Raw genomic sequence first — 57,671 nt, 5'->3', positions numbered from 1 at the left:
CTCTCCCGCTACGCCAGCGCCTTTTAGCTCAGTTTATTTCTGATGAATATGCTTACCATATTGATACTGAGCAGAGGAAAACCATTCAGGAACTTGAGCTGGATGTGGATAACAGCTACGTGCAAAACCTGCTGCTTGCAGCCGAGAACGTAGAGCCATTCAGAAAAGCGCCAGAGATTGATATCTGGAAAATTGTCAGCGCGCTAAAAACTATTTTGCCGGTTGATGGTAAACGAGTGGATCTGTCTACCGTAATTCAGTTCTTTAAGGCCTGGTTCAGTACTGAACACATTGACCGCGGGTTGCTGGTTAAAGAGTGGTGTAAGGGCAATCGTGTTTCACAGATTCAGCGCTCTGATGCCGGAACCAACGCTGGTGGCGGCAATAAGACCGATCGTAACCCGGAACTTGTCCACACGCTGGAAACTCTGGACATTGATATTGCGCTGGCCACACTTCCAATGGATTTCAACATCTACGATATCCCAGGCGGCGTTTTCCGTCGTGCAAAAGAGATCATTGCTAAAAACGAAAGCCCGTTCAAGGAGTGGTCCGCCGCCCTGCGCAAACGCGCTGGCATCCTGGATTATTCCCGTGCCGCAATTTTCGCGCTTATTCGCAGTGCAAAAGAAAACGCTCACCATTTCCCGGAACTGCTGAGCCGTCACATCAATAAGAACCTGACTGAAACCGACCACCAGCACCCAACTGAAGAAACCCTGGCGGCAGCCGGTCACGTGCCAGAAAAAAGCTGGGAAAACGAAATTAACGAGAAAGTCACAGCTGAACAGAACGCTGTAGTCGAACAACCAGCAATCGCCAACATGGGCAACGGAGTGTTCTCCATCGATGGCCTAATGGGGAGCCAGCCAGCGCCAGCGCTTTCTGTCGTAGACCAGGTACGCCAGCGCGCCGTCGAGGATAAAATACATCATGCCAATACAGAGGAAGCCACCAGCGATGTGCAGATGGAAGAAACTGACAACAACGAAATCAAAGCTAATCCGGAAGTGTCTCAGAGCGAAACAGCAGTTTTGCCAGTTAAAAGCGCTGATGCAACTGGTGACGCGTCAGCTTCCCTGAATAATGAACCCGTTCACCATATTAATACAGATCCCCTGAACGCTTTTTATACTCACCTGATGCTTGATATGGAAACTATGGGCAACAGCCCTGATGCCCCAATAGTCTCTATCGGCGCTGTATTTTTTGATCCTTCAACTGGTAACACTGGAGCCGAGTTTTACCAGATTGTCAGTCTAGAGTCATCGATGTCGTTTGGCATGAAACCGGATGCCTCGACAATTCAGTGGTGGTTAAAACAATCTTCGGAAGCCCGTTCTGCGATTCTTGTTGATGGAGCCATGGGGTTGCGCGAAGTCCTTGAGCTTCTGGCCGACTTTATTGCTGAAAATGCTGCTAACGGTAGTCACTCCGTTCAGGTATGGGGTAATGGCTGTTCGTTTGATAACGTCATTCTCCGCCGCGCGTATGTGTTAACAGAAACGCCCTTCGCTGTTCCGTTCTGGAATGACAGGGACGTAAGGACCATGGTTGAACTGGGTAAATCTGTCGGTATCAATCCGCGCTTCGACATCCCGTTTGAAGGTGATTTGCACAATGCACTTTCTGACGCCCGGCATCAGGTCAAATACGTCTCTGCAATCTGGAAACGTCTGACCGCAAACTGATTTTCTAATTTCACAATTTATGGTTCCTGCCTGGTATGTTTTTACAGGCAGGCCATCAGAGAGATGAGCTATGCACGAACTTACACTGTCTCCTCAGGAAATTGCAGAAATTACTGGCTATCAGCGCTACACCCACCAGCAGCGACAGCTGCGGTGTCACGGCATACCGTTCACCACTGATGGGCGGAACCGCCCAATTGTATTGCGCAGAAGTATTGGTCCCGGAGTTTCTGAATTACCTAAGGTCGATGAATATGTTGCACTTGAGCCAAATTACGACGCAATCAATGGGCAGACCAAGAAAAGATCCTAAAGACAAGCACCTCCCGCCACGCGTAACTAAAAACCGTTATAGCTATGTGTGGAAGCCAAAAGGAACAAAACAAAGCGTAACTCTTGCACCTATTACCGGGACAAGTATGTCCCGGCTATGGGCGCGTTATGAGGAAGAGAAAGCCAAGCGTTCAGACGTAATGACATTTTCTAAATTATGGAAGTTATTCACCAGTAGCCCAGCTTTTGCTGAACTGGCTCCACGGACGCAGACTGATTACAGATCGTATGAAAAAAACCTGGTCCCAGTGTTCGGGAATATGCGAGCAGATGACATAAAAATTGAGATGGTCAGGATCTATATGGATAAACGTGGCCAACGCAGCATTAACCAGGCAAACCAGGAACTCGGCGGGATGTCGCGTGTTTTCTCATGGGGATATGAACGAGGGTACGTGAAAGGAAATCCGTGCAAAGGAGTGCGCAAGTTCTCTTTAAAAGCCCGTGACGTGTACGTGACAGACGAAGAATATCAGGCAATTTATGAAGAGGCGGCACCAGCTCTCCGGGTTGGCATGGAGATATCTTACTTATGCGCAGCTCGCGTTTCCGATGTACTTTCTCTCAAATGGTCGCAAGTAAGCGAGGAAGGCATTTTTATCCAGCAGGGAAAGACCGGGACTAAACAAATAAAAGTCTGGACTGAACGGCTTCATAACGCCATCGAACTTGCAAAAACTCTGGGTGGGCGGGAAACGGTTATCTGTAGCAGCAAAAAAACTAAATACTCGAAAAGTGGGTTTAATGATCTGTGGGAAACGGCAAGGGAAGCAGCAGGAAAAAAACTAGATAGAAAACTGCCGTGTACTTTTCATGATCTCAAAGCCAAGGGAATATCTGATTACGAAGGCTCGAGTAAGGATAAACAACTATTCTCAGGTCACAAAACTGAAAGCCAGGTTGTGGTTTATGACAGAAAAGTGAAAATTTCTCCCACATTGGATCTTCCAGTCTTGGGCAAATCAGAAGATGATGATGGCGAGTTTTATACCAAGTGAATATACCAACACTATACCAAGTGTGACATGAGTCGTTGAAAGGAATTGAGCTAAGTGTTTGAATAGTGGCGGAGAGAGGGGGATTTGAACCCCCGGTAGAGTTGCCCCTACTCCGGTTTTCGAGACCGGTCCATTCAGCCGCTCTGGCATCTCTCCGTTCTGGTGGTTGCCATGATGCCAGGTAATTTGGCATTTTAACAGACCCAGTTCCGTCAATTTCGTTCAAGTGACGAGTTTGCGAGCAAAACGATGATTAAGTGGCCCTGGAAAGAGCAAGAAACAGCCCGGAATGATGACTGGCCCTGGGATGATGCCCTGGCAATTCCTCTTCTGGTGAATCTTACTGAACAAGAACAAGCCAGGCTTATTGCCCAGGCTGAGCGTTTTTTACAGCAAAAAAGATTGGTTGCGCTACAAGGATTTGAACTGGACGCACTGAAAAGTGCACGTATTGCTCTGCTTTTCTGTTTGCCTGTTCTGGAATTAGGCATCGAATGGCTCGATGGTTTTCATGAAGTCCTCATTTACCCTGCTCCGTTTGTTGTGGATGACGAATGGGAAGATGATATTGGGCTGGTGCACAATCAACGGATTATTCAGTCAGGCCAAAGCTGGCAACAGGGTCCGGTGATCCTGAACTGGCTTGATATCCAGGATTCCTTCGATGCTTCCGGCTTTAACCTGATTATTCACGAAGTGGCACATAAACTTGATATGCGTAATGGCGATCGCGCCAGCGGCGTTCCGGCTATCCCGCTGAGGGAAATTGCAAACTGGGAGCACGATCTCCATGCAGCTATGAACAACATCCAGGATGAAATCGATCTGGTGGGTGAAACAGCCTGCAGTATAGATGCCTACGCAGCAACCGATCCTGCAGAATGCTTTGCGGTATTATCCGAGTATTTCTTCAGCGCCCCCGAGTTATTTGCACCACGTTTTCCGGCATTGTGGCAACGTTTTTTCCAGTTCTATCGCCAGAATCCAATGCTTCGGTTGCGCGATAGCCAGGAAGAAGACCATTTTCGCTCATCAAATGTACATTAATACTGAATTTGAAGATTAATTAACCAATTGATATGACGTATTAATTTTACTATTGACACGTCATGATGAGGTCAGTAATATGCGCCTCGTTCACACGATTCCTCTGTAGTTCAGTCGGTAGAACGGCGGACTGTTAATCCGTATGTCACTGGTTCGAGTCCAGTCAGAGGAGCCAAATTTAAGAAGCCTGTTTAGGAAACTAAGCAGGCTTTTTGCTTTATATCTGATAATCAATCATCACTTCATCAGGCTCCATCGCCTGGCGTTTAATCTCTTCCACAGATAAACCTGCGTTGCATAGCTCGATGAATCGCCAGACGTAATTGCGCTGCAACTGACCGCGTTTGAGCCCCAGCCAAACGGTGTTCGCATCAAATAAATGCCGGGTATCAAGGCGGGTTAACGTCCCCTCCTCCTGCTCGCCACTGGATTGCTCCGCCACCAGCCCGATTCCCAGCCCCAGCGCTACATACGTTTTAATCACATCCGAGTCTTGTGCACTGAGGATAATATCCGGCACCAACCCTTTACGCGCAAATGCCTCATCAATACGTGAACGCCCCGTAATACCCTGCCGATAGGTAATGAGTGGCCAGTGAGCAATAGACTCAAGCGTAAGCGGGGAAGCCTTAACTAATGGATGATCGTGTGGAACAAGCAGGCTGTGCTGCCAACGAAACCATGGAAACGCCACCAACAGCGGATCGCTGCTGAGTCGTTCACTGGCAATACCAATGTCAGCGCCACCATTTTGCAGGAGAACGTCAATTTCTTGCGGCGTCCCCTGGATAAGCTCCAGGCGAACCTCCGGGAAGAGCTCACGAAATGCTTTGATCACCGCAGGCAGACTATAGCGTGCCTGCGTGTGTGTGGTCGCAATGGTCAGCACGCCAGACGTGTCATTGGTAAACAGGTCCGCCAGTCGGCGAACATTACTGGCTTCATTAAGAATACGCTCAGCGATCACCAGCAACGCCTTCCCCGGTTCGGTCATGCCAAGTAAACGTTTACCACGGCGAATAAAAATTTCGATGCCAAGTTCATCTTCAAGTTCGCGAATATGCCGGCTTACCCCCGACTGCGAGGTATAAAGAATATTCGCGACTTCCGTCAGGTTGTAATCCTGACGGGCCGCCTCGCGGATTATTTTAAGTTGCTGGAAATTCACTTTTCGCTCCGGGTACATCAAACATTACGCTATTGTTAAAGTCTGATGCCCGGCATAACAAATAATAAAAACCTGCATCTTATTCCTGGCTGGAATAAGGTCTAACTCACCAGCTGTAGCTCCCGGTTTTCCAGTGCCGGACGGCTAACCAGCGACAACAGGATCTCTTTCACCGCCTGAGCCTGTGGTGTCAAACTGCCCCTGGCTGACATGTTAAGCGAGAGGGGCAGATTCATGGAGGGCGTTGTAATCCGCGCCATCCAGCCATTCGCTGCATGACATAATGCCCGGGCTGCCGATTCAGGCAAAACCGTCACCCCCATACCACTGGCAATCGCGGCCGTTAGGGTGGAGATAGAATCAATTTCACCTATTACTTTGGCCGTTAAGCGGCGCAGTGAGAAGGCTTCGTCAACACGGAGGCGAACCGCACTGTAATCCCGTGGCAGAAACAAATTCATCTGCGCAACTGCCGTTAAATCGACACTTGGCCCTGGACATTCGCGCGTCCCCACCAGGAAAAGGTCCTCTTTGAGTAACGGTTGACTGGAAATACCCGCAATCGGCGAACGCTCGTAGAGCACCGCCATATCTAATTGACCACTGAGCAGTTTATCGTTCAGCACCGCCCCGCTGTTTTCATGCAAATAGACCAGTACATCGGGCAGCTCGGCGCGGACGGTCTGTAATAACGGCATGGTAATTGATGATGCCGCAGTGCCAGGTGCCAGGCCAATAGAGACGTGTCCACTCAGGGTCTGCCCTACATTATTAACCGCAAGCTGCGCCTGTTCACACTGACGTAATATTGTCCGGGCGTGCGTGTACAGTACTTTCCCAGCTTCCGTCGGCGTCACCCCGCGTTTGGTGCGGATCAACAACTGTTGATCCAATTCCCCCTCCAGCGTAGCAACCTGCTGGCTCAGCGCGGGTTGAGCGATATGCAATACTTCCGCTGCCTGGGTCAGGCTACCAATATCGACGATTTTTACGAAGTATTTCAGTCGTCTGAAGTTCATTTTGCCTCCTGTCGGAATACCAGAACCCATGCTGGCAGTCATGAAACTCAGGATTGCAAGATGCTTGCCAGTTTCATCTGTAGACGATTATTTAATGTTAAGCTCCCGTTAAGTAAGGGATGGCGCAGGAAAGTGATCGCTTCTATTGATTCCGCCTTTATCCGGGCTGCCCCACAAGAGGTAGACACGCACCAGAATGGGGCAAATGTCTAAAAAAGCATGAAAGATCGCCGCTTTGTTGAATTTGTCAGCAAACGAACACACAATTTCATTTCCCCCTTTGACAACCCCCATCGCCCCCGCTAATATGCGCCTCGTTCAAACGATTCCTCTGTAGTTCAGTCGGTAGAACGGCGGACTGTTAATCCGTATGTCACTGGTTCGAGTCCAGTCAGAGGAGCCAAATTTTAGTTTCAGGACATCCCAGCGAGTCCGGAAGCTTGTTAAAAAACAAGAACTTATCTTTACCCGGCCGTCCTGAGAAGGATTGCCGGGTTTCTTGACACCCATAGTTTTTTGGGGCTTAATCGGGTGCCTCACGGTTCGGTGAGAAAATAGAGCCGCCCGCTATGGCATTAACAGATACCGCTATCCGCAAGACTAAACCCACAGAAAAACCCTTCAAACTGGCAGACAGTTCAGGACTGTACCTGCTGATCAAACCTAACGGCTCGAAACTCTGGTATATGAAGTATCGCATCGACGGCAAAGAGAAAAAACTCGCCTTTGGCCCCTACCCGGATGTGTCCCTGTTTAAAGCGCGACAGTTACGTGATGCCGCGCGGGCGAAAATACGTGAGGGGGTCGATCCCTCCGCTGACAAGAAAATCGCGCAACAGAAAAATAAAAACGGTCATACATTCCGCCAGATCGCCATGAACTGGCACGGTGAACACAGGCGCTGGTCTGAACATTATGCGAACACCATCCAGCGCAGGCTGGAAATGTATGTTTTCCCGGATATCGGAGGACAGCCTCATCGATCATATCACCACGGAAACGCTGTTATTTACCCTGCACAAAGTGGAAAACAAGGGCTTTCTGGAGAAAGCCGCGCAGCTGAAAAACTACGTCACCGAGATCATGCGCTATGCGGTGAAAAGGAGTTAATCAAATCAAACCGGACGATGGCGTGCAGTGCGCTGAGTGAGTCGGGGTTGTGGAGCAAAGAAGCCATTGAAAAGCAGATGAGCCATCAGGAAAGAAACAGCGTGCGGGCGGCCTATATTCATAAGGCTGAATATCTGGAAGAACGGATCGCGATGATGCAGTGGTGGGCAGATTATCTTGATGCAAATACTGGCGGATATATTTCACCCTATCAGTTTGCCAGTAGGCTGAAAAAAGTGTCGTAATACAACGGGTTATTAAAGGGTAAACGGGTGTTTCCCCTTAAGTACGTTTCAATCCGTGAATTATTTCAGCAGATCAATCAACCGCAGCAGAGCCAGTAACAGCTCCAGTACGGCAATGAGCACAACCAGCTTACGCGTTAGTGTGTCCATTCGCTCTCCTTTTGAAAGGAGCGCAACGCCTGCATCTTACCCTTACACTGCCTGTCAGTGCAGGATTACATCTGCCAGGATTGTATTATCACGCAACGCCGCTCAGGTCGCCATCCGCAGCCTGAGAGCGAAAAATAGAGAACCCTGCCTCACCAGCAGGGTTTTTTATTTTCTGCGATCGGCCTTCCAGAGTGTCTCTTTATGTTGGCGGCTAATCGCGGTATCTTTTAGCTGTACCTGCATTACGCCAGAACAAATCTGGCCGTCCCGTTATCGTAAGCCGGAATATAGCCAGAGCTAAACCGACTCGCCCGATCTTCTGTCAGCTTTGCTGGCGGAAGATCGGGAAAAGACAAGCGAAGCGCGGCAGACTGTCATTCATAAAATTGCGAAAAAATCTACAAACAACTCAATTCCCGAAAAAAAGGTTTCCTCTTTTCATCCGTGTAAAACGGTTGTAATCACCCTCTTGCCCTATGCTGTCGTAGACAGCTCCCGTTGCTTCACAACCTGAAAGAAGCACCTGTTCCGTCAGGACGGTTGATCCCTTTACCGGTGCAGGCCTCTGCAAACACTGGGTCGCAGGACATCGCGGCGGAGGCTCGAAGTTCACACTCAATAGATTTTTTAACCGCGCCAGTTCACCAGCACTCATTTCACACAACTGAAAATTCTACGATTTTCCGGCAAGTTTATACCTGCTGAATTTCAACGCCTTTTACTTTATGGGCTGCGGCCTGCATTTACCGTAAGGCATTTGCTGCCGCGTGACCGTAAACCTGCACCAGAATCCGCGATCTTTCACACACAGCCCCTGCTTTCGGGGTTCCAGCACTCATTCCCGCATCTGACACGCCTTTTGAAGGATACGTTGCCCCTTCTCCCGCTTGCCCCTCTTATGCATTCCGTTAATAAATATAATCATCAATATAAATAACATAGAACTATCGTTTATCAAAAATCAATCGGTAAAGACTATTAATTGCATTCCGTGTGACATTAATCACAAAACTGGGGTACTCAATGTTTATTATTTACTGCATAGCAAAGCATATAGTTTTATTGCAAGAGAATGATCTCATCATGCGGTAAAATTTTTTACTTATGCAATCTTTGGAGGTAATTATTTTGCCATGGAAAGACCCATCATCAAATGCATTTTTTAGCTGGATTTACATAATATTATTCGGCGCGTGGGGAGGTTTTGTTAGATATATCCTTGACGTTAAATCTGGCCGGTCGGGAAGAAATTTATTTTCGGCGTTAGCACAAATTATAGTATCAGGATTTACCGGCGTGCTTTCTGGATTGATGTCACAAAGTCTTGGAACAGTATTTCATACTACGCTTGCAATCAGCGGTATATCAGGTGCAATGGGCGTTGTTGCCCTTAATTATTACTGGAAAAAAATTTCTGGAGATAGCAATGATAAATCATGAATTCAGTAAAACATCTGAAAAGAATCTTAAAGGCGTACATAAGGATCTTTCTGATGTGATGAGAAGAGCATTGAAGTTATCACCTATCGATTTTGGTATTTCAGAAGGGTTAAGAAACCAAAAGAGGCAGCTTGAGTTATTGGCATCAGGAAAATCATTAACGTCAAAAAGCAGGCATTTAACGGGACACGCCGTCGATATATTCGCAGTCATAAACGGTACAGCATCATGGGAGTTTAAGCATTACCAGACAATTGCAACGACTGTGTTTCAGGCAGCTAAAGAGCTAGCTATTGACGTTGAATGGGGGGGTAACTGGGCGGAAATTAAGGATGGCGTTCATTTTCAACTCTCACGAAAAATGTACCCAGAATAGCATCTACCGTGTTTAGCAGACCTACTCAAACGGATAATACGACATACCAACATTGGCAGGGTGATTAACCTCACTCCCGTTTAGACAGCTATTTTACAAAAGGAGGGTTATAATAAAAATCAGTTTTTAATTACCACAACACTAAGTTATAAATCAGGCATTTATTTTCTCGCTGTTTTTATTATCGACACATTTATGCCCTGATAGAAAATCGCATCTATATTTTATTGAACCAACCCAAAAGGAATAAAATCATGACAATTACTTATGTTAAAACTGAACTTGCACCAGCCGATAATCAGCTCGCTGCATATATTTATTTTACCTCAGATACACCAGTAAGCTATTCTTACACTGTATCAAAAAGGACAACCAGTTCAACCAGCGTAGATTTTACCTATACATCGGATCTGATTTATGGTGTCTCTCAAACCATAAAAATCCCTGTTATTGGCCTTTATGCACAATATGCAAACAACGTCCAGGTCGTGTTTAAAGATGAAACCGGAACTGAAGTTTTCAATCAGCCATTCTCTATTAGCACGGTAGATCAGGTTTATGATACATCGGTTATCTTCCACCTCGATATTGAACAAACAGATCCTTCGCTATTTACATCTGTATGGGGCAATAGTTGGTTAATGCAATCTACTGGCCGTGGTTACGACCAAAATGGTGACCTGCGTTTTAACTTTGTATCGGCTTATCATCTTCAGCCGTTGCGAATTCACAATGGTTAGATCTACACTGGTACTGATGAAGATATGTCGTGGTACGGTCGCCGCTTTTTCAAAATTGACATTCTTGGTAATGTCATCTTTGAATTCGATATGCGTGATTCTGATGGCAATCACTACTCAAACACTCACGATTTAGTCTGGGACTCCGCAGGCGATGTCTATATGTTTGGTAACGACATTCCTAATCGGATAACCAATACGCGGGGCCAGGATTCCCTAGTCATGAAATTCAACGATCAGACCGGGAAAATGATTTGGGCAAAAAATTATACTAGCGAGTATAGCGGCTCTCAAATCTTAAATAACAGCACCCCTAATGATATTCATTTAAACTCGCTGTCATGGATTACCAGTAGTCCAAATAATGAGGAAGCAGTTATTGTGCATTCCCGTTCAACGAGCACGACCTTTGGCATCTCTATTGTTGATGGTAGTATCTTGTGGGCGCTCGACACCGGTAATTTCAACCCTCAGTTTCCGGTAAATCCAGACACTATTCATATTGATAACTCCGGTATTACTCACTTTGAGAATGGTGCTCATACTGTGTGTATCACGAACAATAGTGCCTTTGCAGAATATATCGACCCTACCGTAGGTAAATTTGTTTTATCTGTCTTTGATAATAGATCTTGTCTTGATGCTGATGGAAATTCTGTTGTTCGCCCGATTAATGACAATGCAACAACCGATGCCTATTCAACGCCTCCGGCTCGTATTCTATTCTATGCTGTAGACATGGCGGCAAAAACAGCTTTGGAAATTCAAGCACCTATCGAACTACCAACAACCCCTATCGTCCAGTGGACTGATTTTATGGGTAATGTTTTTGACCATGATGATTACTTCTCTATTTTCACCAACCATGCCCGTTCATTCTTTATCTCCGATGTGAACGGCAATATGATTGCCAGTATCTACGATGTCATCGCGCTTCCTGATGGCGCACCTCAATTCCCAGGTGAGGGCTATCGTACAAGATTATTTAAAGATACGGAGCTATCTGAATTAATCACTACAGCATCAGTTACTGTTAATCTGTAAAATGATGTAATCATAAAAACAGAAGCAATTGAACATCATGTTTTAAAAACTATTTGTTCCAACTGCATATGTTAAAAGGGTTCATGTATCTACATGAACCCTTGACAATATATACAACACCTTTGCTATTGAAAACTGTCGATGATACTAATCGTCAGAAGGCGCTATTGTAAGTTTTCCGTTATAGTCATGCGCCAGGGAAAGAAGAATTTGCGTTACGCTCCCTGCAGATAATTTGGTGCTATGGGTAAAACTCGTTTGTTTGTATAGCCAGTGGATAAAGTGCCTACTAGCCGTTAAAGAGAGTATTTTCGCGTTGCTGCTATCCCCCCCCCGTCAATGGGCAAACCATCTTACGGTTTTTTCCCTGCACCCAAAGCTGCCACTGGTTTTGCCACCAGCCATGCTGTGTTGTTCTCTGAAAACTCCAGGGTACATAAATATCACTATCATTTATTTCCTCTTCTATAAACCAAAGCTCACCTTGCCGTTGGCGAAACAGTTCTGCCCAAACAGTAATGACGGCTCCCCGAAGAAAGCATTCGTGTGAAATAACATGCTTCTTTACCTTAGGAAAAAAGATGTTCAGTACTCGAAAATGCCCGTGAGCCGTGATAACAGGACGCAGAATAGCACCTCTGGCGTTGCGTTTGAGAATCGCACTTCCATATTGAATTTCATCAAACTGACTCCTACGTAGGAATTGCGTCTCGCGCATATCAACGCGATTTACGATATCACTATGATGTAAATCAGGCTCAGCATTCCCGTGCCAGCGATACCGTAAAGTCTCACCAACATAATGCTGAGTAAAATTTGTGGAGATATGCAGAACATTACCGCAGACGGCATCAAAACTGAGTAGAACATACAGTTTCTGTTCTGCACTGCCCCCCTGGAACGGCACAACTAGTGAAACAGTTTCAATTCGTTCTGGGGGGACTATTTTTCTTTGTTCTTGCTGTTTGGGCGTCCAGACTTTTCTGCAGACTCGGCATTGAACACGCTGTGTTCCCTGTGGGTTATGACCATAACAAATAATTTCTTTGCGATAACATTCAGGACAAAAATGACCGTTTTCTGAAGCATAGGCACTTAAGTGAACAGACAGCCATTCATTAAATTGCTGTTCATCAAACAGCGGGGGATAACTCCCGCATGCTCGACAGTGTAATGCAGGAAATCCCAGTCTGTAGTCTGGCCAACTGAAATCTGCACATGCCCATATGGGTTGCCCTAAATTGCGGCAACCATACGATTTACAGGTATTGATCGTAAACTGAGTCAATTTAAGTCACCAACGATTTAAACAGGTCGTTGATTTTAGCGAGTAACTCCAGACTACTTTTGTGAAAAAAATCACACATCATGTAAATATTTTCACATATAAAAACAATCCTAAACGTAATTTGATAATTTTTTAACTAACTAAAGGTGACTGATTGTGAAGGTGAAAGTAATTGCAGCAAGCATTCTGTTGACGCTACCGCTTTGGGCTTGCGCCAAGGATATAACCATCATTTATACCAATGATCTGCATGCTCATGTAGAACCTTATAAGATTCCCTATATTGCGGACGGAAAACGCGATATCAGTGGCTGGGCAAATATCACAACCCTGGTTAAACAGGAAAAAGCAAAAAGTAAAGCAACATGGTTTTTTGATGCTGGAGATTATTTTACCGGTCCATATATCAGTAGCCTGACGAAGGGAAAGGCAATAATTGATATTATGAATACAATGCCATTTGATGCAGTTACAATGGGAAATCACGAATTCGATCATGGCTGGGATAATACATTATTACAGCTTAGCCAGGCGAAATTCCCAATTGTACAGGGCAATATATTTTATCAGAACAGCGACAAAGCATTCTGGGATAAGCCTTATACCATCATCGAAAAAGATGGCGTGAAAATTGGCGTCATTGGTTTGCACGGCGTGTTTGCCTTCAATGATACCGTTTCTGCGGCGACGCGCGTAGGTATTGAAGCCAGGGATGAAATTAAGTGGTTGCAGCGCTATCTCGACGAACTGAAAGGTAAAGTCGATTTGACCGTGCTGCTTGTCCATGAGGGAACACCAGCCCGTCAGTCCAGTATAGGGGGCACCGATGTACGTCGTGCTCTGGATAAAGACATCAAGACCGCAAGCCAAGTTAAAGGACTGGACATTCTGATTACCGGACACGCACATGTCGGTACGCCGGAACCGATTAAAGTAGGTAATACACTTATCCTCTCGACCGATAGCGGCGGTATTGATGTGGGTAAACTTGTGCTGGATTACCAAAATAAGCCGCATAACTTCACGGTGAAAAATTTCGAGCTTAAAACCATTTACGCAGATGAATGGAAACCCGATCCACAAACGAAATCGGTGATCGACAACTGGAATAAGAAACTTGATGAAGTGGTGCAACAAACAGTGGGACAGTCGCCGGTTGAATTGACACGCGCCTATGGCGAATCGGCTCCGCTAGGGAATCTGGCTGCGGATGCGTTGCTGGCGGCAGCAGGTAAAAATACACAACTGGCTTTAACTAATTCAGGTGGCATCCGCACTGAGTTACCGGCGGGCGCGATTACTATGGGTGGAGTCATCAGTGTGTACCCGTTCCCCAACGAGCTGGCAACGATGGATCTCACCGGTAAACAATTGCGTAGCTTGATGGAACATGGCGCAAGTTTAACTAATGGCGTTTTGCAGGTATCTAAAGGCCTGGAAATGAAGTACGACAGTAGTAAACCAATCGGCCAACGGGTCGCCGAACTGACTCTTAATGGCAAACCAATTGAGGATGCGACGGTTTACCATATTGCCACCCAGAGCTTCCTTGCTGATGGTGGCGATGGTTTTACCACATTTACTGAGGGTAAATCGCGTAATACAACAGGCGGTTACTATGTTTCTAACGCGGTGATTGATTATTTCAAAGCAGGCAACACCATCACGGATGAACAGATCAAAGGTATGCGCGTTGCTGATGTGAAAAAATAATCTCCTTTTAGATTATTTAGTGAAACAGAATTATCTGGCTTAATCACAACGGCATCGATGCCTGTAAATTAACAAGCAAAGATCAAATAAAGCGCTAGAACATTAGTTATTTGAGCATTATTGATTCAACCGCAGATGAAAAAGGATTCATGTGTTCACATGAATCCTTTTGAAAGCACCACTAAATTTTATATAACCAAATGGAAACTAGTTATGCAAATAATAACAAAACTTAGTCTGATTACATTGTGCTTATCCGCAACGTTAGCTGCACCAATTAGTGCAAAGGATGTGACTATTTATTACACCAACGATTTACATGCCCATGTTTCCCCGGGAAAAATCCCCGCCGTTGATAAAAACCGAGCCGTAGGTGGTTTTGCTAACATTGCAACCATCGTTAATGATGCCAAGAAAAAAAGCAAAGATGTATTTTTCTTTGATGCGGGTGATTATTTTACTGGTCCATATATAAGCACCTTAACCAAAGGCGAAGCAATTATTGATATTATGAATACCATGCCTTTTGATGCTGTGTCGGTAGGGAACCATGAATTTGACCATGGCGTCGAAAATATGGTTAAGCAGCTATCAAAAGCGAACTTCCCAGTTTTACTGGGCAACGTTTTTTATACTGATAGTGATAAACCTGTCTGGAATAAACCCTGGACAATTGTCGAAAAAGACGGCATAAAAATTGGCGTAATCGGAGTACATGGAAAATTTGCGTTTTATGACACTATTGCAGCTAAGGCTTACGCTGGCTCAGAGGCTCGTGATGAAGTGCCTTACATTCAAAAAGGGCTTGATGCATTAAAGGGTAAAGTCGACATCATCGTGCTACTCATCCACGAAGGGACACCAGCGCGTCAGTCAAGCTATGGAAATAAAGATGTTGCCAGAATGCTGCAGGCCGATATCGATACCGCAAAGAAATTTAAAGGTATTGATGTACTTATCACCGGACATGCGCATGTGGGTACACCAGAGCCGATTAAAGTCAATGACACACTTGTTGTTTCAACAGATGCGTATGGTACCGATATTGGTAAGTTAGTCCTGGACTTTAACCCCAGGACTAAAAAAATTGATGGCTATAACGGCAAGTTAATCACTGTATTTGCTGATGAATATAAGCCCGATCCAAAGGTCCAGGCCAGGATTGATGTGTGGAATACTAAACTGAAAAGCATCACCGACCAGGTTATTGGATCGACAACGGCACCGTTCACCCGTGCTTACGGTGAATCCTCACCGATGGGTAATTTAGTTCTCGACGCCATGATGGCCAAAGCACCAGATGCCGTCCTGGGATTACAAAACAGCGGTGGGTTGCGTGCCGATTTTCCACAGGGAAAATTGAAATATGGTGATGTAATTACGACCTTCCCGTTTAATAACGATCTTGTCGAAATGGATCTTACCGGAAAGGATCTTATTAATTTAATGACCCACGCCACTAACCTTACCAACGGGGTTTTGCAGGTGTCAAAAAGTGTCCATGTTGTATATGACAGTAAAAAACCGTTGGGTGAGCGGGTTGTTAAATTCACCATTAATAACCAACCTGTAGAGCCTGCCAAAACATATCGGGTTGTTACACATTCTTTTTGTGCGACCGGTGGTGATGGGTTTGAAGCTTTCTTAAACGGCACGAATGTCAAAACTATTAACAGCACCAGTTCTTCAGAGTCAATCATTGATTACATTAAGTCCAGTAGCCCATTAAAACCGGATCTGGAAATGAGGGTGGTTGATATAAGCTCGGCTAAATAATCTCAATTAATTAGCGACAGATATATTTTTGCCCAACTGCATTTTAAATATATAAAACATATAATGCTATTTTTACACTGGGAATTATTTACATTTTCTCTTTAAAGATGGCATTTTAAAAAAACCTCAACAGAAGGATTCTGTTTATGTTAAAGAAGAATGAAGTATTTTTATTGGGAACACTTTTATCATTACCAATGGTAACACTTGCAGAGACAGGAAATGATGAATATCTGTCAGACTGGTGGCATCAAAGTATTAACCTGGTGGGAAGCAACTCTACACGCTTTGGGCCACAAAAACGAGCTGATTTATATCCAGAATATCGAGCATGGGCGCATAAGGATTGGTTCGATTTCTATGGTTATGCAGATTTACCTAAGTTTTTCGGTTTAGGAAATGTTAACGACAAAGGTATTTGGGATAATGGTTCTCCATTTTTTATGGAAATAGAACCTCGTTTTAGCATCGATAAATTAACAGGACTCGACTTAAGTTTTGGTCCATTTAAAGAATGGTATTTTGCCCACAACTATATCTATGATGCAGGTAGTAATGAAGGACAACGTCAGAGTACCTGGTACATGGGATTAGGTACTGATATTGACACTGGATTGCCGATGTCTTTATCTGCAGATATCTATGCGAAATATCAGGGAAATAATTATAACGCTGCCAATGAAAACGAGTGGGATGGATATCGTTTTAAATTAAAATATGTTATTCCAATTACTCAGTTTTGGGGCGGAAAGTTAAATTATGTAGGTTTTACTAATTTTGATTTCGGTTCGGATTTAAAAGAAAAATCAGGTGGCAAGCAACAATTTTACTCTCGAACCAATAGCTCGATAGTAACCACTAATGTATTGGCATTAGTTTATCCTCACTGGAGTTACAGTGCGAGCTTCCGTTATTTCTATCATGGTGGACAATTTGAAGAAGGTAGTAAAGCATTTAATACCAATGGAGGAGCAGTCTCTATAGATTCAACAGGATGGGCATATTATTTGTCCGTGGGTTACACGTTTTAATTAAGACAAATAAAGTGGTTGGTCATCGATTTTTTAAGAGATAGTTGATTCGACTGCAAATGGTAAAAGGTTCATGGGCATGCATGAACCTTTTATCTAAATGTCATACTTTATATACCTAAAAGGAACTAATTATGAAGATGAAAATAATTGCTGCGGGTATTCTATCGACACTCTCGCTCTGGGCGAATGCCAAAGATGTCACTATTATTTACACCAATGATCTCCATGCTCATGTTGATAGTTACAAACTCCCGTATATCGCAGATGGTAAACGAGATATCGGCGGCTGGGCAAATATCACTACCATGGTTAAACAGGAAAAAGCAAAAAATAAATCCACTTTTTATTTTGATGCTGGAGACTATTTTACCGGACCATATATCAGCAGTTTAACCAAGGGGGAGGCAATAATTGATATTATGAGGACTATGCCCTTTGATGCGGTATCCATCGGTAATCATGAGTTTGACCATGGCTGGGATAACCTCTTGCGCCAGTTAAGTAAGGCGAACTTCCCTGTTCTGTTAGGGAATGTGTTCCATAAAGACAGCGAGATACCTTTCTGGAACAAGCCCTATACTATACTGGAAAAAGATGGTGTCAAAATTGGTGTTATTGGGCTGCACGGTGTGTTTGCATTTAATGACACGATTTCAGAACTCTCAATACAGGGCCTCGATAACAATAATAACAATCGTTTTGATAAATCAGCCGCAGCCCTTAAAAACCAGGGGATAGAAGCGCGTGATGAGGTAAAATATCTGCAGCACTACCTGGATGAGTTACGTGATAAAGTTGATATCACCGTTGCTCTCGTTCACGAAGGTGTCCCGGCACGCCAGTCCAGTATTGGTAATACAGATGTCAGACGTGCGCTGGATAAGGATATTCAGACAGCAAGCCAAGTGAAAGGGCTTGATATCCTCATCACCGGACACGCTCACGTAGGGACACCAGAACCGATCAAAGTTGGGAACACGTTAATTCTTTCTACTGACAGTGGCGGTATTGACATTGGTAAACTGGTACTCGATGTTAACCCAGCAACCAATACTCATGAAGTAAAAAGCTTCGAACTGAAAACAATTTATGCTGATGAATGGGTACCTGATCCAACAACCCAGAAAGTTATCGATGGCTGGAATAAAAAACTTACAGATATCGTGCGCCAACCAGTAGGTGAGTCACCTATCATGTTAACCCGTGCCTATGGTGAATCCTCACAACTTGGTAACTTGTTTACGGATGCAATGCTGGTTGCTGCACCGAAAGCACAGATCGCACTGATTAATTCCGGCAGTTTACGCGCGGATATAAATGCTGGCTCGATTACCTTTGGCGACATTACCAGTACATTCCCCTTCAAGAATGAGCTTACAGAGATGGATCTCAGTGGCAAGGATTTACGTAATCTGATGGAACATGGAGCATCACTCACGAATGGCATACTACAAATGTCAAAGGGTGCTGAAATGCATTATATCCCGCAAAAACCAGTCGGCCAGCGAATAGCATCTCTCACTATCAATGGCAAAGCGATTGTGGACACGGAGACTTATCATGTAGCAACGACAACATTCCTTGCGCTGGGAGGGGATGGTTTTCTGGCCTTTAAAGAAGGTAAAAATGTGCAAGTTCGTGCCGGGCATAATATGTCCGATGTCGTGATTGACTATCTGAAATCAGGGCACAAAATCGTTCCTGCACAAGTTAATGAAATGCGAGTCGAAGTTATTAAGCAATAAAAGATAAATATTGATGATGCAATCCATTTTACGGATTGCATCACTTCCTTGCATATTACAAAACAAATAAAAATAAAGTGATGAAAACGATAATGAAAAATTGCCATGTGATGACACCCCCCACCAGTGCATCCTGCAATTCACGTTGTACGTACTGCTTCAAGGCGCAACCCTGCCCGAACGGTATGGATATAGATGATGTGACGCTTCAACTATTTATTCGCCAGCAAATTGATACCCAGGAAACTGGCGATGTGATTTTTACCTGGCAGGGAAATGAACCAACGCTTGACAGATTTAACTTTTTTAAACGAGTTATCGAGCTGCAACAGCAATTTGCACAAGGTAAAAACATTATCAACACATTGCTAATCGACGGCATTCTGCTGGATGATAGCTGGTGTGAGCTATTCAAGAAAAATCAGTTTCTGATTAGTATTGCAGTGGATGACGATATTTCGTTGCAAGACAGTGTCTGCAAAACGATTTCTGGTAAACCTCTATATCATCTGATTGAAGAGGCCGTGAGGTTGCTGCAAAAACACGATCTTGAATTTAGTACGCGGACTGTCATTAACGCCATGAATAGCCAGAACCCGTTGCGACTCTATCATTATCTGAAGAATCTTGGCAGTCGCCACATGCAGTTTATCCCCTTACTTGAACCTCTTACGCAAGGTGGTGTGGATGCACGAAGCCTTACGCCCGCGGCATTAGGGACTTTTTTAAAAACGCTTTTTTACAGCTGGGTACGTCTGGATATCGGAACAATTAAAATCCCCATTTTTGAGCACGCTTTCGCTGCGTGGTGTGGGTTGCCTGCACCGACCTGTGCTTTTGCGCTCTTTGGTGATAGCGTGTTCGCATCGAAAATAAACGATGATTTGTACGAGTGCGATTGCCTGGTTAATCCAAAAACTTTGCTGAGTAACAACCATCAACCTGTTATAACTACGATACTAAAAAGCACTGAAAATCAAATAATTGAGCAGAACAAGCCGCTACTGGTAGCAGAGTGTATGAGTTGCAAAGTGAAATTTGCCTGCCATGGCGGTTGCCCAAAAGATCGCGTTGTGCTTTCTGAACGCGGCATCCCGGAGCTCAATTATTTTTGCGAAAGCTATCAGGTTTTTTTCACTTATATTGAGCCCTATATGTTAATGATGAAAGCTTTGTGGGAACAAAACTATGCACCTTCCGATATTCGTCAGTATTTGTCCTGACATGATTCTCAATACGTGGTGATGGATGAAACAGCCGCACCGACAGTATTTTGCAATACCAGGGCTATTTTAGCGTCCGGGATTTGATTAATCCCGGAAGTAGGCGTTTTAGTGTTCGCGGAACTGCTAACATAAATCAATGTAATTCATCCGCTACTTCACAACACCCTGCATCCCCACAAACAAATGGTGGTCATTCTGATGGTCTTGACAAAACAAGATTTCTGATCTAGCTCCCAGTCAGTTAATGACTAAGGCGATCCCAGTCAGAGGATCCAAATTTAAGAGGCCCGTTTAAGGAAACTTAAGCGGGCTTTTTGCTTATTAATTTCTTCAATCGTCTTATTTTTCATCTTGCCCTCTTGTAAGGGATAAAATCGTTTTATCTTCTCGTCTGTCGCGGTAGTCTCATTACAGTCGTTTATATCTCGACTGCAATGTGCGTAACCTAACTCCAAGACTAATAATTAAAAAACAGTACAGACAGGATAACTATGGATTCCACCCTCACCTCCACGGGTCCCCAGCAGGACACCTCATCGCTTAACCGTGCCCGACGTGCCGCACTCGGCAGCTTCGCGGGTGCCGTGGTCGACTGGTATGATTTTCTGCTTTATGGCATCACCGCCGCGCTGGTTTTTAATCGCGAGTTCTTCCCGCAGGTCAGCCCGGCGATGGGTACACTTGCCGCATTTGCCACCTTTGGCGTCGGATTTTTGTTCCGTCCGTTAGGCGGGGTGATCTTCGGTCACTTCGGCGATCGCCTGGGTCGCAAACGAATGCTGATGCTCACCGTCTGGATGATGGGCATTGCCACAGCGTTGATTGGTATTATTCCCTCTTTTGACACCATCGGCTGGTGGGCCCCGGTTCTTCTGGTTACGCTGCGCGCCATTCAGGGATTCGCCGTTGGCGGTGAATGGGGCGGCGCGGCGCTACTCTCCGTCGAAAGCGCACCAAAAAACAAAAAAGCATTCTACAGCAGCGGCGTTCAGGTGGGTTATGGCGTCGGCCTGCTGCTCTCGACAGGACTGGTTTCGCTAATCAGTTCGCAAACGACCGATGAGCAGTTTCTGCGTTGGGGCTGGCGCATCCCGTTCCTGTTCAGCATTGTGCTGGTTCTGGGCGCATTATGGATGCGTAACCGAATGGAAGAGTCGGCAGAGTTTGAACAGCAAAAACAACAGCAGACGCAAACCAAAAAACGCCTGCCGGTTGTCGAAGCGCTGGCCCGGCACCCAGGGGCATTTTTGAAAATTATCGCCCTGCGCCTGTGTGAACTGTTGACCATGTACATCGTCACCGCGTTTGCCCTGAATTATTCCACGCAAAATCTGGGGCTACCGCGCGAACTTTTTCTCAATATCGGGCTGCTAGTCGGTGGATTGAGTTGCCTGACCATCCCCTGCTTCGCCTGGCTTGCCGACCGATTTGGCCGCCGCCGGGTCTACATTATCGGTGCCCTGGTCGGTACGCTGAGCGCCTTCCCGTTCTTCATGGCCCTGGAAGCGCAGTCCCTCTTCTGGATAGTGTTCTTCGCGATTATGCTGGCCAACATTGCGCACGATATGGTGGTCTGCGTACAGCAGCCTATGTTTACCGGCCTGTTTGGCGCAAGCTATCGCTACAGTGGCGCGGGCGTGGGTTATCAGGTTGCCAGCGTTGTCGGCGGTGGTTTTACGCCTTTTATTGCCGCTGCATTAGTGACTTTCTCCGGTGGCGACTGGCACAGCGTGGCCATTTACCTGATGGCCGGATGCCTTATTTCGGCCGTCACCGCAATGCTGATGAGAGATAAGCAACACGCGTAAACCTTTGTGCGAAGGCCATCGGGTCTTCGCATAATCTTCCTCAACGTCTGACTTTTGTTTCACATTCCTGTGACATACTATCGGGAGAGCAGTACATCTGTGGAACAAGGAGACAGACATGAACAATAAGGGCTCCAGCCTGACACCTGCTCAGGCACTGGATAAACTGGACGCGCTGTACGAACAGTCGGTGAAGGCTCTGCGTAGCGCCATTGGTAAGTATATTGAAACAGGGACGCTCCCTGACGACATCGCCCGCCAAAACGGTCTTTTTGTTTACCCATCGCTTTGTGTCACCTGGGATGGCAGTGCCACAAACCCACCGAAAACGCGCGCATATGGCCGTTTTACCCATGCAGGCTGCTATACCACGACCATCACCCGCCCGTCGCTTTTTCGCCCTTATCTTGAAGAACAACTGACGCTGCTGTATCAGGATTATGATGCGCATATTTCCGTCGAGCCGTCGCAACATGAAATTCCCTATCCGTATGTAATTGACGGTTCTGAACTCACGCTTGACCGCTCGATGAGTGCCGGATTGACGCGCCATTTCCCAACCACCGAGCTTTCACAGATTGGTGATGAAACAGCCGACGGTACCTATCATCCGGCGGAGTTCTCCCCGTTGTCGCACTTCGACGCGCGACGAGTCGATTTCTCGCTGGCGCGACTGCGTCACTACACGGGAACGCCGGTTGAACACTTCCAGCCGTTTGTGCTGTTCACTAACTACACCCGCTACGTCGATGAGTTCGTGCGCTGGGGCTGCAGCCAAATCCTTGACCCGGACAGCCCCTATATCGCACTGTCATGCGCGGGCGGGATCTGGATCACCGCGGAAACCGAAGCACCGGAAGAGGCCATCTCCGATCTGGCGTGGAAAAAACACCAGATGCCCGCCTGGCATTTAATCACCGCCGACGGTCAGGGGATCACGCTGGTTAATATCGGCGTCGGCCCCTCTAACGCCAAAACCATTTGCGACCATCTGGCCGTGCTGCGTCCTGACGTCTGGTTGATGATTGGTCACTGCGGAGGCCTGCGAGAAAGCCAGGCGATTGGCGACTATGTTCTGGCCCACGCTTATCTGCGTGACGACCATGTACTGGATGCCGTACTGCCGCCGGATATTCCGATTCCGAGCATTGCGGAAGTACAACGCGCCCTGTATGACGCGACCAAAGAAGTCAGCGGCATGCCGGGTGAAGAGGTTAAACAGCGGCTGCGTACCGGCACCGTCGTCACCACCGACGACCGTAACTGGGAATTACGCTATTCCGCTTCTGCACTGCGTTTTAACCTCAGTCGTGCCGTCGCTATTGATATGGAGAGTGCCACCATTGCAGCCCAGGGCTATCGTTTCCGCGTCCCTTATGGCACGCTGCTGTGTGTTTCCGATAAACCGCTCCACGGTGAGATCAAACTGCCTGGTCAGGCCAACCGTTTTTATGAAGGGGCCATTTCTGAGCACCTGCAAATTGGCATCCGGGCTATCGACCGGCTGCGTGCCGAAGGCGACCGGCTGCACTCCCGCAAATTACGTACATTCAACGAACCGCCGTTCCGGTAAGGCCTGAAGGTAACTATGCACAATTCAACTCCCCTTTCCGCCCTGCGCAGTCTGCTGTTAGCGCAGGGACTGGATGGCATGATTGTTCCCCGCGCCGATGCTCATCAGAGCGAAGATTGCACACCGCACGACAATAAACTAGCCTGGCTCACCGGTTTTAGCGGTTCCGCGGGTCTTGCATTGGTACTTCGCGATCGCGCGCTGATGTTTGTCGATGGGCGCTATCAGGTCCAGGTGCGTAACGAAGTCTCTCTCGATGATTTTGAAATCCATCATTTACACGATGAACCTCTGGCCGACTACTTGCAGGCTTACGTCACCTCTGGTGCGCGTATCGGCTTTGAACCTCTTCTGATGGTCAACAGCCAATTTGAAGCACTGTCGGCCACCCACTGCAAACTGGTTCCGATGGAACGCGATCCCTTCGACCAGATCTGGCTCGACCGTCCAGCCGCCCCCAGTGGTGTTATTCGTGAAATGCCCGTTGAGATAAGCGGCGAAAGCAGCACACATAAGCGCGAACGAATAGTAGAGCAACTGACTCAGTATCAGGCCGACGTGCTGGCGATTACGCTGCCGGATAACATCGCCTGGCTACTCAATGTCCGTGGAGCCGATCTTGCGATGGTTCCGGTTCCTTTTTCGTTTGCCCTGCTCCATCGCAGCGGCGAACTGGAGTGGTTTGTTGATAATAATAAGACGCAGCAACTGCCCGCATCATTGCTGGAGACGGTCACGCTGGCCCCGCAAGAGAGTTTCCTTGCGCGCTGCCAGCAGTTGGCGGAAGGAAAACGCTTCCTCGTTGATAAAGACTACGCCCCGGTCGCGCTGCGCTTTGCTATTGAAGGACACGGCGGTGACGTCTTATGGGCCCCTGACCCCATTACCTTAATGAAAGCGCATAAAAATGATGTTGAACTGGCAGGGTATCGGGAATGCCATGAACAGGATGGCGCCGCATGGGTAAACTTTCTGGCCTGGCTGGCGCATGAGGTCCCTCTGCGCGAGGCAGCAGGTAATCCTGTCACTGAACTGGAAGCACAAGCCAAACAGCTGGCGTTTCGCCAGCAGCAGCCAGGATTTATCGAGCAAAGTTTCAGCACGATTTCCGCCTCTGCCAGCAATGCGGCGATGTGTCATTACCATTCCAGCGAGAAAACAAACACGCCCATCACCACACAGGCAATGTACCTGAATGATTCCGGCGGCCAGTATCAAAATGGCACTACGGATACAACAAGAACACTCGCCTTTGGTCCACAGGAACCGCAGCGGCGACTGCATTACACCGCCGTGCTGAAAGGGTTTTTATCACTGATCTCATTGCAATTCCCCAGCGGCACGCAGGGTCATCAACTGGATGCGTTTAGCCGTCGGGCGCTTTGGGAGTTGGGTCTGGATTTTGACCACGGCACAGGACACGGCGTTGGCCACCAGCTACTGATCCATGAGCAGCCTCATCGTATTGCAAAAAAAGTAAATCCCTGGCCGCTGGTGGCAGGTAACATTATCACCATCGAACCGGGCTATTATCTGGCTGGACAATATGGCATCCGCATTGAGAATCAGGTGGAGATTATCAACAGTCGCCCTGGCTTCTGTCGTTTCTCAACGCTGACGCTGGTGCCGATTGATTTGAATCTGGTTGAGCGGCATCTGCTGAGTGAGGCTGAAAAGCAGTGGATTGATGATTACCATCAACAGGTCAGAGAAACGCTATCGCCACGCGTGGGCAGCGACGCGCGCCCGTGGCTGTTCGCGGCGACGGCGCCGATACGCGTTCAGGCCAATTAATGCAATAAAAAAGGCAGCCCGCAGGCTGCCTTAGTTCTCCCCAACGTCTTACTGCTTAGCTGTTACGGATGTACTCATCCATTTCAGTTTTCAGGTTATCGGACTTGGTACCGAAAATAGCCTGAACACCAGAACCCGCGACCACAACGCCCGCCGCACCCAGTTTCTTCAGGCCAGCCTGATCCACTTTGGCAACGTCAGCAACGCTGACGCGCAGACGTGTGATGCACGCATCGAGGTTAGTGATGTTTTCTTTACCGCCGAACGCGGCAACCAGGGCCGGTGCCATTTCGCCAGTCGCGCCCGCTTTGTTGTCTTCAGTCGCATCTTCACGACCCGGCGTTTTCAGGTCCAGCGCTTTGATCAACACACGGAAAATGGTGTAGTACACGATCGCATAACCGATACCGACAATCGGGAACAGCCACAGTTTGCTGCTGTTACCGGACAGAACGATAAAGTCGATCAGACCGTGGGAGAATGATGTACCGTCGCGCATACCCAGTAGAATACAGATTGGGAATGCCAGGCCAGCCAGAATCGCGTGGATGATGTACAGAATCGGTGCCACGAACATGAAGGAGAACTCGATCGGCTCGGTGATACCGGTCAGGAACGAGGTCAACGCCGCGGAGATCATGATACCGCCCACTTTCGCACGGTTTTCTGGTTTTGCAGAATGCCAGATAGCGATAGCGGCAGCCGGCAGACCGTACATTTTGAACAGGAAGCCACCGGACAGTTTGCCCGCAGTCGGGTCACCTGCCATATAGCGAGGGATGTCGCCGTGGAAAACCTGGCCTGCAGCGTTGGTGTATTCACCGATCTGCATCTGGAATGGAACGTTCCAGATATGGTGCAGACCAAACGGCACAAGGCAGCGTTCAATGAAGCCGTAGATACCGAACGCCACGACCGGGTTCTGGTATGCAGCCCACTGGGAGAACGTCTGAATAGCAGTACCGATCGGCGGCCAAATGAAGGACAGGACCACACCCGTGAAGATGGCAGCCAGACCAGAAATAATAGGAACGAAGCGCTTACCGGCAAAGAAGCCCAGATACTCAGGCAATTTGATACGGTAGAAGCGGTTGAACATATACGCTGCGATCGCACCGGAGATAATTCCCCCGAGAACACCCGTATCAGCAAGGTGTTTAGCGGCGATCTCTTCAGCAGGTAAATGCAGAACCAGCGGCGCAACAACAGCCATGGTCTTGACCATGATGCCGTAAGCAACAACGGATGCCAGAGCGGATACGCCGTCGTTGTTGGTGAAGCCTAACGCAACACCGATAGCGAAAATCAGCGGCATGTTCGCAAAAACAGAACCGCCTGCTTCTGCCATTACGTGCGATACAACGGCTGGCAGCCAGCTGAAGTTAGCGGAACCGACACCCAGCAGGATACCTGCGATCGGGAGTACGGATACCGGCAGCATCAGCGATTTACCGACCTTTTGCAGGTTAGCAAATGCATTCTTAAACATAATTAGGAGTGCTCCTGAGTATTTGTGCTTTTCTACGTTCTCACGCATTGGCGAGGGGGGAGAACCTCGCCGTGGACAGGGTATCTAAGTACCCTTTATTTATTACACAGAGTAAAATAATTCAGTTCGTTTTTGTTTGACGGCTATCACAATTCAGCTTTGGATGGCCGAAAAACTCGCACATTCCGATAAATTGAGTATCTGAATGTTTCCAACTGGTTATTCACCGCCCATTTAATGGCGGTGAACTTTACTCGCTTTATTTATTAATTACGAGCTTTAAAAAAACTCAGTTAGCGGACTGATTGCAGGCGAGAGGCGTCGATGTGAAACAGGCGGGCAAAGTTATCTGTGGTGATGTGCGCCAGTTCTTCAACGGCAACACCTTTCAATACGGCCATGTACTCTGCGACATCACGAACCATGGCTGGCTGATTCTCTTTTCCACGATGCGGTACGGGCGCAAGGTATGGGGAATCAGTCTCAACTAACAAACGATCCAGCGGAACATAACGCGCAGCATCACGAAGCTGTTCAGCATTACGGAACGTGACGATGCCAGAAAACGAGATATAAAATCCGAGATCCAGCAATTTACCCGCAGTTTCCCTGTCCTCTGTAAAACAGTGTAGTACGCCGCCACAATCCGTCACTTTTTCTTCGCGCAGAATCGACAGCGTATCAGTACGCGCATCGCGGGTATGTACGATAACAGGCTTGTGTAACTCACGGCCAATCTGAATGTGGTGGATGAATGATTCCTGCTGGCGCACCTTGGTTTCTGGCGTATAGAAATAGTCCAGTCCGGTCTCCCCCATCGCGACAACGCCTTCTTCAGCGGCATAACGGCGCAGGTCTTCAACGTCATAGGTTTCGTCCTGATTTAACGGATGCACCCCGCAGGAGAAAACCACATTGTCACGTTCACCAACCAGTTCACGCATACTGCGGTATCCCGGTAGCGTGGTGGCAACGGCAAGACAGAACTTCACATCGCGTGCGGCCGCTTTCGCCAGCACGTCATCCACGTCCTTATGCAGAGATTGATAATCCAGGCCATCAAGATGGCAGTGCGAGTCGACTAAAAACATAATGTCTCTCTCAAAGATGGGGAACAGGCAGCGTGGTGCCTGGTTGCAGATAATGCTCAGTACGGAGAATAAGATCGGTTAATACCAGTTCACGGTTTACGCCCGTCACGTTAAGCAATTGCTGACGACAGTGACAAACATCACCAAGTATCGCCTGTATCTGCGCGACGGATAACCGCTCAGCGATTGACGATATCAACGCCAGAGCATCAGGATTAGTTAAATGTGCCACACCATACGGGCGTTTGAGGGCATCTGTAAACAACGTTGCCAGCCAGTGTAAACGGGTCGCAGCTTGCTCATGATTGAGTGCCGCCAACAGGATATACCAGTCGTCGGACTGCAATGTGTTCGCCAGTGCCGCACAGAAGTCGGTCCGGTGCGCCCAGCTTTCGGCTTGTAGCAACGTTAATGCCGCACCGGGCGATCCGGCACTCAGCCGCAATGCGCTCAGTAGCGCCTCCTGAGATGCCGTCACTTCGCGGGCAAGCCAGGATATGGCATACGATTCTGCCGGAGGAGCAAGATGATGTAACCGACAGCGGCTACGTAGCGTCGCTAACAATCTTGCCGGCTCTGTGCTGGCGAGGAAAAACCAGGTCTGCGCGGGCGGTTCTTCCAGCGTTTTCAGCAAGGCATTGGCGGCGGCATCGGTTAACTGAGCGGCATCCGGGATCCACACCACTTTCGCACCGCCAAGGCGTGAATGCTCATACAGCTTCTCGCTGACTTCACGTACCGCATCAATACCCAGCGTGCTTTTGCCTTTTTCCGGCAGCAACGAATAGTAGTCCGGGTGTGTACCTGCCTGCATCAACTGACAGCCACGGCAGTGCCCGCAGCTTTTATGTCCTTCCGGCTGCTGGCACATTAAATAGCGGCTGAGCGCGTAAATCAACGCGTCGTCACCCATGCCGGGTAACGCCTGAATCAGTAACGCATGGTGACCACGACCCGCCTGGTAGCTGGCTACCAGTTTTTCAAAATCCGGTCGTAACCATGGATACCATTTCATGCGCCCTGCTCCTTCACCCACTCGGTGATGGTATTACGGATATCAGCCATTACAGCCTCCAGCGGCTGCGTAGCATCAATAGTACGAATGCTGGCGTCTTTAGCGGCGAGTTCGAGATAGCGTGCGCGGGTGCGATTAAAGAAATCAAAAGATTCCTGCTCGATACGATCCAGCTCGCCACGGGCACGGGCACGTTTTAAGCCGACTTCTGGAGTTACATCCAGATAGAGCGTCAGGTCCGGGCGAAAATCGCCGAGCACCGCATCGCGCAGGGTTGCCAGCATGTGTTGATCGATGCCACGGCCGCCGCCCTGATAGGCCTGGGTCGACAGATCGTGACGATCGCCAATAACCCAGCGGCCTTTTGCCAGCGCCGGCTTAATCACAGTTTCAACCAGTTGGACGCGCGCGGCATAAAACATCAGGACTTCGGCTTTGTCGGTAATCACCTCGTCGCCGACCGATTTAATGTCCAGCACCAGACTTCTTAATTTCTCCGCAAGCTGTGTCCCACCGGGCTCGCGGGTAAATACCATGTCGCGAACCCCGAGTTGCTCAAGTGTCTCAACCACCACATTACGCGCAGTAGTTTTTCCGGCGCCTTCCAGGCCCTCGATGACGATATAGTTACTGCCCATTTTTTTCCTTAAGCACTTTCAGATAATCCTGCACGGAGCGGTTGTGGCTGACAAGATTAGTGTTAAACGTGTGGCCGCCTTTACCGTCAGCGACGAAATAGAGATACGGCGTTTTGGCCGGATGCGCTGCGGCCTGTAACGAAGCCTCGCCAGGCATGGCAATCGGACCCGGCGGCAAACCTGTGATGGTATAAGTGTTATAGGCAGTCGGCATTTCCAGATCCGCACGCGATAATTTGCCATTATACCGTGTCCCCATCCCGTAAATCACCGTTGGATCGGTTTGCAAACGCATGCCAATACGCAAGCGGTTAATGAAGACTGAAGCCACCTGGTCGCGCTCACTGGCAACCGCGGTTTCTTTTTCAATGATAGAGGCCATGGTGACCAACTGATTTTTATCCTGATAAGGCAAGCCGTCAGCACGCCCTTCCCAGACGGTGTCCACCGCTTTAACCATTTTCTGATGCGCACGTTTTAGCAACGCCACGTCGGTGGTATTCGCGGTATACATCCAGGTATCTGGCCAGAACCAGCCTTCCACCCATTGCGGGTTTTCCAGCTTCAGCGCCTGGGCGACGGTCTCATAGTTATCATCACTCAGCGTATGTTTGATATACGGCGCATCGCGCAGCTGTTTCAGGTAATCGCTCAGGCGCATCCCTTCAACCAGGCGTAACGGGAACTGCGCCTCTTTACCGCTTTCCAGCAGTTGTAGCATGTCCCGCACCGTCATGTCGGGCGTAAAACGGTAGGTTCCGGCTTTAAAATGCGACAGGTCGGGTTCCACACGCAGCAGCCACTGGAACACGCGCGGGCGATTGATAACCTTGTCCGTATACAACTGTTCCCCTAGCGCCAGACGGCCCGTCCCCGCTTTCAGCGTAAAAATCGTCTCTTCTTTGATCAATAACTTACTGTCCGCCAGATGGCGAACTTTCCACATTCCCACTCCCGCGGCAATGCCCAGCACAACCAGCAATAACAGGACAACGAGTAACAGTTTTTTCATGACTAATTCGGGTGCTCACAAAGTGGGGCTAAAAAATCGAATAACAAACGTGAAGACAGCAGCGTGTTACCACAAGCACGCACGGGAATAACAGGCATTAACGCATTACAGACGACGATTTCATCGGCCCGCATAACCTCTTCCAATCCGGCATACTTTTCGACAATACTGAACGTCGATTGTGCCAGCATCCGGATACAGAATTGTCGCATAATGCCATTCACGCCGGCCTGATCCAGCCGCGGCGTATAAACCACGCTGTCTTTTCGCCAGAACAAATTAGCCGCACAGCATTCCGTAACCCATCCCTCGCTGTCAAGAACCAGCGCCTCATCGGCGTCCGTCTGCTCAAGATGAGAGCGAATCAACACCTGCTCAAGTCGATTCAGATGTTTAAGCCCGGCAAGCATCGGATTGCGCCCCAGGCGAACAGGACTTAACGTCAGCACGATACCTTGCTTTCGCCAGCTATCATAATGTGCAGGGTAAACAGAGACGGAGAGGATACGTGTCGGCTCATGACAGCTTGCCCCACTGTAACCACGACCGCCACTGCCACGACTGATAATCACTTTCAGTACGCCACGTGCATGCCCTGCAGCCAGTTTTTCCATTTCAGCTTGCAGTTCTGACCACTTATCGAAGGGGATAAACAATGTTTGGCATGCGTCCTGTAAACGCTGGAGATGCGCTGCAAAAAAGCAAATTTCGCCGTCGGTAATACGCGCGGTGGTAAAGCAGCCATCACCAAACTGCATCGCCCGATCGCTTGCAGCCAGCATATCCTGCTCACGGCCATTAATTAAGAACATAGTGGCTCCTTATTCGTGGTTCGCTAGTTTGGCAGGATGAGTCACCCAGGACAAGGACTGAAAACTGAATAAAAAAAGACCCGACAAGCGGGCCTTTTCTCTTAGAGCCTGGTAAGTCACCTGCTGGCGCTTAGATCTTTTTGAAGATCACAGAACCGTTGGTGCCACCGAAGCCGAAGGAGTTACACAGTGCGTATTCCATACCGCTAACCTGGCGCGCCTCGTGCGGAACGAAATCCAGGTCACAACCTTCATCCGGGTTGTCCAGGTTGATGGTTGGCGGAACAGCCTGATCGCGCAGCGCCAGAATAGAGAAAATAGACTCTACCGCACCCGCTGCACCCAACAGGTGACCGGTCATGGATTTGGTTGAACTGACCATCACACTACGTGCAGCATCCCCAAACACCGATTTCACGGCCTGGGTTTCTGCTTTATCACCTGCTGGTGTGGACGTACCATGCGCATTGACATAGCCAATACGACCAGGCTCAATCGCCGCATCACGCAGCGCATTGACCATCGCCAGTGCAGCACCTGCACCATTTTCCGGAGGTGATGTCATATGGTAAGCATCGCTGCTCATACCAAAACCAACCACTTCAGCATAGATTTTTGCGCCACGTGCTTTCGCATGCTCGTACTCTTCCAGTACCACCATACCTGCGCCGTCGCCCAGCACAAAACCGTCACGCTCTTTATCCCACGGACGACTTGCCGCTTGCGGGTTATCATTACGCGTAGACAGCGCACGTGCTGCGCCAAAACCACCCACACCCAGCGGTGTACTGGCTTTTTCTGCTCCACCCGCAACCATCGCATCCGCATCGCCGTATGCAATGATACGCGCAGCATGACCGATGTTGTGCACGCCTGAAGTACAGGCCGTGGCGATGGAGATGCTTGGCCCTTGCAGGCCGTACATGATGGTCAGATGACCCGCCACCATGTTAACAATCGTCGACGGAACGAAGAACGGGCTGATCTTACGCGGTCCACCATTTACCAGAGAGGTATGGTTTTCTTCGATAAGACCGAGACCGCCAATACCGGAGCCGATAGCGGCGCCAACACGGTGAGCGTTCTCTTCCGTAATTTCGAGGCCAGAATCCTGCATGGCCTGAACGCCAGCGACAATTCCATATTGAATGAAGGCATCCATCTTACGCTGTTCTTTGCGCGAGATAATGTCGTCACAGTTAAAATCCTTTACTAAGCCAGCAAATTTCGTTGCATAGGCGCTAGTATCGAAATGGTCGATCAGGCTGATGCCACTCTGACCGGCAAGGAGAGCTTTCCAGGTAGACTCTACGGTATTGCCGACAGGAGACAACATGCCCAGTCCGGTCACAACTACACGACGCTTAGACACGGTTGTCCTCCAGGGAGGGAAAAATAATTCAAGTGGGAAAAAAGATAAAACTCAGGCGGTCGAATGACCGCCTGGAGATGTTCACTTACGCCTGGTGGCCGTTGATGTAATCAATGGCAGCCTGAACGGTAGTGATTTTCTCAGCTTCTTCGTCCGGAATCTCAGTATCAAACTCTTCTTCCAGAGCCATTACCAGCTCAACGGTGTCAAGAGAATCTGCGCCCAGGTCTTCAACGAAGGAAGCATTGTTGGTTACTTCTTCCTGCTTAACGCCCAGCTGTTCGCCGATAATTTTCTTAACGCGTTCTTCGATAGTGCTCATACTCTTAAATTTCCTATCAAAACTCGCTTTCGCGATGGTTTTCGTAGTGTATAAAATGTTGAAAAATTTGCAACTAAATCCCGGCAGGTCTTACCACGATTTTGCGCTATTTTGAGGCCATTCACCCTAATAACGCAAATATTTTTCAATCGTGGTTAAACCATGTACATCCCGCCGTTGACGTGCAAAGTCTCACCTGTGATGTAACTTGCTTCGTCAGAAGCTAAAAATGCAACCGCACTGGCGATTTCCTGAGCGCCGCCAAGGCGACCCGCAGGAACCTGCGCCAGAATACCCGCACGCTGATCATCAGACAGCGCACGCGTCATGTCCGTTTCAATAAAGCCCGGAGCAACAACGTTTACAGTAATGCCACGAGACGCAACTTCGCGCGCCAGTGATTTACTGAAGCCGATCAGACCCGCTTTCGCCGCAGCGTAGTTAGCCTGACCCGCATTTCCCATGGTACCAACCACAGAACCGATAGTGATAATACGCCCATGACGCTTTTTCATCATAGCTCGCATTACCGCTTTTGACAGACGGAAAACAGATGACAGGTTGGTTTCGATGATATCGTTCCACTCGTCATCTTTCATGCGCATTAACAGGTTATCACGAGTAATCCCGGCATTATTGACCAGGATATCGACTTCACCAAATTCTGCACGAATATTTCCCAGAACTGATTCGATAGATGCAGGATCGGTCACATTCAACATCAGACCTTTGCCATTTGCACCTAAGTAATCGCTAATGGCCTGCGCGCCGCTTTCGCTGGTTGCAGTACCGATAACTTTCGCGCCACGGGCAACGAGTGTCTCAGCAATTGCGCGGCCAATGCCACGGCTTGCACCGGTAACCAGCGCGATTTTTCCTTCAAAACTCATGGTTTTCCTCTTTTATTGCTCTAGCGCCGCAGACATCGCCGCCGGCTCATTCAGTGCCGAAGCAGTCAGGGTGTCAACAATACGTTTCGTCAAACCGGTGAGGACTTTACCTGGACCGACTTCATACAGGTGCTCTACGCCCTGGGATGCCATAAATTCAACGGTCTTAGTCCACTGAACCGGGCTGTAAAGTTGACGAACCAGCGCATCGCGGATAGCATCGGCAGTGGTTTCGCACTTCACGTCAACGTTGTTCACAACGGAAACAATCGGCGTGTTAAAGGTAATTTTCTGCAGTTCAACAGCCAGTTTCTCGGCTGCTGGCTTCATTAGCGCACAGTGAGATGGAACGCTAACCGGTAACGGCAGAGCACGCTTAGCGCCAGCAGCTTTACAGGCTGCACCTGCACGCTCTACAGCTTCTTTGTGCCCGGCAATAACCACCTGACCCGGTGAGTTAAAGTTTACCGGTGAAACCACCTGACCTTCAGCAGATTCTTCGCACGCTTTCGCGATAGCAGCATCATCCAGACCAATGATAGCAGACATGCCACCAGTGCCTTCCGGAACCGCTTCCTGCATAAATTTGCCACGCAGTTCAACAAGGCGCACGGCATCAGCAAAACTGATAACACCTGCACACACCAGCGCAGAGTATTCACCCAGACTGTGACCTGCCATCAGCGCAGGTGTTTTACCACCCTGCTGCTGCCATACGCGATACAGCGCGACAGATGCCGTCAACAGCGCTGGCTGCGTCTGCCAGGTTTTATTCAGTTCTTCTGCCGGACCTTGCTGAGTCAGAACCCACAGATCATAGCCCAGCGCCGCTGAGGCTTCAGCAAAAGTTTCTTCAACAATTGGGTAGCTTGCTGCCATATCAGACAACATTCCAACGGTTTGAGAACCCTGACCGGGGAACACAAATGCAAATTGCGTCATGTTAAAATCCTTATACTAGAAACGAACCAGCGCGGAGCCCCAGGTGAATCCACCTCCGAAGGCTTCAAGCAATACCAACTGCCCTGCTTTAATTCGCCCGTCCCGGACGGCTTCGTCCAACGCGCACGGTACGGAGGCAGCGGACGTATTGCCGTGTCTGTCCAGCGTGACGACGACATTATCCATCGACATACCCAGCTTTTTCGCTGTTGCGCTGATAATGCGCAGGTTTGCCTGATGTGGCACCAGCCAGTCCAGCGCAGAACGGTCGAGATTATTTGCTTCCAGCGTTTCATCAACGATATGAGCAAGTTCGGTAACCGCAACTTTAAATACTTCGTTACCCGCCATCGTCAGGTGAATCGGGTTTTCCGGATTCACGCGATCGGCATTAGGCAGCGTCAGCAGTTCGCCATAGCTACCGTCAGCGTGCAAATGGGTGGAGATAATACCCGGCTCTTCTGATGCACTCAGTACAACCGCACCCGCGCCATCACCAAAAATAATGATCGTTCCACGGTCGGTTGGATCGCACGTGCGCGCCAGCACATCCGACCCGACAACCAACGCATGTTTGACGGCGCCGGATTTTACATACTGATCGGCAACGCTAAGTGCATAGGTAAAACCCGCACAGGCTGCAGCAACATCAAATGCCGGACAGCCTTTAATCCCCAGCATACTTTGGATCTGGCATGCCGCGCTTGGAAATGCGTGGGTTGATGACGTGGTAGCAACCACAATCAGACCAATTTGTTCTTTGTCGATACCGGCCATTTCAAGTGCACGGTTCGCGGCGGCAAAGCCCATCGTCGCAACGGTTTCATTTGGCCCAGCAATATGGCGTTCGCGGATACCTGTACGAGAGACGATCCACTCATCAGATGTCTCGACCATTTTTTCCAAATCGGCGTTAGTACGCACTTGTTCAGGCAGATAGCTGCCAGTACCAATAATCTTCGTATACATGTACGCTCAGTCACTTTTTGGTTATATACCGCCACGAGCAAATCACTGGTACGTTGACAGCACCCTCAGTCGCACTGTTACCTGTGCACTCGTGAGTTGATACTTTCGCCACCGTCCAGCAGTTCGAATCCAGCTGGGTATACAGATTCCAGGCGAGCGGCAATTCGCTGAGGAACTTGTCGCTGCACCGCCTGCACTGCCTGTTCAATCGCGACTTCAAATGCTCGCTGATTGGCAGCACCATGACTCTTAATCACCGTGCCGCGCAATCCTAACAGACAGGCGCCATTATACTGGTCGGGGTTGAGGTGACTAAATCGCCTTGTCAGGCTTTTTTGTAACCAACGTTTTAATAACAGCAGCCACCACGACCGTTTTTTGCCCTCACCCTGAGATTTCAGCAGTGAAAGGAACATTCTGACAACACCTTCCATCGTCTTTAATGTGACATTACCTGTAAAGCCGTCACAGACCAACACATCAGTTTTGCCAGTCAGCAACTCATTGGCTTCAAGATAGCCGATATAATTGATAGAAGGGATTGTTTTTAGCACAGCAGAAGCATCCCGAATACTGTCGAGACCCTTAGTTTCTTCTTCGCCGATATTGAGTAACGCAACGCGAGGCCTGGCAATGCCAACCACCTCTTCTGCCAGCACGGAACCCATGACGGCAAATTGCACCAACATCGTGCTATCACAATCCACGTTGGCGCCTAAATCCAGCACCACCGTTTTGCCCTTTTGCTGATGCGGTAAAACCGTGACCAGCGCAGGACGCTCAATACCCTCAAGGGGTTTGAGCAAGAGTTTCGCAAGCCCCATTAGTGCGCCCGTATTACCCGCGCTGACACAGGCTTGCGCTCGACCTTCTTTCACGAGCTCCAGGGCAACACGCATTGAGCTTCCACGACTGGCGCGAATAGCTTGCGAGGGCCGGGCATCACTGGCAATAACTGACTGAGCAGGGATAATCTGCAGACGTGAACGTTGTTCGAAGTCAGCTTTGGCAAGTAATGGCGCGATTGTATCGGGATCCCCGACTAAAAGAAGAGTGAGTTGCGAATTAGAATTCAGTGCCTGCAATGCTGCAGGCACTGTCACGGTAGGGCCAAAATCTCCCCCCATGACATCTAACGCCAGGGTTAGACGTGTCAAGGTATCGTCGCTGCCCGGTTAGGTATTTCCCCAGTTACCCGGGGAAAGCCTCACTAAGCTTCATCACGCTTGTACTCTCTGTGTTTCTCACCGAAGTGGGAAACCCATTGAGTCATGCGTGATTACTTAGCGATTACCTTACGGCCACGGTAGAAACCGTCGGCAGTGATGTGGTGACGCAGGTGTTGTTCACCAGAAGTTTTGTCTACAGACAGGCTGGTGACTGCGGTCAGAGCGTCATGAGAACGACGCATGCCACGTTTGGAACGGGTTGGTTTATTCTGTTGTACGGCCATGGACCTTACTCCTCAATTACTTACGCTTTAAGCTGGCTAATACGGCAAATGGGTTTGGTTTTTGCGCTTCATCAGGCAATTCGCCAAAGACCATGTCCGCCTCGGACACTTCACAGTGTTCAGAATCATGCACCGGAACTACCGGCAAGGAGAGGATAATCTCATCTTCAACCATTGCAAGCAGATCGATTTCACCGAATTCGTTAACCTCAATCGGCTCATACGCTTCCGGGAGTGCTTCAGCCTGCTCGTCAGAACGGACAGGACTAAAACAATATGTTGTGTGAACATGAAGTGGGAACGGTTTCCCGCAACGCTGACACTCGAGCGTAACCGAAACCTTTGCATCACCGGTTATAACGGCAAGGCGCTGGTTATCGATAGCGAACGACATGGAGCATTCCACATCACTGTCCACACTGACTACAGAATCGGCGACGCGCTCAACCAGATCAGAAGTATAGATACCTTCATAATCGAGGCGTTTTTGAGCCGTACGAACCGGATCAAGAGTCAGGGGTAATTTTACCTTTTGCATAGGGCGCGCATATTAACTTTGTAACGTCATATAGTCAAAGAAAAAGGCAGCCTGTGGTTGCCTTTTGCCAATAATTCGCACACATTGCGGGTCATCGACTTAAAATCGATCACGACAAGCCATCGCAGCCAGCTTGAAGGACGAAGTTCATAGTTTAAAATGGCTCTCATCATTACGCTATATGCGGGAGAAAAAATATGCCTCAACTTATTCTTGCGTCTACCTCTCCCTGGCGTCGCGCTTTGCTCGAAAAATTGGCCATCCCGTTTGAATGCGCAGCCCCAGAGGTTGATGAAACCCCCTTACCCGGCGAAACACCCCGGCATTTAGTGTTACGCCTGGCACAGGAAAAAGCGCAATCCCTTGCCCATCGGTTTCCATCACATTTGATAATTGGGTCTGATCAAATTTGTGTTCTTGATGGTGAAATAACCGGCAAGCCGTTAACGGAAGAAAACGCCAGACAACAATTAACCAAAGCCAGTGGAAATATTGTCACTTTTTACACCGGACTGGCGCTTTATAATTCAGCTAACGGTCATCTACAAACCGAAGTTGAACCGTTCGATGTCCATTTCCGCCATTTAAGTGAAATGGAGATTGAAGATTACGTGCGTAAAGAACGCCCGTTACACTGCGCAGGTAGTTTTAAAAGTGAAGGATTAGGTATCGCACTCTTCGAGCGTCTGGAGGGCCGCGATCCTAACACACTGATTGGCTTGCCGCTGATCGCCTTGTGTCAGATGCTGCGCCGGGAAGAGATGAACCCGCTGAACGCCTGATTAAAGAACGGCTGTACAGGCGTAATCAAGTAGGCCTGATAAGCGCAGCGCCATCAGGCGGAAAGATGCCGGATGGCGACGTAAACGTCTTATCCGGCCTACGGGTTTAACGCGATAAAATCGCAACGCGCATCAGGCTTTGCTGCGTAATACCTCAAGGCAGCGTTTCAGCTGATTATCCATCGGCGCTTCAACCCGCATAACCTCACCCGTACCAGGATGAGTAAACTTCAACGCAGCAGCGTGCAGAAACAGACGGTTCAACCCCGTACCCGTCAGTTGCTTATCGAACTCACGGTCGCCATAGCGGTCATCAAAAGCAATCGGATGTCCGGCAAATTGCGTATGCACACGGATCTGGTGAGTACGACCGGTTACCGGGCTACAACGTACCAGCGTGGCAAACGCATAGCGCTCCTCCACTTTAAAACGGGTTTCCGACGGTTTTCCTTCCTGATTTACCCGCACGATACGTTCGCCGCTTTGCAGAATGTTCTTTAACAAAGGTGCCTGCACAGCTTTGACATGCGATTGCCACTGACCTCTTACCAGTGCCAGATAGTCTTTTTGCATCCCTTTTTCACGCAATTGTTCATGCAGTGAACGCAGCGCCGAGCGCTTTTTGGCGACCAGCAACACACCGGATGTATCACGGTCCAGACGATGCACCAGTTCAAGGAAACGCGCTTCCGGACGTAAGGCACGTAAACCTTCGATCACGCCGAAGCTTAATCCGCTGCCACCATGGACGGCGGTGCCAGAAGGTTTGTTAAGCACCAGAATATGGTCATCTTCATACAAAATGACATCAGTCAGCGCAGCGACCTTCTGCAAATTCGGAGAAATCGCTTCTTCTTCACGCTCAGCGACACGCACTGGCGGAATACGCACAATATCCCCGTCTTCAAGTTTGTACTCGGGTTTGATGCGTTTTTTATTCACCCGCACTTCGCCTTTACGCAAAATGCGATAAATCATACTCTTCGGCACGCCTTTGAGCTGGGTGCGCAAAAAGTTGTCGATGCGTTGCCCTGCTTCATCGGCAGTAATGGCAACTATTTTTACGGCTGGAGTCTCTGTTTTCATGGGGGCCGATTTTAAATAGCCATCAAGATTCGCGCCACACATTTTTCTATGCTTATATTAACTGCTATACCCGATTACTTAAGTTTGACATAACCGATTTGGTGGTTATTAAAGCAATCACCAGGCGGAAGTGTAAAAACTGTGAGTAACCGGGTGATAAATGGCAAAAGTCATCTTGCTATAACAAGGTTAGCAGTGGAATAATGGTCTTGTTTCCGTGTTGAATCTTGTTAAAACAAGAACTTTTCCGGAATGACCCAATTTTGCCCGACCGATCATCAACGCAGCAATGGCGTAAGACGTATTGATCTTTCAGGCAGTTAGCGGGCTGCGGGTTGCAGTCCTTACCGGTAAGTGCTCTATGGATTTCGCGTTGTAGGAAGGCGGCAAGTCTGGGAACCACCAGAAGCTTACTCCTGTAAGTGTCTGGGGTGAGAAGATGAAGCCAACGCACCAACAGCGTGAAAGACGACAAGCACAATGGAAGCTTCTCTGGAGAGTAATACCCAGACTGTTCCCCTGATAATTGCGCTGTGTTTCCGTATGAAATACAGGCAACCGACACTCTGCGCCTCTTTGAGCTGACGATAACCGTGAGGTTGGCGACGCGAATAGACACGAGGCCATCGGTTCACACCCGGAAAGGCATTTCTCTGCCCGCAGCTTAGTCGTCAATGTAAGAATAATGAGTAAGTTACGATGAAAAGAATGTTAATTAACGCGACTCAGCAGGAAGAGTTGCGTGTCGCCCTTGTAGATGGGCAGCGTCTGTACGATCTGGATATCGAAAGTCCTGGACACGAGCAGAAAAAAGCCAACATCTATAAAGGTAAAATTACCCGTATTGAACCGAGTCTGGAAGCTGCTTTTGTTGATTACGGAGCTGAACGTCACGGTTTCCTCCCGTTAAAAGAAATCGCCCGCGAATATTTCCCCGCAAACTACAGTTCCCACGGCCGCCCCAACATTAAAGATGTGTTGCGTGAAGGTCAGGAAGTTATCGTTCAGATAGATAAAGAAGAGCGCGGAAATAAAGGCGCAGCACTGACAACCTTTATCAGTCTGGCAGGCAGCTATCTGGTTTTGATGCCGAACAATCCGCGTGCGGGCGGCATCTCTCGTCGCATTGAAGGCGATGACCGTACCGAATTAAAAGAAGCGCTGGCAAGCCTCGAACTGCCTGATGGCATGGGGCTTATCGTGCGTACCGCAGGTGTCGGCAAATCGGCCGAAGCACTGCAGTGGGACCTGAGCTTCCGTCTGAAACACTGGGAAGCCATTCAAAAAGCGGCTGAAAGCCGCCCTGCCCCGTTCCTGATCCACCAGGAAAGCAACGTCATCGTTCGTGCTTTCCGTGACTATTTACGTCAGGATATTGGTGAAATCCTTATCGATAACCCGAAAGTGATGGAGATGGCGCGTCAGCACATCGCTGCGCTGGGTCGTCCGGATTTCAGCAGCAAAATCAAACTGTACACCGGTGAAATCCCGCTGTTCAGCCACTACCAGATTGAATCCCAGATTGAATCCGCCTTCCAACGTGAAGTGCGTCTGCCTTCCGGCGGCTCAATCGTTATCGACAGCACTGAAGCGCTGACAGCTATCGATATCAACTCCGCACGCGCAACTCGCGGCGGCGATATTGAAGAAACGGCGTTTAACACTAACCTTGAAGCTGCCGATGAAATTGCGCGTCAGCTGCGTTTACGTGACCTTGGTGGCCTGATCGTCATCGATTTTATCGATATGACCCCGGTTCGCCACCAGCGAGCGGTAGAAAACCGTCTGCGTGAAGCCGTTCGTCAGGACAGAGCGCGTATTCAGATCAGCCATATTTCTCGCTTCGGTCTGCTGGAAATGTCCCGCCAGCGTCTGAGCCCGTCACTGGGTGAATCCAGTCACCACGTCTGCCCGCGTTGCTCCGGCACCGGTACCGTGCGTGACAACGAATCGCTGTCGCTCTCCATTCTGCGCCTGATCGAAGAAGAAGCGCTGAAAGAGAATACCCAGGAAGTTCACGCGATCGTCCCGGTACCCATTGCGTCTTATCTGCTCAACGAAAAACGTACTGCGGTCAATGCCATTGAGACGCGTCAGAACGGTGTGCGCTGTGTGATCGTGCCAAACGATCAGATGGAAACGCCGCACTATTCCGTACTGCGTGTACGCAAAGGGGAAGAGACGCCAACTCTGAGCTATCTGCTGCCGAAACTGCACGAAGAAGCGATGGCGTTGCCGACGGAAGAAGAATACGTCGAGCGTAAGCAACCTGAACAACCGGCACTCGCCACTTTCGCGATGCCTGATGTTCCGCCGGCTCCTGCACTGCAGGAGCCAGCAGTGAAAGCTGCCGCGCCTAAAGCTGCTGCCGCGACCGCACCTGTCGCCGCACAGCCGGGTTTGATTAGCCGTTTCTTCGGCGCGCTGAAGTCCATCTTTGGCAGCAGTGAAGAAGTGAAACCGGTTGAACAACCGGCCCCGAAAGCTGAAGAGAAAACGGAACGCCAGCAGGATCGTCGCAAACCGCGTCAGAACAATCGTCGCGATCGTAACGAGCGTCGTGATAATCGTGACAACCGTGGTGACCGTGACAACCGTAATGAGCGTTCAGAAAACGGCGAAAACCGTGAAGATAACCGCCGTAACCGTCGTCAGTCACAGCAGCAAAATGCGGAAGCACGCGATAACCGCCAGCAATCCACTGACGTCGCAGACAAAGCGAAATCTGGTGATGAGCAGCAGGCCCCGCGTCGCGAACGCAACCGTCGTCGCAACGATGACAAACGTCAGGCACAGCAGGAAGTTAAAGAACTGAACCTGGCTGAACAGCCTGCGCAGGATTCCGAGCAGGAAGAACGCGTGCGTCAGCCGCAAACTCGTCGTAAACAGCGTCAGTTGAATCAGAAAGTTCGATTCACCGACAGCGCGCCGGTTGAAGCCGAAGTGGCGACTGCAGCGATTGTTGCTGAAACCGCCGTTGCTCAATCGGTTGAACAGTCCGCCCCGGCTCAACGTACCGAACTGGCTAAAGTCGATTTACCCGTAGTCGTTGCACCAGAGCAAGAGGACAACAACGAAGCACGCGATAATAACGGTATGCCCCGTCGCTCGCGTCGTTCTCCTCGCCATCTGCGCGTAAGCGGGCAGCGTCGTCGTCGCTATCGGGACGAACGCTATCCGGTTCAGTCGCCGATGCCGTTAACGGTTGCCTGTGCTTCTCCGGAATTAGCGTCCGGCAAAGTCTGGATTAGCTACCCTGTTGCCCGCACTCAGGACATGCAGGTTGAAGAACAGCGCGAACAGAAACTGGATCAGGAACAAAACGCATCTGTGGCAGTAGAGCCTCAAGCCGCCGCCGCTGTCGTTGAGCACATTGCGGATATCCCTGTACAGGAAAACGTCGTGCAACCTGATGTTAGCGTAGCGGAAACGCAGGCCGTCGTTGTTGAAACCACGCATCCGGAAGTTATTGCTACTCCGGTCGAGCAGCAACCGCAAATTATCGCTGAGTCTGACGCACCGGTTGCCGAAGAGATCGCTGCGAAAGCCGAACCTGTGGCTGACGTTGTGACTGCGCCGGTTGTTGAAGAGCCTGCAGAGGTTGTTATTTCCCAGCCAGAAGTGGTTGAAGAGATTGCCGAAGTTGTGGAAACAGCGCCAGTTGTTGAAGAGATTGCTGCGCCGCAGGAAGTTGTTGCAGCGCCAATTGTAGAAGCGACTGTCGTTAAGCCTGAAGTTGTCGCAGCCAGTGTTGATGCTGAACACCTTCACAGCCATGCGACCGCACCGATGACCCGCGCTCCGGCTCCGGAATATGTGCCTGAAGCGCCGCGTCATAGCGAGTGGCAGCGCCCGGCATTCGCCTTTGAAGGCAAAGGTGCTGCAGGCGGACACAGCGCCACACACCAGGCGACCGCGCCTGCAACGCGCCCGCAGCCCGTTGAGTAAATCATAATCAACATCACAGCCGACCTTCGGGTCGGCTTTTTTATATCTGTTCTACGCCTTTCATCCCCGTCAGCTGCGGCATGACATCCTTCATTAAGGCTAAAAATTTGCGTAATCGGGTCGGATAGTAGCGCGCCCAGGGGTAGACCAAATGTACAGGCAACGATGCCGCATGCCACTCGGGTAGCAGCGCAACCAGGCGTCCGCTGGCAATATCTTCCTCGACCATCCAGCTCGACACAATCGTCACACCTAATCCTGCCAGGGCGGCATTTCTTGCAACATAAATACTGTCGGTGCTTAATCTGGGTGAAATATTCAGAGTGACCGGTTCATTACGCGATTGATTCAGTAACGAAACGCTGTGTTGGTAAAACGTGTTCACGGCAATCCACGGCAGCGCGGATAACTGCTCCGGATGCGAAGGCTCACCATACTGTTTCAGCAATGCGGGACTCACCACCATACTACGGGGAACTTCAGCCAGTAAAACCGAGACCGTAGCAGGATCAACCTCAGCCCCAACCCGGATAGCGCAGTCGATATTGTCGCTGAGAAAATCAACGGTCTTATCATTCAGCATCCACTCAACGGATAACTGTGGATAGCGGGAAAGGAACTGCAGAAGCGGTTCAAGGAGTTGTTGTTGGCCGAACGCATGTGGTGCCCGAACCCGCAACGTCCCCACCGGCTCATCCTCCGTGATGTTCAGTCCGTCCTCCAGCGCCAGCCAGGCATCAATGATGTGTTTGGCATGCTGATACCCTCGCTCACCATCATCAGTCAGCTTCATTGCATGGGTGGTACGCATAATCAGCTTAACGCCCAACAGCGTCTCAAGGGATTGTAACCGCCGACTGACGGTTGCCTGGGTGGTGCCCATTTGCTTTGCCGCCGCTGAAAGCGAACCGGCCTCGACGATGCGCACAAACGTGCGCATCAATTCCACCCTATCTATACGTTCAGTTTTTATCATTTATTCATTATTCATACGTGTAACGTATAACTGTTTTACCACTGCGCTCGCTACCGTGCTACCTGTTGAAGGATAAAAATAACCGCACATCCCGTGATTGAGGAATCATTTGTGAACACACACACCGCACTTTCCCGTTGGGTTATTTTTGTTCTGGCACTGGGCGCTGGGTTCAGCGTTGCCGCAATCTATTATGCCCAGCCTCTTTTACCTTTGATGGGTCAGGACCTGGCCTTAGACGTCACCGGCATGGGGCTGGTGCCAACGCTCACCCAGGCAGGATACGCGCTGGGCATTTTGTTTTTGTTGCCGCTGGGCGACCGTTATGACCGCCGGACATTGATCCTGCTAAAAAGCGTCTCTCTTGCCGCGCTGCTGTTGGCCTGCAGCTTTACCGGTCAGTTGCATTCGCTACTGCTGGTTAGCTTATTGATGGGGATGACAGCGACCATGGCTCAGGATATCGTGCCGGCCGCAGCCATCCTTGCGCCTGAAGGCAAGCAGGGAAAGACAGTGGGTACCGTCATGACCGGTCTTCTGCTGGGGATCTTACTCTCGCGGACCATCAGCGGGCTGGTAGGTGAAGCCTATGGCTGGCGGGAAATGTATCAACTTGCCGCTGTCAGTATTGCCGTGATTGCCGTACTGATGTGGAAAATGCTGCCCCGCTTTACGGTCCATTCCACGCTGAGTTATCCGGCATTAATGTTCTCCATGGCGCAACTGTGGCAGCGTTATCCTGCACTACGCCGGGCGGCGTTGGCACAGGGCTTCCTGTCCATTGCCTTTAGCGCCTTCTGGTCAACACTGGCGGTTATGCTCTCTGAGCATTACCACATGGGCAGTGCGATAGCGGGAGCATTTGGTATTGCAGGGGCAGCCGGGGCGCTGGCAGCCCCTATGGCAGGTCATCTGGCAGATAAAGTAGGTGCCGGACGGGTAACACAGTTGGGCGCGCTGTTAGTCACGCTTTCATTTGCACTGATGTTCTTGCTTCCGGCCCTGCCAGTACAGGGGCAGTGGCTGCTGATTGCCCTGTCAGCAATAGGCTTTGATCTCGGACTGCAATCCAGCCTGGTCGCCCACCAGAACCTGGTTTATAGCCTGGAGCCTCAGGCAAGAGGTCGTCTGAATGCGTTGCTATTTACCATGGTGTTTATCGGCATGGCGCTGGGTTCTGTACTCGGAAGTCAGGTCTATGCGCTGGCAAACTGGGAAGGCGTGGTGACACTGGCCACTTTCAGCGGCGTTGTTGCGCTGGTAATTAGACTGACCGGTAAATTACCTGTTAGCCAGACAACTGCAGCCTAAAAAAATGCCCGCTCCGGGGTGTATGTGGAGCGGGCAGACAAACATATCCAGTTTCATGATATGTTTCAAAAAGGATTGTTACCGGTTGAGCTGGAATAGTGACATTCCCTGCATATCGGTAAACGTTTTATACGATGCCTGTAGCGCAGCCTGCTGCATAACATACGAAGAAATCGCCGCATTCCAGTCAACATCAACCAGATTGCTCATCTGTTGCGTTTGACCCAACGCGCGATCGGCCCCCAACGAGTCCAGAGCGCTAAGTTCACTGAGTTGCGTACCGAGTTCAGCACGAACAGACAGCACATTATTCAGTGAGTTCTTCAGACCACGGTTGGATTTATCGATGGCGGCTTTGGCTGCCTCTTTAGCCGCATCATCGCCTTCAATCGGCTTATTCAGGGCTGCAATAGCGGTATCCAACATGACGAATAAGTTCGTTTCTGACTTGCTTCCATCTGGCTCTGGAACCGCGTTGCTGGTCACCGAGTCAAAAATCTTATCCCCGGTATGACCAATCACCATTGACCGAGCGGCATCGACCTGTTGGGTGATATTTTGAGTTCCACCACTATAGGTACCATCAGTCTGGGCAAATGGCGGGGCTTCCGTTTTGTAGCCGCCAAAGATATAACGACCATTACCGTCGGTACTGTTCGCCAGATTCATTAACTGATCGCGGATCCCTTGCAAATCAGTTGCCAACGATGCCCGGTTATCATCACTCAATGTACCGTTGCCAGCATTGACAATTTTTTCCTGTGCCGCGGTAATAGCGGTCGTCGCCCGGCTTAACACGTTCTCTTCCAGTGACACTTTTTGCGTCGCGAAAGTGCGCGCCAGCGTATATTGGCTGTTCTGCGCCTGGGCCTGTGAAAGTACCACGGCCTGTGATGCGGCAATCGGATCGTCAGACGGGTTGTTCACGCGTTTCCCCGTTGACATCTGCTCGCCAAATTTCAACCATTCAGCCTGAGAGTTGGTGATGCCGCGCATATTCTGCTGGTACATCATCTGAGTACTGATACGCATTGAATTCCTCTCCCTTAGCGAATATTCAGCAGTGCATCAAAGAGTGAATTCGCCGTTTGCAGTACCTGAGCGTTGGCCAGGTAATACTGCTGATAACGCTGCAAATTCCCGTACTCTTCGTCGAGGTTAACCCCGGAAATAGACTGTTGCTGATTTGAAAGCTGCGTGACCACGTTGTTTTGCGTGGTACTACTGGTTTTTAAGGTCGCCGTTTTGTTGCCGACATCGCTCACCAGCGTAGCGTAAGCATCGTTAAAGGTTTTATTCCCGATAGTTGCCTTGGTCTGCAGATCCAGCAATTTCTGACCGTTACGGTTATCGCTTTTTCCTTTATCAACATTGGGGGCAGTGTCATTTTTGGACACTTCAGCCATGGCGATTTTCGACTCGTCGGTCACCGCCACTTTCATATTAATAATGGCGTCACCCACGGGTTTCACCGTAAAGCTATCATTCGCCAGCGCACCATTTTTGACGGTGATTTCCAGCCCATCAAACGACATTTTTCCGTCAGTGACCGCCGGCTTAAAGCTGGTATTGTCAGCCAGACGGGTCACCTGCCAGTCAACGCCATCAAACGTAATTTTATAGTCTGTGGCCTGCACCGACGAGCTGTCGGTCATTTTAACGTCCAGCGCACCGGTCCCTTTATTTTTCGTATTGCTAAGGACTGCCGGGCCACCAATATCGAAAAAGTTTTTGCCCGGGTCGCCGTTGGCATCAAAACCTTTTTTGTGCTGCGTGTTAAACGCATCAGCAAAAGCGAGGGCCAACTGACCAAGGGTATTACGCGTCTGGTCGAGTTCCTGCGAACGGAACGTCAACAGCCCGCCCAGCGAACCGGTCGTGATCAGCTTTTCCGGGATGGCAACTTCTCCGGCCACGCCGTCAACATAAGCGACAGTCGTGCGAGAGGGATCATCGCTGGAAGGTACAGCGGCCAGTTGGCGAGCATTGCTGCCCTGCACCAGCGAATAGCCATTCGCCATAGTCACGTTATAGGTGCCGCCGTCCTGAATGCTGACTTCCACGCCGACAATCTTGTTCAGCTCACTCACCAGTTGATCGCGCTGATCGAGCAGATCGTTCGGTGATGCACCCGCGCCAACGCCGGTCAAACGGGAGATTTGGTCGTTAAGGCTGGCAATTTGCTTCGAATAGTTGTTGATTTGATCGACGCTGGCCTTAATCGCAATATTGACCTGCTTATCCTGATCGCGTAGATATTGGTCCGTCGTTCTGAACTGATTGACTAAGCCATCAGCTTTACCGATAAGTGCCTGACGCGCCGCCGGATCTTCTGCGTTACTCACCAACGTCTGCAGGCTGGTAAAAAAGCCCTGCATCGACGTTGAGATCGAACTGGTTTTGCTGGCGAGCAGGTTGTCGATTTTTGACATTTGCTCGTAACGTGTCGTCAGGCCGCTGCTCTGGTTCTGCGCCGCACGTAACTGATTAGTGATAAATGAGTCATACTCACGCTGTACGCCAGAAACATAGACACCATTGCCGACCCAGCCCCCCGCACCCAGCGTGCTGTTCGCTTGCGCCATAATTGTCGTTTGTCGGGTATAGCCGGCAACGTTATAGCTGGAGATGTTATTACTGGCAGTGTTCAACGCGGCCTGCGCTGCGCTGAGTCCACTCATCGCGTTATTAATCAAGCTGGACATGGAGGTTCCTTGTAATCCTTCAATACTCGGTATTATCGGCAGCAGGTCAGCAGACTTGAGCTATTTAAAAGAGATTATCGAGATTCGTGCTGTAGGTTTTACTCACCTTTTCGCTCATCGATTTTAGCTGCTGGATCATGCTGGTTAATTTGCGCGCATAGTTAGGGTCAGTGGCGTAACCAGCATTCTGCAATGCCTGGGCACCCTGCTCAGCGGTCGCGGCACCGGTCACCGCGGCGTAACGCGGATTGCGGGATATCAGACCGACATAATCCGACAGTGCTTCAAGATAGGAGCTATAAACACGGAATTTCGCTTTCACTTTTTTCGCCTCACCGTTTTCGTATTCGGTGGTGGTGATTTCAGTGGTCGGCCCTTTCCAGCTTCCCGAGGCTTTCACACCAAAAATGTTAAAGCTCGGCTCGCCATTCTCCCGTCGAATTTGTCGTTGCCCCCACCCGGACTCCAGCGCAGCCTGCGCCAGAATCAGATGATGAGGAACCCCACTCTGCTGACTGGCCAGTTTTGCCGGCAGCGAAAGTTGAGCCAGGAAGTCTTTGCTGTCACCCGACAGTGGCTCATCATTGCTTTCTGTGGTTCTGGGCATCGCTTTACGCACCAGTTGCGTCAGCGTCTGATTTTGATAGCTGGTCACCGTTTCCAGCGAGAATTTCATCGGTACCTGCGGCGCATCATCCGCAGGTTGCCCCTGTCCTTGCTTCATCTGCTTGACCATCATTTCTGCCAGCCCCAGACCTTTTCCTGCGGTCATCTGCTGGGCGATCTGTTGGTCATACATGCTGGTGTATAAACGCGTGGAGTCGCTGCTAAAGACACCGTCTTTTGGCAACGCCTCGCGCATACTTTTCAGCATCATCTGCACGAACATCCCTTCAACCTGGCGGGCGACCGGGCGGATATTTGCCGCCGGATCCTGACCCGCTTTCGCTTTCAGTTCGTTCAGTGATTGTGCATCCCAGGCTGCGCTGGTCAGCAGTTTGCTATCACCAATCATCAGATGATTTCCAGTTTGGCGCGCAGACAACCCGCACTTTGCATGGATTGCAGGATAGACATCAGGTCCATCGGTGTTGCCCCCAGCGCATTCAATGCACGTACGACGTTGTTCAGGTTGGCGCTGGAACGCACGCTCTGCAACGAACCACCGCTCTGGCGCAGATCGATCTGCGTTTGTGGCGTCACTACAGTTTGCCCACCGCCAAACGGTGTATCCGGCTGGCTAACATTCGCCTGGCGGTTAACCGTAATCGACAGGTTGCCTTGCGCCACGGCACAGCTGTCCAGCGTTACCTCGCGGTTCATGACCACCGATCCCGTACGCGAGTTAATAATTACCTTCGCGTCCTGCGGCGTGACGTTCACCTCCATATTCTGAATGTCGGCGAGGAAGCGCACCTGCGAACTGTTGCCGCTTGGCACCCGCACCTGGATCGTCCGGGCATCCAGCGCCGTTGCGCTGCCAAAACCGCGCGAGCGGTTAATGGTGTCGGTAATTTGCTGCGCCATGGTGAAATCTTCATTATTCAGCTGCAAATTAATGGTGTTACCGCCGCCGAACTGGCTGGGTAATTCGCGTTCGATGGTCGCGCCGTTGGTAATACGTCCGCCATTGAGCTGGTTTACCTGCACGCTGCTGCCACCCGCAGCCGCGCCTGCACCGCCAACCAGAATATTCCCCTGCGCCAACGCATATACCTGGCTATCGACCCCTTTCAGCGGAGTCATCAGCAGCGTACCGCCGCGCAGGCTTTTAGCGTTCCCCATGGAAGAGACCACCACGTCAATGGTTTGCCCCTGACGACCAAAGGCCGGGAACTGCGCGGTGACCATTACCGCTGCCACGTTTTTCAGCTGCATATTGGTGCCGGTGGGCACGGTGATCCCCAACTGCGACAGCATGTTGTTGAGCGTTTGTGTCGTAAATGGCGTCTGGGTAGTCTGGTCACCCGTACCATCCAGCCCGACCACCAGCCCATAACCAATCAGCGAGTTTTCCCGCACGCCCTGCACGCTGGTCAGGTCTCGAATACGGTCGGCATGCGCGAAGGCGGTTACCAACACCAGTACCATTCCAACAAAAGTTTTAAACACTGGAGACCTCGCTTACATCGGCGACAAGTTAAGGAAGAAACGCTGCAACCAGCCCATATTTTGCGCTTCATTGATGTAGCCGTTGCCGACATACTCAATCCGCGCGTCCGCAACCTGCGTTGACGGTACGGAGTTACTGCCACTGATGGTGCGCGGGTTAACCACCCCGGAGAAGCGAATGAATTCAGTGCCCTGATTAATGGCGATCTGTTTTTCACCCACGACATGTAAGTTGCCATTCACCAGTACCTGATCGACCGTTACGGTCAGCGTACCGCTGAAGGTATTTCTGGCGTTCGCGCCGCCTTTACCGTTAAACGAGTTGCCACCAGAAGCCTCTACGTCGGCACGCTCGTTGCCAAATAACCCCTGCAGATAACGTGGTACCGTGTCAAACCCAAAGTTAGTTTTGCCATCACGACTGGCATTCGCCGAGGAGCTTTTGCTCGCGCTGACGTTTTCCTGCAATACGATAGTCAACGTATCGCCAATATTGCGCGGACGGCGGTCTTCAAATAACGGCTGGTAGCCATAATTAATCGGCTGCGCAGACTGAAATATTGATCCATTCGCCACCGGCGTCGGGCCTGGAACTGGCTGGGCAGTCGTCGCGCCCTGCACGAGCGGAGTGGCCGGGATCCAGGCGCATCCTGTCAGTGAAACCACCAGCAGGGCCAAAATCGGGTATGGGTGAAGCGCGTATTTTCGCATTGCCTTCATCTTCAAAATCAGTACGCCGGTGAGGCTTTCACCCCACCGGACGTCACTTTAGAGTTGCGTCAGTTTCTGCAGCATCTGATCGGTGGTCGATACCGCTTTACTGTTGATTTCATAAGCACGTTGAACCTGGATCATGTTGACCAGTTCTTCCGCCACGTTGACGTTAGAGGTTTCCACATAACCCTGGTACAACAGGCCCGCACCGTTCAGCCCCGGCGTGCTTTCGTTCGGTGCACCGGACGATTGCGTTTCGGTGTACAGATTCTCACCAATACTTTCCAGACCGGTATCATTCATGAAGGTCGTCAGGTTGAGCTGCCCTACCTGAACTGGAGCAGCCTGACCCTGCTGGGTGACACTGACAATCCCGTCGCGCCCAATAGTGATACTGAGCGAGTTAGCCGGGATAGTGATTGCAGGCTGCACCTGAAAACCACCCGCCGTTACCAACTGACCGTTCTGATCCACCTGGAAAGAGCCATCACGGGTATAGGCTGACGTGCCATCTGGCAGCATGACCTGGAAAAACCCCTGGCCTTTAATCGCCACATCTTTACTGTTGTTGGTCTGCGACAGGTTACCCTGGCTATGTAAACGTTCGGTCGCAACCGGACGCACACCGGTACCAATCTGCAAACCAGACGGCAGCGTTGTCTGTTCAGAAGACTGAGCGCCAGGCTGGCGAATCGTCTGGTACAGCAGATCTTCAAACACCGCACGCTGGCGTTTAAAACCATTAGTACTGACGTTTGCCAGGTTGTTGGCAATCACATCCATGTTGGTTTGCTGCGCGTCCAGGCCGGTTTTGGCGATCCATAATGAATTGATCATAAAATGTCCTGTATTAACTCATCGACAGCAGTTGGTTGGCGCGGCCCGCGTTATCATCCACGCTACTGATAATCTTCATCTGCATTTCGAAACGGCGAGCGCTGGCGATCATATCGCTCATCGCCGCAACCGGTTTGACGTTACTGCCTTCCAGTACGCCCGACATCACGCGGATGCTGGGGTCGGCTTGCAGTGTCGGTCCCCGGGTAGCCTGCGCTGCCGCACTCAGACGGAACATACCGTCATCACCACGTTGCACTTCACTTCCCGTCGCTTTAACCAGCTTCAGACGTCCTACTGGCGCCACCGTATTCGCGGGATCGCCTGGGTTGAGCGCCGAAATCGTTCCGTCAGCGGCGATAGTCACTTCCGACCCTTCCGGTACCGCTATCGGCCCAGCTTCGCCAATCACCGGATGTCCCTGAATGGTCAGTTCACCGGTTGGACTCACCTGAATTGCGCCATTGCGGGTGTATCCTTCGCGGCCATCAGCGGTCTGCACAGCCAACCAGCCATCCTGCTGCAAAGCCACATCCAGCGGACGGGAGGTATAATCCATCTGGCCTGGCGTCATGTCAGCTCCAGGCGTGGAGGCGACCACCAGCGTACGCGTTGGCAGCGAAAGCCCTTCTACGGGAACCGCACGCAGCGCGTTGAGCTGAGCACGAAAACCCGGTGTGGAGGCATTTGCCAGGTTGCTGGCCGTCACCGCCTGTTGATTCAGCGTCTGACTGGCCGCGCCCATGGCGGTATATATTGCGTGATCCATTAAGCCATCCCGTCAGGCGCTTAGCGCAGGTTGACCAGTGTGTTAAGGATCTGATCCTGGGTTTTGATGGTCTGCGCATTCGACTGATAGTTACGCTGAGCGACGATCATATTCACCAGTTCTTTACTCAAATCCACGTTAGAGGCTTCCAACGCACCGTTGGTCAGTTTGCCGAAGTTCCCCGTACCCGCGGTACCCAGCAGTGCCACACCGGAGGCCTGCGTTGCCGCCCAGACGTTATCGCCCTGAGATGCCAGACCTTCGTTGTTGGCAAAGTTTGCCAGCACGATCTGTCCCAAAACCTGTTTCTGTTCGTTGGAGTAGTTACCGACTACGGTACCGTCATTGTTAATCTGGTAGCTCACCAGATCGCCTGGTTTGTAGCCGTCCTGGTTAGTGGCAACAATGTTGTTTGCACCGGTGTTCTGCTGCATGGAGTTCTGGAAACTCATTGCGAAGGTGACGGCAGGTGCGCCATTGAGCGCAGCTGTGGTGATATTGAATGTACCGCCGCCGGTTAGCGCCCCATTGGTATCAAATTCCAGCGTGGACGTTGGTGCGGTTGGTACAGCAGCCTTCGGATCGCTGCTATCAATGGTATAGACAGCCCATTTGTTATCAGGCTGTTTTACAAAATAGGCGTTAACTTCGTGGGCATTGCCCAGGCTGTCATAAACGGTAACAGGGCCTTTTTTGTTATAGCTGTCAGCATCTTTCGGATCGAACTTTGTCGTTGTCGGGATTTTATCCGATGAGTTCAGGTTGATCTGCATTGAGGCCTTGCTGGTTGCCTGTGCCGCCATCAATGTATTAGGGATCGTGATCGGCCCTGGGTTCGCACCTTGCTGAACTGTCGGCGGCGTACCGGTCGCTGGATAGCCCGTCAGTTTCAGTCCCTGCATGTTAACGATATTGCGGTTTTCATCGAGCTTGAACTGACCGTTACGGCTGAAGAAAACAGAACCATTGCTGTCAACCATACGGAAAAAACCGTTCTGGCTGATAGCCACATCCAGGCCACGTCCAGTGTTGGTGGTGGTACCATCGGTAAAGTCCTGGGTAATACCCGCAACTTTAACGCCCAGACCCACTTTAGAACCGGCGAACATGTCGGCAAAGGATGCCGTGCCGGATTTAAAACCGTAGGTGGCGGAGTTGGCGATGTTGTTACCAATGACATCGAGGTTGGTCGCTGCAGCGTTCAGACCGCTGACCGCTTGTGAAAAGGCCATGACTTACTCCTGATAAGTGTGAAGGCTTAAATTATCTGCCGTACTTCGTCGAGGGTGGTGGTTCCATAGGTGCCCAGGTCCAGCGTATTACCGCCGTTACTGCGGATAACACCCTGCACCAGCGCAAACTGTAGAGGCTGCGCCACAAGTTGCGTTCCGGCGTTGCTGGCCGCAATCGAAACGTTATACGAACCGCTCGGCGCATCCGTGCCGTCCGTCATGGTGCCATCCCAGGTAAAGGTGTGAACGCCCGCTTTCAACCCGCCAATATCAATGGTGCGTACCACCTTGCCGTCTTTATCGGTAATGGTTGCGGTAACCTTATCTGCCGGTTGCTGCAGCTCAACGCCAAACGGTGTCGTGGTCGTCGTTGCCCCTTCTTCCGCACCTTTACCGGTCAGAATGGTGGTTCCCGGGATCATGACGCCATGACCAATCAGAGTACTGGCCTGCAACGACTGGCTGCTATCGATCTGCCCGGAGATCGATCCCAGCGTGGTATTCAATTTTTCAATGCCGCTTACGGTACTGATTTGCGCTAACTGGGTAGTCAACTCATTGTTTTGCAGCGGGTTGGTCGGATCCTGGTTTTTCAACTGCGCGACCAGAAGCGTCAGAAAGCTGCTTTGCAGATCGGCCGCGTTGCTCCCTGTCAGCGAACTTTTGCCAGTGGCAGCATTAACACCCGACGTACTCGGGTCATTCATTTTTACAGCAACGGACATGTGCGCCTCCTTTACTGGCCCAGCGTCAGCGTTTTAAGCATCAAGCTTTTTACGGTATTGAGCACTTCAACGTTCGCCTGATAGCTGCGTGAAGCAGACATGGTGTTAACCATCTCGCCGACCACGTCGACATTCGGCATTTTTACGTAGCCATTCGCATCCGCCAGCGGATTGCCCGGCTCATAAACCAGCTTGTCCGGCGCCTGACTTTCAATGACGTCAGAAACTTTTACGCCACCGGTTGCTGCGCCTGGCGCTGCATCGACCTGAAAAACAACCTGCTTTGCGCGATACGGCTGACCATCAGGTCCGGTCACGCTATCGGCGTTCGCCATGTTGCTGGCAGCCACGTTCAGACGCTGAGACTGAGCCGTCAGCGCAGAACCTGCGATATCAAAAATATTGAGCAACGCCACGGGTTAGTTCCCTCCTTGCAGCACGTTCATCATGCCCTTGATTTGCCCACCTAACGCGGTAAGCCCCATCTGGTACTTCAGGCTGTTATCCGCAAACTGCGTACGCTCCCTGTCCATATCCACCGTGTTGCCATCCAGAGACGGCTGGTCAGGAATGCGATAGAGCAACTCCGTAGAAGGAGCCGAGACAGTCTGGGCAGGAATGTGTTGTGCAGAGGTCAGCGTCAACGAAACACCGCCCGTTTCTTCCCGCCCGCGCACCATGACTTTTTTTAATTCACTGGCGAAATCCAGGTCGCGCGCCTGATACCCTGGCGTGTCGGCATTGGCAATGTTGGCCGCTAATATTTCCTGGCGTTGGGCGCGCAAATTCAGCGCTTCCTGTTGAAAACGTAAGGCGGCGTCGAGCTTATCGAGCATATCTCCTCCGCAAATGACAAAATTCAGCCGACAGCTTAAATCCCATCACGCGCGCGTTATCGCCGGAATAAACGCAAAATGCGTCGCTATTTGTTGCGTTGATGACTGCGTCACACAGGTAGAATCCTGCCACTACCTGAAAAAGCGCGAGGTTTTGATGCAAACGTTTAAACGTGGAATAGTTGTGGCAGCACTGCTGTTCAGCCCTATGACGCTGGCACAAGACCTGAATTCGCAGTTAACCGCGTGGTTTTCCCAGCGCCTGGCCGGGTTTAGCGATGAGGTGGTCGTCACTGTCCGTACGCCGCCAAACTTGCAGCCCAGCTGTGACCAGCCTGCGCTGAGCGTGTCCGGCAGTGCGAAACTGTGGGGTAACGTGAACGTACTGGCTCGCTGCGCCAATGAAAAGCGCTACCTGCAGGTCACGGTGCAAGCCACCGGCAACTATGTTGTCGCAGCGGCCCCTGTTGCCCGAGGAAGCGCACTGAACGCGGCCAGCGTAACGCTAAAACGTGGTCGTTTGGATCAACTGCCGCCACGCGCCGTACTGGACGTTAATCAGGTTCAGGATGCCGTGAGCCTGCGCGACCTGGTTCCCGGTCAGCCAATCCAGCTCACAATGTTGCGCCAGGCGTGGCGGATAAAAGCGGGTCAACGCGTGATGGTTATCGCCAACGGAGACGGCTTTCGGGTCAATGCCGAAGGTAAAGCGCTCAACAATGCAGCCGTCGCGCAAAACGCACGGGTGCGGATGATTTCTGGTCAGGTGGTGAGTGGAATCGTCGATTCTGATGGGAATATTCTTATTAACCTATAATAGGTTAAAGATTTTTTAGCGAGTGCCGATAGATAATCAACCAATGATTAAAGCGGGTCGCTATAGCGTAACCCCTCGATGAGGATAGAAAAAATGAGTATTGATCGTACCTCACCATTGAAGCCAGTAAGCACTGTCCAGCCACGCGAAACCAGCGACTCGCCGGTACAAAAAGCGCGGAAGGAAAAAACAGCGACGACAAACAGCACCAGCGTAATGCTGAGTGACGCTCAGGCCAAACTGATGCAGCCCGGCACCAATGACATCAACATGGAACGTGTCGAAGCGCTGAAAACCGCGATCCGTAACGGCGAGCTGAAAATGGATACCGGAAAAATTGCCGACTCGCTGATCCGCGAGGCACAGAGCTACCTACAGAGTAAATAAAGTATGACTCGTTTGTCAGAAATACTTGATCAGATGACGGCCGTCCTCAATGACCTGAAAACGGTGATGGATGCTGAGCAGCATCAGCTTTCTGCAGGGCAGATCAACGGTAGCCAGCTACAGCGAATTACAGAAGAAAAAAGTTCTTTGCTGGCCACCCTCGATTATCTGGAACAGCAGCGCCGCCTGGAAAATGATGCCTCGCGCAGCGCCAATGATGAGATTGCCGAGCGCTGGCAGACAATCACGAAGAAGACACAGCATTTGCGCGATCTCAACCAACACAATGGTTGGCTGCTCGAAGGGCAGATCGAACGCAATCAACAGGCAATTCAAGTGCTGAAACCGCACCAGGAGCCGACGCTGTATGGCGCAAACGGCCAGACCTCTGCGGCACATCGCGGCGGGAAAAAATTCTCTATTTGATCATTGCCTGATGGCATTGTGCTTATCAGGCAACGCTATTCTGTTGGCCGGATGCGGCGTTGCGCCGCCATCCGGCATAGGATGTCCATTACGCCGTCCGGCGAACAAACTCTTTCACTTTAAAGCCCAGCACAGCAAGAGCGGCAA

Annotated in this window: 52 protein-coding genes, 3 tRNA genes and 2 pseudogenes (2 of these 57 cut by a window edge); 25 read left to right on the top strand and 32 right to left on the bottom strand. The window is 50.1% G+C overall.

The window, feature by feature from the left end:
• From I6L54_RS10510 to I6L54_RS10500, 3 genes are all read left to right on the top strand, one after another.
• Positions 1-1,691, top strand: partial view of a 3'-5' exonuclease gene (locus I6L54_RS10510; RefSeq protein WP_052463718.1) — the 3' portion only. It extends 781 nt beyond the left edge of the window; only the last 1,691 of its 2,472 coding nucleotides appear in the window; the start codon falls outside the window, past its left edge; its stop codon occupies positions 1,689-1,691.
• A 70-nt stretch (positions 1,692-1,761) separates the two neighbouring features.
• Positions 1,762-2,004 carry a DUF4224 domain-containing protein gene (locus I6L54_RS10505; protein WP_072041425.1) on the top strand — a complete coding sequence of 81 codons (243 nt, stop codon included), beginning with the start codon at positions 1,762-1,764 and terminating at the stop codon, positions 2,002-2,004.
• Positions 1,979-3,022, top strand: coding sequence for a tyrosine-type recombinase/integrase (locus I6L54_RS10500; protein WP_052463722.1), 1,044 nt, complete (start codon positions 1,979-1,981; stop codon positions 3,020-3,022). The genes I6L54_RS10505 and I6L54_RS10500 overlap by 26 nt, the downstream gene beginning before the upstream one ends.
• 66 nt (positions 3,023-3,088) lie before the next feature.
• Here I6L54_RS10500 and I6L54_RS10495 read toward each other — a convergent pair.
• Positions 3,089-3,178 (bottom strand) — tRNA-Ser (locus I6L54_RS10495).
• A gap of 93 nt (positions 3,179-3,271) precedes the next feature.
• Here I6L54_RS10495 and mtfA point away from each other — a divergent pair.
• Complete coding sequence (mtfA, locus tag I6L54_RS10490; RefSeq protein WP_005127779.1) at positions 3,272-4,069, top strand: DgsA anti-repressor MtfA; 798 nt, start codon at positions 3,272-3,274, stop codon at positions 4,067-4,069.
• Between the two features lie 99 nt (positions 4,070-4,168).
• Positions 4,169-4,244: transfer RNA gene (locus I6L54_RS10485), tRNA-Asn, on the top strand.
• Between the two features lie 42 nt (positions 4,245-4,286).
• Here I6L54_RS10485 and cbl read toward each other — a convergent pair.
• Together cbl and nac are read right to left on the bottom strand one after the other, a co-directional pair.
• A complete protein-coding gene (gene cbl / locus I6L54_RS10480; protein ID WP_005127780.1) occupies positions 4,287-5,237 on the bottom strand; it encodes an HTH-type transcriptional regulator Cbl in 951 nt (316 codons plus the stop codon).
• Positions 5,238-5,338: 101 nt separating this feature from the next.
• Positions 5,339-6,256: a nitrogen assimilation transcriptional regulator NAC gene (nac, locus tag I6L54_RS10475; RefSeq protein WP_005127781.1), complete on the bottom strand. Its 918-nt coding sequence runs from the start codon at positions 6,254-6,256 to the stop codon at positions 5,339-5,341.
• Positions 6,257-6,583: 327 nt separating this feature from the next.
• Here nac and I6L54_RS10470 point away from each other — a divergent pair.
• The 6 genes and pseudogenes from I6L54_RS10470 to I6L54_RS10450 all read left to right on the top strand — a co-directional run bounded on the left by I6L54_RS10470 (position 6,584) and on the right by I6L54_RS10450 (position 11,361).
• Positions 6,584-6,659: transfer RNA gene (locus tag I6L54_RS10470), tRNA-Asn, on the top strand.
• A gap of 166 nt (positions 6,660-6,825) precedes the next feature.
• Positions 6,826-7,611, top strand: a pseudogene (locus I6L54_RS10465) (tyrosine-type recombinase/integrase).
• 1,278 nt (positions 7,612-8,889) lie between these two features.
• Entirely contained in the window at positions 8,890-9,201 is a 312-nt protein-coding gene (locus I6L54_RS10460) for a phage holin family protein (protein WP_223236915.1), read from the top strand.
• On the top strand, positions 9,188-9,577 hold the full coding sequence (locus I6L54_RS10455) for a M15 family metallopeptidase (RefSeq protein ID WP_005127784.1): 390 nt from the start codon (positions 9,188-9,190) through the stop codon (positions 9,575-9,577). Before I6L54_RS10460 ends, I6L54_RS10455 begins: the two co-directional genes overlap by 14 nt.
• Positions 9,578-9,831: 254 nt before the next feature.
• Positions 9,832-10,317: an aryl-sulfate sulfotransferase N-terminal domain-containing protein gene (locus I6L54_RS24275; RefSeq protein ID WP_245163428.1), complete on the top strand. Its 486-nt coding sequence runs from the start codon at positions 9,832-9,834 to the stop codon at positions 10,315-10,317.
• A 24-nt stretch (positions 10,318-10,341) separates the two neighbouring features.
• Complete coding sequence (locus I6L54_RS10450) at positions 10,342-11,361, top strand: aryl-sulfate sulfotransferase (protein ID WP_245163427.1); 1,020 nt, start codon at positions 10,342-10,344, stop codon at positions 11,359-11,361.
• 147 nt (positions 11,362-11,508) lie between these two features.
• On the opposite strand, the pseudogene I6L54_RS10445 reads toward I6L54_RS10450, so the two are convergent.
• Positions 11,509-12,649, bottom strand: a pseudogene (locus I6L54_RS10445) (cytoplasmic protein).
• 156 nt (positions 12,650-12,805) lie between these two features.
• Between I6L54_RS10445 and I6L54_RS10440 the strand changes: the two are divergent.
• The 8 genes from I6L54_RS10440 to I6L54_RS10405 all read left to right on the top strand — a co-directional run bounded on the left by I6L54_RS10440 (position 12,806) and on the right by I6L54_RS10405 (position 25,318).
• Complete coding sequence (locus I6L54_RS10440) at positions 12,806-14,362, top strand: bifunctional metallophosphatase/5'-nucleotidase (protein WP_040230703.1); 1,557 nt, start codon at positions 12,806-12,808, stop codon at positions 14,360-14,362.
• 213 nt (positions 14,363-14,575) lie between these two features.
• Entirely contained in the window at positions 14,576-16,138 is a 1,563-nt protein-coding gene (locus I6L54_RS10435) for a bifunctional metallophosphatase/5'-nucleotidase (RefSeq protein WP_040230761.1), read from the top strand.
• 146 nt (positions 16,139-16,284) lie between these two features.
• Positions 16,285-17,169 carry a nucleoside-specific channel-forming protein Tsx gene (locus tag I6L54_RS10430; protein WP_040230701.1) on the top strand — a complete coding sequence of 295 codons (885 nt, stop codon included), beginning with the start codon at positions 16,285-16,287 and terminating at the stop codon, positions 17,167-17,169.
• Between the two features lie 134 nt (positions 17,170-17,303).
• Positions 17,304-18,917, top strand: coding sequence for a bifunctional metallophosphatase/5'-nucleotidase (locus I6L54_RS10425; RefSeq protein ID WP_005128983.1), 1,614 nt, complete (start codon positions 17,304-17,306; stop codon positions 18,915-18,917).
• A gap of 80 nt (positions 18,918-18,997) precedes the next feature.
• Complete coding sequence (locus tag I6L54_RS10420; protein WP_342446902.1) at positions 18,998-20,140, top strand: radical SAM/SPASM domain-containing protein; 1,143 nt, start codon at positions 18,998-19,000, stop codon at positions 20,138-20,140.
• A 494-nt stretch (positions 20,141-20,634) separates the two neighbouring features.
• Positions 20,635-21,951, top strand: a complete 1,317-nt coding sequence (gene shiA / locus I6L54_RS10415; protein WP_040230699.1) for a shikimate transporter — start codon at positions 20,635-20,637, stop codon at positions 21,949-21,951.
• A gap of 118 nt (positions 21,952-22,069) precedes the next feature.
• Positions 22,070-23,524 (top strand): AMP nucleosidase, encoded by a 1,455-nt coding sequence (locus I6L54_RS10410; protein WP_005128994.1) that lies wholly within the window; start codon positions 22,070-22,072, stop codon positions 23,522-23,524.
• A 15-nt stretch (positions 23,525-23,539) separates the two neighbouring features.
• Positions 23,540-25,318, top strand: a complete 1,779-nt coding sequence (locus I6L54_RS10405) for an aminopeptidase P family protein (RefSeq protein ID WP_040230698.1) — start codon at positions 23,540-23,542, stop codon at positions 25,316-25,318.
• A gap of 55 nt (positions 25,319-25,373) precedes the next feature.
• Here I6L54_RS10405 and ptsG read toward each other — a convergent pair whose 3' ends face one another.
• From ptsG to yceD, 14 genes are all read right to left on the bottom strand, one after another.
• On the bottom strand, positions 25,374-26,807 hold the full coding sequence (ptsG, locus tag I6L54_RS10400) for a PTS glucose transporter subunit IIBC (protein ID WP_005128998.1): 1,434 nt from the start codon (positions 26,805-26,807) through the stop codon (positions 25,374-25,376).
• A 293-nt stretch (positions 26,808-27,100) separates the two neighbouring features.
• Complete coding sequence (locus tag I6L54_RS10395; protein ID WP_040230696.1) at positions 27,101-27,898, bottom strand: metal-dependent hydrolase; 798 nt, start codon at positions 27,896-27,898, stop codon at positions 27,101-27,103.
• Between the two features lie 10 nt (positions 27,899-27,908).
• A complete protein-coding gene (holB, locus tag I6L54_RS10390) occupies positions 27,909-28,913 on the bottom strand; it encodes a DNA polymerase III subunit delta' (protein ID WP_005129007.1) in 1,005 nt (334 codons plus the stop codon).
• Positions 28,910-29,551: a dTMP kinase gene (gene tmk, locus I6L54_RS10385; RefSeq protein WP_040230694.1), complete on the bottom strand. Its 642-nt coding sequence runs from the start codon at positions 29,549-29,551 to the stop codon at positions 28,910-28,912. The genes holB and tmk overlap by 4 nt, the downstream gene beginning before the upstream one ends.
• On the bottom strand, positions 29,541-30,563 hold the full coding sequence (gene yceG, locus I6L54_RS10380; protein ID WP_040230692.1) for a cell division protein YceG: 1,023 nt from the start codon (positions 30,561-30,563) through the stop codon (positions 29,541-29,543). The genes tmk and yceG overlap by 11 nt, the downstream gene beginning before the upstream one ends.
• Positions 30,564-30,565: 2 nt before the next feature.
• Positions 30,566-31,375, bottom strand: coding sequence for an aminodeoxychorismate lyase (gene pabC, locus I6L54_RS10375; protein WP_005129012.1), 810 nt, complete (start codon positions 31,373-31,375; stop codon positions 30,566-30,568).
• A gap of 130 nt (positions 31,376-31,505) precedes the next feature.
• The gene (gene fabF, locus I6L54_RS10370) at positions 31,506-32,747 is read right to left on the bottom strand and encodes a beta-ketoacyl-ACP synthase II (RefSeq protein ID WP_005129014.1); all 1,242 of its coding nucleotides are present in this window, start codon (positions 32,745-32,747) and stop codon (positions 31,506-31,508) included.
• Between the two features lie 85 nt (positions 32,748-32,832).
• Positions 32,833-33,069, bottom strand: a complete 237-nt coding sequence (gene acpP / locus I6L54_RS10365) for an acyl carrier protein (RefSeq protein ID WP_000103754.1) — start codon at positions 33,067-33,069, stop codon at positions 32,833-32,835.
• A 155-nt stretch (positions 33,070-33,224) separates the two neighbouring features.
• Positions 33,225-33,959 (bottom strand): 3-oxoacyl-ACP reductase FabG, encoded by a 735-nt coding sequence (gene fabG / locus I6L54_RS10360; protein ID WP_005129017.1) that lies wholly within the window; start codon positions 33,957-33,959, stop codon positions 33,225-33,227.
• Positions 33,960-33,971: 12 nt separating this feature from the next.
• Positions 33,972-34,901 carry an ACP S-malonyltransferase gene (gene fabD, locus I6L54_RS10355; protein ID WP_005129018.1) on the bottom strand — a complete coding sequence of 310 codons (930 nt, stop codon included), beginning with the start codon at positions 34,899-34,901 and terminating at the stop codon, positions 33,972-33,974.
• 15 nt (positions 34,902-34,916) lie between these two features.
• Positions 34,917-35,870, bottom strand: coding sequence for a beta-ketoacyl-ACP synthase III (gene fabH, locus I6L54_RS10350; protein ID WP_005129019.1), 954 nt, complete (start codon positions 35,868-35,870; stop codon positions 34,917-34,919).
• A 77-nt stretch (positions 35,871-35,947) separates the two neighbouring features.
• On the bottom strand, positions 35,948-37,027 hold the full coding sequence (gene plsX / locus I6L54_RS10345) for a phosphate acyltransferase PlsX (protein WP_072041423.1): 1,080 nt from the start codon (positions 37,025-37,027) through the stop codon (positions 35,948-35,950).
• Between the two features lie 122 nt (positions 37,028-37,149).
• The gene (gene rpmF, locus I6L54_RS10340) at positions 37,150-37,323 is read right to left on the bottom strand and encodes a 50S ribosomal protein L32 (protein WP_003036242.1); all 174 of its coding nucleotides are present in this window, start codon (positions 37,321-37,323) and stop codon (positions 37,150-37,152) included.
• A 16-nt stretch (positions 37,324-37,339) separates the two neighbouring features.
• A complete protein-coding gene (gene yceD / locus I6L54_RS10335) occupies positions 37,340-37,861 on the bottom strand; it encodes a 23S rRNA accumulation protein YceD (protein WP_003036239.1) in 522 nt (173 codons plus the stop codon).
• A gap of 197 nt (positions 37,862-38,058) precedes the next feature.
• On the opposite strand from yceD, the gene I6L54_RS10330 reads away from it, so the two are divergent.
• Positions 38,059-38,643 carry a Maf family protein gene (locus I6L54_RS10330; protein WP_040230685.1) on the top strand — a complete coding sequence of 195 codons (585 nt, stop codon included), beginning with the start codon at positions 38,059-38,061 and terminating at the stop codon, positions 38,641-38,643.
• Positions 38,644-38,775: 132 nt separating this feature from the next.
• Here the strand turns inward: I6L54_RS10330 and rluC are convergent, their stop codons facing one another.
• The gene (gene rluC, locus I6L54_RS10325; RefSeq protein WP_005129028.1) at positions 38,776-39,729 is read right to left on the bottom strand and encodes a 23S rRNA pseudouridine(955/2504/2580) synthase RluC; all 954 of its coding nucleotides are present in this window, start codon (positions 39,727-39,729) and stop codon (positions 38,776-38,778) included.
• 699 nt (positions 39,730-40,428) lie between these two features.
• On the opposite strand from rluC, the gene rne reads away from it, so the two are divergent.
• Complete coding sequence (rne, locus tag I6L54_RS10320; protein WP_040230681.1) at positions 40,429-43,677, top strand: ribonuclease E; 3,249 nt, start codon at positions 40,429-40,431, stop codon at positions 43,675-43,677.
• 40 nt (positions 43,678-43,717) lie between these two features.
• On the opposite strand, the gene I6L54_RS10315 is transcribed toward rne, so the two are convergent.
• Positions 43,718-44,653: a LysR family transcriptional regulator gene (locus I6L54_RS10315; RefSeq protein ID WP_040230679.1), complete on the bottom strand. Its 936-nt coding sequence runs from the start codon at positions 44,651-44,653 to the stop codon at positions 43,718-43,720.
• Positions 44,654-44,764: 111 nt separating this feature from the next.
• Here I6L54_RS10315 and I6L54_RS10310 point away from each other — a divergent pair, with 111 nt between their 5' ends.
• Entirely contained in the window at positions 44,765-45,964 is a 1,200-nt protein-coding gene (locus I6L54_RS10310; RefSeq protein ID WP_040230678.1) for an MFS transporter, read from the top strand.
• A 78-nt stretch (positions 45,965-46,042) separates the two neighbouring features.
• Here the strand turns inward: I6L54_RS10310 and flgL are convergent, their stop codons facing one another.
• The 11 genes from flgL to flgB all read right to left on the bottom strand — a co-directional run bounded on the left by flgL (position 46,043) and on the right by flgB (position 55,894).
• Positions 46,043-46,996 (bottom strand): flagellar hook-associated protein FlgL, encoded by a 954-nt coding sequence (gene flgL, locus I6L54_RS10305; protein WP_005129037.1) that lies wholly within the window; start codon positions 46,994-46,996, stop codon positions 46,043-46,045.
• A 14-nt stretch (positions 46,997-47,010) separates the two neighbouring features.
• The gene (flgK, locus tag I6L54_RS10300; protein ID WP_040230676.1) at positions 47,011-48,669 is read right to left on the bottom strand and encodes a flagellar hook-associated protein FlgK; all 1,659 of its coding nucleotides are present in this window, start codon (positions 48,667-48,669) and stop codon (positions 47,011-47,013) included.
• A 64-nt stretch (positions 48,670-48,733) separates the two neighbouring features.
• Positions 48,734-49,684, bottom strand: coding sequence for a flagellar assembly peptidoglycan hydrolase FlgJ (gene flgJ, locus I6L54_RS10295; RefSeq protein WP_005129043.1), 951 nt, complete (start codon positions 49,682-49,684; stop codon positions 48,734-48,736).
• On the bottom strand, positions 49,684-50,760 hold the full coding sequence (locus tag I6L54_RS10290) for a flagellar basal body P-ring protein FlgI (protein ID WP_005129044.1): 1,077 nt from the start codon (positions 50,758-50,760) through the stop codon (positions 49,684-49,686). Before I6L54_RS10290 ends, flgJ begins: the two co-directional genes overlap by 1 nt.
• Positions 50,761-50,793: 33 nt before the next feature.
• The gene (gene flgH, locus I6L54_RS10285; protein ID WP_003836756.1) at positions 50,794-51,492 is read right to left on the bottom strand and encodes a flagellar basal body L-ring protein FlgH; all 699 of its coding nucleotides are present in this window, start codon (positions 51,490-51,492) and stop codon (positions 50,794-50,796) included.
• A 57-nt stretch (positions 51,493-51,549) separates the two neighbouring features.
• Positions 51,550-52,332, bottom strand: coding sequence for a flagellar basal-body rod protein FlgG (flgG, locus tag I6L54_RS10280; RefSeq protein WP_005129045.1), 783 nt, complete (start codon positions 52,330-52,332; stop codon positions 51,550-51,552).
• 13 nt (positions 52,333-52,345) lie between these two features.
• Positions 52,346-53,101 (bottom strand): flagellar basal body rod protein FlgF, encoded by a 756-nt coding sequence (locus tag I6L54_RS10275; RefSeq protein WP_005129046.1) that lies wholly within the window; start codon positions 53,099-53,101, stop codon positions 52,346-52,348.
• Positions 53,102-53,121: 20 nt separating this feature from the next.
• Positions 53,122-54,333 (bottom strand): flagellar hook protein FlgE, encoded by a 1,212-nt coding sequence (gene flgE / locus I6L54_RS10270; protein WP_040230673.1) that lies wholly within the window; start codon positions 54,331-54,333, stop codon positions 53,122-53,124.
• 26 nt (positions 54,334-54,359) lie between these two features.
• Positions 54,360-55,058, bottom strand: coding sequence for a flagellar hook assembly protein FlgD (gene flgD / locus I6L54_RS10265; RefSeq protein WP_040230672.1), 699 nt, complete (start codon positions 55,056-55,058; stop codon positions 54,360-54,362).
• An 11-nt stretch (positions 55,059-55,069) separates the two neighbouring features.
• Positions 55,070-55,474: a flagellar basal body rod protein FlgC gene (gene flgC / locus I6L54_RS10260; RefSeq protein ID WP_005129054.1), complete on the bottom strand. Its 405-nt coding sequence runs from the start codon at positions 55,472-55,474 to the stop codon at positions 55,070-55,072.
• A gap of 3 nt (positions 55,475-55,477) precedes the next feature.
• Positions 55,478-55,894, bottom strand: a complete 417-nt coding sequence (gene flgB / locus I6L54_RS10255; protein ID WP_003036189.1) for a flagellar basal body rod protein FlgB — start codon at positions 55,892-55,894, stop codon at positions 55,478-55,480.
• 157 nt (positions 55,895-56,051) lie between these two features.
• On the opposite strand from flgB, the gene flgA reads away from it, so the two are divergent.
• From flgA to flgN, 3 genes are all read left to right on the top strand, one after another.
• Complete coding sequence (gene flgA, locus I6L54_RS10250; RefSeq protein WP_005129055.1) at positions 56,052-56,711, top strand: flagellar basal body P-ring formation chaperone FlgA; 660 nt, start codon at positions 56,052-56,054, stop codon at positions 56,709-56,711.
• 93 nt (positions 56,712-56,804) lie between these two features.
• Positions 56,805-57,098 (top strand): flagellar biosynthesis anti-sigma factor FlgM, encoded by a 294-nt coding sequence (gene flgM, locus I6L54_RS10245; RefSeq protein ID WP_005129057.1) that lies wholly within the window; start codon positions 56,805-56,807, stop codon positions 57,096-57,098.
• 3 nt (positions 57,099-57,101) lie between these two features.
• Positions 57,102-57,524 carry a flagella biosynthesis chaperone FlgN gene (gene flgN / locus I6L54_RS10240; RefSeq protein ID WP_040230671.1) on the top strand — a complete coding sequence of 141 codons (423 nt, stop codon included), beginning with the start codon at positions 57,102-57,104 and terminating at the stop codon, positions 57,522-57,524.
• Between the two features lie 88 nt (positions 57,525-57,612).
• On the opposite strand, the gene murJ is transcribed toward flgN, so the two are convergent.
• Positions 57,613-57,671, bottom strand: partial view of a murein biosynthesis integral membrane protein MurJ gene (gene murJ, locus I6L54_RS10235; protein WP_005129059.1) — the final stretch only. The gene runs 1,477 nt beyond the window's last position; only the last 59 of its 1,536 coding nucleotides appear in the window; the start codon falls outside the window, past its right edge; its stop codon occupies positions 57,613-57,615.

The organism is Citrobacter pasteurii (assembly GCF_019047765.1).
Classification (GTDB): domain Bacteria; phylum Pseudomonadota; class Gammaproteobacteria; order Enterobacterales; family Enterobacteriaceae; genus Citrobacter; species Citrobacter pasteurii.
The sequence above is the reverse complement of the archived record's forward strand: the minus strand, read 5'-3'. Positions and strand labels throughout refer to the sequence as shown.

Bases quoted from the DNA above. Each gene is read 5' to 3' on its own strand.
- fabD (WP_005129018.1), bottom strand. From the start codon at position 34,901: ATGACGCAATTTGCATTTGTGTTCCCCGGTCAGGGTTCTCAAACCGTT.
- I6L54_RS10450 (WP_245163427.1), top strand. From the start codon at position 10,342: ATGTCGTGGTACGGTCGCCGCTTTTTCAAAATTGACATTCTTGGTAAT.
- I6L54_RS10275 (WP_005129046.1), bottom strand. From the start codon at position 53,101: ATGGATCACGCAATATATACCGCCATGGGCGCGGCCAGTCAGACGCTG.
- I6L54_RS10505 (WP_072041425.1), top strand. From the start codon at position 1,762: ATGCACGAACTTACACTGTCTCCTCAGGAAATTGCAGAAATTACTGGC.
- flgM (WP_005129057.1), top strand. From the start codon at position 56,805: ATGAGTATTGATCGTACCTCACCATTGAAGCCAGTAAGCACTGTCCAG.
- rne (WP_040230681.1), top strand. From the start codon at position 40,429: ATGAAAAGAATGTTAATTAACGCGACTCAGCAGGAAGAGTTGCGTGTC.
- acpP (WP_000103754.1), bottom strand. From the start codon at position 33,069: ATGAGCACTATCGAAGAACGCGTTAAGAAAATTATCGGCGAACAGCTG.
- shiA (WP_040230699.1), top strand. From the start codon at position 20,635: ATGGATTCCACCCTCACCTCCACGGGTCCCCAGCAGGACACCTCATCG.
- I6L54_RS10395 (WP_040230696.1), bottom strand. From the start codon at position 27,898: ATGTTTTTAGTCGACTCGCACTGCCATCTTGATGGCCTGGATTATCAA.
- flgK (WP_040230676.1), bottom strand. From the start codon at position 48,669: ATGTCCAGCTTGATTAATAACGCGATGAGTGGACTCAGCGCAGCGCAG.
- I6L54_RS10315 (WP_040230679.1), bottom strand. From the start codon at position 44,653: ATGATAAAAACTGAACGTATAGATAGGGTGGAATTGATGCGCACGTTT.
- I6L54_RS24275 (WP_245163428.1), top strand. From the start codon at position 9,832: ATGACAATTACTTATGTTAAAACTGAACTTGCACCAGCCGATAATCAG.
- I6L54_RS10425 (WP_005128983.1), top strand. From the start codon at position 17,304: ATGAAGATGAAAATAATTGCTGCGGGTATTCTATCGACACTCTCGCTC.
- flgG (WP_005129045.1), bottom strand. From the start codon at position 52,332: ATGATCAATTCATTATGGATCGCCAAAACCGGCCTGGACGCGCAGCAA.
- I6L54_RS10420 (WP_342446902.1), top strand. From the start codon at position 18,998: ATGAAAACGATAATGAAAAATTGCCATGTGATGACACCCCCCACCAGT.
- flgN (WP_040230671.1), top strand. From the start codon at position 57,102: ATGACTCGTTTGTCAGAAATACTTGATCAGATGACGGCCGTCCTCAAT.
- tmk (WP_040230694.1), bottom strand. From the start codon at position 29,551: ATGGGCAGTAACTATATCGTCATCGAGGGCCTGGAAGGCGCCGGAAAA.
- I6L54_RS10330 (WP_040230685.1), top strand. From the start codon at position 38,059: ATGCCTCAACTTATTCTTGCGTCTACCTCTCCCTGGCGTCGCGCTTTG.
- ptsG (WP_005128998.1), bottom strand. From the start codon at position 26,807: ATGTTTAAGAATGCATTTGCTAACCTGCAAAAGGTCGGTAAATCGCTG.
- nac (WP_005127781.1), bottom strand. From the start codon at position 6,256: ATGAACTTCAGACGACTGAAATACTTCGTAAAAATCGTCGATATTGGT.
- I6L54_RS10405 (WP_040230698.1), top strand. From the start codon at position 23,540: ATGCACAATTCAACTCCCCTTTCCGCCCTGCGCAGTCTGCTGTTAGCG.
- I6L54_RS10430 (WP_040230701.1), top strand. From the start codon at position 16,285: ATGTTAAAGAAGAATGAAGTATTTTTATTGGGAACACTTTTATCATTA.
- mtfA (WP_005127779.1), top strand. From the start codon at position 3,272: ATGATTAAGTGGCCCTGGAAAGAGCAAGAAACAGCCCGGAATGATGAC.
- flgE (WP_040230673.1), bottom strand. From the start codon at position 54,333: ATGGCCTTTTCACAAGCGGTCAGCGGTCTGAACGCTGCAGCGACCAAC.
- flgJ (WP_005129043.1), bottom strand. From the start codon at position 49,684: ATGATTGGTGATAGCAAACTGCTGACCAGCGCAGCCTGGGATGCACAA.
- I6L54_RS10435 (WP_040230761.1), top strand. From the start codon at position 14,576: ATGCAAATAATAACAAAACTTAGTCTGATTACATTGTGCTTATCCGCA.
- rluC (WP_005129028.1), bottom strand. From the start codon at position 39,729: ATGAAAACAGAGACTCCAGCCGTAAAAATAGTTGCCATTACTGCCGAT.
- flgH (WP_003836756.1), bottom strand. From the start codon at position 51,492: ATGCGAAAATACGCGCTTCACCCATACCCGATTTTGGCCCTGCTGGTG.
- pabC (WP_005129012.1), bottom strand. From the start codon at position 31,375: ATGTTCTTAATTAATGGCCGTGAGCAGGATATGCTGGCTGCAAGCGAT.
- yceG (WP_040230692.1), bottom strand. From the start codon at position 30,563: ATGAAAAAACTGTTACTCGTTGTCCTGTTATTGCTGGTTGTGCTGGGC.
- flgD (WP_040230672.1), bottom strand. From the start codon at position 55,058: ATGTCCGTTGCTGTAAAAATGAATGACCCGAGTACGTCGGGTGTTAAT.
- fabH (WP_005129019.1), bottom strand. From the start codon at position 35,870: ATGTATACGAAGATTATTGGTACTGGCAGCTATCTGCCTGAACAAGTG.
- I6L54_RS10500 (WP_052463722.1), top strand. From the start codon at position 1,979: ATGGGCAGACCAAGAAAAGATCCTAAAGACAAGCACCTCCCGCCACGC.
- flgA (WP_005129055.1), top strand. From the start codon at position 56,052: ATGCAAACGTTTAAACGTGGAATAGTTGTGGCAGCACTGCTGTTCAGC.
- I6L54_RS10290 (WP_005129044.1), bottom strand. From the start codon at position 50,760: ATGGTACTGGTGTTGGTAACCGCCTTCGCGCATGCCGACCGTATTCGA.
- holB (WP_005129007.1), bottom strand. From the start codon at position 28,913: ATGAAATGGTATCCATGGTTACGACCGGATTTTGAAAAACTGGTAGCC.
- flgB (WP_003036189.1), bottom strand. From the start codon at position 55,894: ATGCTCGATAAGCTCGACGCCGCCTTACGTTTTCAACAGGAAGCGCTG.
- I6L54_RS10455 (WP_005127784.1), top strand. From the start codon at position 9,188: ATGATAAATCATGAATTCAGTAAAACATCTGAAAAGAATCTTAAAGGC.
- I6L54_RS10410 (WP_005128994.1), top strand. From the start codon at position 22,070: ATGAACAATAAGGGCTCCAGCCTGACACCTGCTCAGGCACTGGATAAA.
- flgL (WP_005129037.1), bottom strand. From the start codon at position 46,996: ATGCGTATCAGTACTCAGATGATGTACCAGCAGAATATGCGCGGCATC.
- rpmF (WP_003036242.1), bottom strand. From the start codon at position 37,323: ATGGCCGTACAACAGAATAAACCAACCCGTTCCAAACGTGGCATGCGT.
- fabG (WP_005129017.1), bottom strand. From the start codon at position 33,959: ATGAGTTTTGAAGGAAAAATCGCGCTGGTTACCGGTGCAAGCCGTGGC.
- yceD (WP_003036239.1), bottom strand. From the start codon at position 37,861: ATGCAAAAGGTAAAATTACCCCTGACTCTTGATCCGGTTCGTACGGCT.